General features: G+C 48.0%; 52 protein-coding genes and 1 riboswitch (2 of these 53 cut by a window edge). Of the genes, 33 read left to right on the plus strand and 19 right to left on the minus strand.

The genetic code is table 11. From position 1 onward, the window contains the following. Positions 1-601, minus strand: the 5' end (the start) of a protein-coding gene (locus tag QP339_RS03005; protein ID WP_284910361.1) for a GntP family permease. It extends 701 nt beyond the left edge of the window; 601 of the gene's 1,302 nt are visible here — the first part of the coding sequence; the start codon lies at positions 599-601; its stop codon lies off the left edge, out of view. A 94-nt stretch (positions 602-695) separates the two neighbouring features. On the opposite strand from QP339_RS03005, the gene QP339_RS03010 reads away from it, so the two are divergent. The 10 genes from QP339_RS03010 to QP339_RS03055 all read left to right on the plus strand — a co-directional run bounded on the left by QP339_RS03010 (position 696) and on the right by QP339_RS03055 (position 12,319). Further along, positions 696-1,844, plus strand: a complete 1,149-nt coding sequence (locus tag QP339_RS03010; RefSeq protein ID WP_284910362.1) for a glycerate kinase — start codon at positions 696-698, stop codon at positions 1,842-1,844. Between the two features lie 289 nt (positions 1,845-2,133). Continuing rightward, a complete protein-coding gene (locus QP339_RS03015) occupies positions 2,134-2,745 on the plus strand; it encodes an NADPH-dependent FMN reductase (protein ID WP_070620494.1) in 612 nt (203 codons plus the stop codon). Positions 2,746-2,759: 14 nt separating this feature from the next. Then, positions 2,760-5,174, plus strand: coding sequence for a flavocytochrome c (locus tag QP339_RS03020; protein WP_284910363.1), 2,415 nt, complete (start codon positions 2,760-2,762; stop codon positions 5,172-5,174). A 333-nt stretch (positions 5,175-5,507) separates the two neighbouring features. Next, positions 5,508-6,836 (plus strand): GntP family permease, encoded by a 1,329-nt coding sequence (locus QP339_RS03025; RefSeq protein ID WP_284910364.1) that lies wholly within the window; start codon positions 5,508-5,510, stop codon positions 6,834-6,836. 191 nt (positions 6,837-7,027) lie between these two features. Beyond that, positions 7,028-7,555, plus strand: a complete 528-nt coding sequence (locus QP339_RS03030) for a hypothetical protein (RefSeq protein ID WP_284910365.1) — start codon at positions 7,028-7,030, stop codon at positions 7,553-7,555. A 161-nt stretch (positions 7,556-7,716) separates the two neighbouring features. Then, entirely contained in the window at positions 7,717-7,875 is a 159-nt protein-coding gene (locus tag QP339_RS03035; protein ID WP_284910366.1) for a hypothetical protein, read from the plus strand. Then, positions 7,845-8,453: a helix-turn-helix transcriptional regulator gene (locus QP339_RS03040; protein WP_284910367.1), complete on the plus strand. Its 609-nt coding sequence runs from the start codon at positions 7,845-7,847 to the stop codon at positions 8,451-8,453. Before QP339_RS03035 ends, QP339_RS03040 begins: the two co-directional genes overlap by 31 nt. Positions 8,454-8,548: 95 nt before the next feature. Next, positions 8,549-9,466 (plus strand): ChbG/HpnK family deacetylase, encoded by a 918-nt coding sequence (locus QP339_RS03045; protein WP_284910368.1) that lies wholly within the window; start codon positions 8,549-8,551, stop codon positions 9,464-9,466. Beyond that, positions 9,450-10,931 (plus strand): alpha/beta hydrolase domain-containing protein, encoded by a 1,482-nt coding sequence (locus tag QP339_RS03050; RefSeq protein WP_284910369.1) that lies wholly within the window; start codon positions 9,450-9,452, stop codon positions 10,929-10,931. Before QP339_RS03045 ends, QP339_RS03050 begins: the two co-directional genes overlap by 17 nt. A 2-nt stretch (positions 10,932-10,933) precedes the next feature. Continuing rightward, on the plus strand, positions 10,934-12,319 hold the full coding sequence (locus QP339_RS03055) for an MFS transporter (protein WP_284910370.1): 1,386 nt from the start codon (positions 10,934-10,936) through the stop codon (positions 12,317-12,319). 69 nt (positions 12,320-12,388) lie between these two features. Here the strand turns inward: QP339_RS03055 and QP339_RS03060 are convergent, their stop codons facing one another. The 4 genes from QP339_RS03060 to thiM all read right to left on the minus strand — a co-directional run bounded on the left by QP339_RS03060 (position 12,389) and on the right by thiM (position 16,066). Further along, positions 12,389-13,525: a haloacid dehalogenase-like hydrolase gene (locus QP339_RS03060; RefSeq protein ID WP_284910371.1), complete on the minus strand. Its 1,137-nt coding sequence runs from the start codon at positions 13,523-13,525 to the stop codon at positions 12,389-12,391. Between the two features lie 208 nt (positions 13,526-13,733). Then, positions 13,734-14,522, minus strand: coding sequence for a bifunctional hydroxymethylpyrimidine kinase/phosphomethylpyrimidine kinase (gene thiD / locus QP339_RS03065; RefSeq protein ID WP_284910372.1), 789 nt, complete (start codon positions 14,520-14,522; stop codon positions 13,734-13,736). Continuing rightward, positions 14,523-15,233, minus strand: coding sequence for a thiamine phosphate synthase (locus QP339_RS03070; RefSeq protein WP_284910373.1), 711 nt, complete (start codon positions 15,231-15,233; stop codon positions 14,523-14,525). Then, positions 15,233-16,066, minus strand: coding sequence for a hydroxyethylthiazole kinase (thiM, locus tag QP339_RS03075; protein WP_284910374.1), 834 nt, complete (start codon positions 16,064-16,066; stop codon positions 15,233-15,235). Before thiM ends, QP339_RS03070 begins: the two co-directional genes overlap by 1 nt. Positions 16,067-16,132: 66 nt before the next feature. Further along, positions 16,133-16,221: riboswitch (TPP riboswitch) on the minus strand. Positions 16,222-16,694: 473 nt separating this feature from the next. On the opposite strand from thiM, the gene QP339_RS03080 reads away from it, so the two are divergent. Continuing rightward, complete coding sequence (locus QP339_RS03080) at positions 16,695-18,110, plus strand: YfcC family protein (RefSeq protein ID WP_284910375.1); 1,416 nt, start codon at positions 16,695-16,697, stop codon at positions 18,108-18,110. A 14-nt stretch (positions 18,111-18,124) separates the two neighbouring features. Continuing rightward, entirely contained in the window at positions 18,125-19,291 is a 1,167-nt protein-coding gene (locus tag QP339_RS03085) for a M20 family metallopeptidase (RefSeq protein WP_284910376.1), read from the plus strand. A 570-nt stretch (positions 19,292-19,861) separates the two neighbouring features. Here QP339_RS03085 and QP339_RS03090 read toward each other — a convergent pair. The 8 genes from QP339_RS03090 to QP339_RS03125 all read right to left on the minus strand — a co-directional run bounded on the left by QP339_RS03090 (position 19,862) and on the right by QP339_RS03125 (position 26,282). Then, entirely contained in the window at positions 19,862-20,185 is a 324-nt protein-coding gene (locus tag QP339_RS03090; protein ID WP_070620534.1) for a hypothetical protein, read from the minus strand. A 156-nt stretch (positions 20,186-20,341) separates the two neighbouring features. Continuing rightward, complete coding sequence (locus QP339_RS03095) at positions 20,342-21,082, minus strand: amino acid ABC transporter ATP-binding protein (protein WP_284910377.1); 741 nt, start codon at positions 21,080-21,082, stop codon at positions 20,342-20,344. Between the two features lie 3 nt (positions 21,083-21,085). Next, positions 21,086-21,814 carry an amino acid ABC transporter permease gene (locus QP339_RS03100; RefSeq protein ID WP_284910378.1) on the minus strand — a complete coding sequence of 243 codons (729 nt, stop codon included), beginning with the start codon at positions 21,812-21,814 and terminating at the stop codon, positions 21,086-21,088. Positions 21,815-21,836: 22 nt separating this feature from the next. Continuing rightward, positions 21,837-22,781, minus strand: coding sequence for a glutathione S-transferase C-terminal domain-containing protein (locus tag QP339_RS03105; RefSeq protein WP_284910379.1), 945 nt, complete (start codon positions 22,779-22,781; stop codon positions 21,837-21,839). 11 nt (positions 22,782-22,792) lie between these two features. Then, positions 22,793-23,752 (minus strand): glutathione S-transferase family protein, encoded by a 960-nt coding sequence (locus tag QP339_RS03110; RefSeq protein ID WP_284910380.1) that lies wholly within the window; start codon positions 23,750-23,752, stop codon positions 22,793-22,795. Beyond that, positions 23,745-24,209: a GNAT family N-acetyltransferase gene (locus QP339_RS03115; RefSeq protein WP_284910381.1), complete on the minus strand. Its 465-nt coding sequence runs from the start codon at positions 24,207-24,209 to the stop codon at positions 23,745-23,747. Before QP339_RS03115 ends, QP339_RS03110 begins: the two co-directional genes overlap by 8 nt. Positions 24,210-24,221: 12 nt before the next feature. Continuing rightward, entirely contained in the window at positions 24,222-25,106 is an 885-nt protein-coding gene (locus QP339_RS03120) for a transporter substrate-binding domain-containing protein (protein ID WP_284910382.1), read from the minus strand. An 18-nt stretch (positions 25,107-25,124) separates the two neighbouring features. Then, positions 25,125-26,282, minus strand: a complete 1,158-nt coding sequence (locus tag QP339_RS03125) for a 5-methyltetrahydropteroyltriglutamate--homocysteine S-methyltransferase (RefSeq protein WP_284910383.1) — start codon at positions 26,280-26,282, stop codon at positions 25,125-25,127. Positions 26,283-26,603: 321 nt separating this feature from the next. Between QP339_RS03125 and cysK the strand changes: the two genes are divergently transcribed. The 10 genes from cysK to QP339_RS03175 all read left to right on the plus strand — a co-directional run bounded on the left by cysK (position 26,604) and on the right by QP339_RS03175 (position 41,519). Then, a complete protein-coding gene (gene cysK / locus QP339_RS03130; protein WP_284910384.1) occupies positions 26,604-27,551 on the plus strand; it encodes a cysteine synthase A in 948 nt (315 codons plus the stop codon). Between the two features lie 259 nt (positions 27,552-27,810). Continuing rightward, positions 27,811-28,545: a GntR family transcriptional regulator gene (locus QP339_RS03135; protein ID WP_284910385.1), complete on the plus strand. Its 735-nt coding sequence runs from the start codon at positions 27,811-27,813 to the stop codon at positions 28,543-28,545. Positions 28,546-28,706: 161 nt separating this feature from the next. After that, positions 28,707-29,855 carry an N-acetylglucosamine-6-phosphate deacetylase gene (nagA, locus tag QP339_RS03140; protein ID WP_284910386.1) on the plus strand — a complete coding sequence of 383 codons (1,149 nt, stop codon included), beginning with the start codon at positions 28,707-28,709 and terminating at the stop codon, positions 29,853-29,855. Between the two features lie 17 nt (positions 29,856-29,872). Continuing rightward, on the plus strand, positions 29,873-31,039 hold the full coding sequence (locus QP339_RS03145; protein WP_284910387.1) for an AgaS family sugar isomerase: 1,167 nt from the start codon (positions 29,873-29,875) through the stop codon (positions 31,037-31,039). A 43-nt stretch (positions 31,040-31,082) separates the two neighbouring features. Beyond that, the gene (locus QP339_RS03150; RefSeq protein ID WP_284910388.1) at positions 31,083-32,864 is read left to right on the plus strand and encodes a glycoside hydrolase family 35 protein; all 1,782 of its coding nucleotides are present in this window, start codon (positions 31,083-31,085) and stop codon (positions 32,862-32,864) included. Between the two features lie 6 nt (positions 32,865-32,870). Next, positions 32,871-33,359, plus strand: a complete 489-nt coding sequence (locus QP339_RS03155; RefSeq protein WP_284910389.1) for a PTS sugar transporter subunit IIB — start codon at positions 32,871-32,873, stop codon at positions 33,357-33,359. Positions 33,360-33,388: 29 nt separating this feature from the next. Further along, positions 33,389-34,333 carry a PTS mannose/fructose/sorbose/N-acetylgalactosamine transporter subunit IIC gene (locus QP339_RS03160; protein WP_070620626.1) on the plus strand — a complete coding sequence of 315 codons (945 nt, stop codon included), beginning with the start codon at positions 33,389-33,391 and terminating at the stop codon, positions 34,331-34,333. Further along, positions 34,320-35,165 carry a PTS system mannose/fructose/sorbose family transporter subunit IID gene (locus QP339_RS03165; RefSeq protein WP_284910390.1) on the plus strand — a complete coding sequence of 282 codons (846 nt, stop codon included), beginning with the start codon at positions 34,320-34,322 and terminating at the stop codon, positions 35,163-35,165. The genes QP339_RS03160 and QP339_RS03165 overlap by 14 nt, the downstream gene beginning before the upstream one ends. 26 nt (positions 35,166-35,191) lie before the next feature. Next, positions 35,192-35,572, plus strand: a complete 381-nt coding sequence (locus QP339_RS03170) for a PTS sugar transporter subunit IIA (protein ID WP_070620632.1) — start codon at positions 35,192-35,194, stop codon at positions 35,570-35,572. 205 nt (positions 35,573-35,777) lie between these two features. Next, complete coding sequence (locus tag QP339_RS03175; protein ID WP_284910391.1) at positions 35,778-41,519, plus strand: discoidin domain-containing protein; 5,742 nt, start codon at positions 35,778-35,780, stop codon at positions 41,517-41,519. A gap of 490 nt (positions 41,520-42,009) precedes the next feature. Here the strand turns inward: QP339_RS03175 and QP339_RS03180 are convergent, their stop codons facing one another. The 4 genes from QP339_RS03180 to lacA all read right to left on the minus strand — a co-directional run bounded on the left by QP339_RS03180 (position 42,010) and on the right by lacA (position 45,373). Then, positions 42,010-42,774 carry a DeoR/GlpR family DNA-binding transcription regulator gene (locus QP339_RS03180; RefSeq protein WP_070620635.1) on the minus strand — a complete coding sequence of 255 codons (765 nt, stop codon included), beginning with the start codon at positions 42,772-42,774 and terminating at the stop codon, positions 42,010-42,012. Between the two features lie 27 nt (positions 42,775-42,801). Then, entirely contained in the window at positions 42,802-43,746 is a 945-nt protein-coding gene (locus QP339_RS03185; RefSeq protein ID WP_284910392.1) for a hexose kinase, read from the minus strand. A gap of 656 nt (positions 43,747-44,402) precedes the next feature. Next, a complete protein-coding gene (lacB, locus tag QP339_RS03190; protein ID WP_284910393.1) occupies positions 44,403-44,918 on the minus strand; it encodes a galactose-6-phosphate isomerase subunit LacB in 516 nt (171 codons plus the stop codon). A 26-nt stretch (positions 44,919-44,944) separates the two neighbouring features. Continuing rightward, positions 44,945-45,373, minus strand: coding sequence for a galactose-6-phosphate isomerase subunit LacA (lacA, locus tag QP339_RS03195; RefSeq protein ID WP_070620644.1), 429 nt, complete (start codon positions 45,371-45,373; stop codon positions 44,945-44,947). Between the two features lie 270 nt (positions 45,374-45,643). On the opposite strand from lacA, the gene lacD reads away from it, so the two are divergent. From lacD to QP339_RS03250, 11 genes are all read left to right on the plus strand, one after another. Continuing rightward, entirely contained in the window at positions 45,644-46,633 is a 990-nt protein-coding gene (gene lacD / locus QP339_RS03200) for a tagatose-bisphosphate aldolase (RefSeq protein WP_070620647.1), read from the plus strand. Between the two features lie 12 nt (positions 46,634-46,645). After that, positions 46,646-47,122, plus strand: a complete 477-nt coding sequence (locus QP339_RS03205) for a PTS sugar transporter subunit IIA (RefSeq protein WP_284910394.1) — start codon at positions 46,646-46,648, stop codon at positions 47,120-47,122. Positions 47,123-47,141: 19 nt separating this feature from the next. Then, positions 47,142-47,441, plus strand: a complete 300-nt coding sequence (locus QP339_RS03210; protein ID WP_284910395.1) for a PTS sugar transporter subunit IIB — start codon at positions 47,142-47,144, stop codon at positions 47,439-47,441. A 29-nt stretch (positions 47,442-47,470) separates the two neighbouring features. Then, positions 47,471-48,874, plus strand: a complete 1,404-nt coding sequence (locus tag QP339_RS03215; protein WP_284910396.1) for a PTS galactitol transporter subunit IIC — start codon at positions 47,471-47,473, stop codon at positions 48,872-48,874. Between the two features lie 124 nt (positions 48,875-48,998). Next, complete coding sequence (locus QP339_RS03220) at positions 48,999-49,667, plus strand: HAD family hydrolase (protein WP_284910397.1); 669 nt, start codon at positions 48,999-49,001, stop codon at positions 49,665-49,667. A gap of 245 nt (positions 49,668-49,912) precedes the next feature. Next, positions 49,913-50,593 (plus strand): N-acetylmannosamine-6-phosphate 2-epimerase, encoded by a 681-nt coding sequence (locus QP339_RS03225; RefSeq protein ID WP_284910398.1) that lies wholly within the window; start codon positions 49,913-49,915, stop codon positions 50,591-50,593. An 18-nt stretch (positions 50,594-50,611) separates the two neighbouring features. Then, positions 50,612-51,508 carry an N-acetylneuraminate lyase gene (locus QP339_RS03230; protein ID WP_070620666.1) on the plus strand — a complete coding sequence of 299 codons (897 nt, stop codon included), beginning with the start codon at positions 50,612-50,614 and terminating at the stop codon, positions 51,506-51,508. Between the two features lie 42 nt (positions 51,509-51,550). Then, entirely contained in the window at positions 51,551-53,095 is a 1,545-nt protein-coding gene (locus QP339_RS03235; protein WP_284910399.1) for a sodium:solute symporter family protein, read from the plus strand. After that, positions 53,095-53,538, plus strand: a complete 444-nt coding sequence (locus QP339_RS03240) for a NanQ anomerase/TabA/YiaL family protein (RefSeq protein ID WP_284910400.1) — start codon at positions 53,095-53,097, stop codon at positions 53,536-53,538. The genes QP339_RS03235 and QP339_RS03240 overlap by 1 nt, the downstream gene beginning before the upstream one ends. Positions 53,539-53,550: 12 nt before the next feature. After that, complete coding sequence (locus QP339_RS03245; protein ID WP_284910401.1) at positions 53,551-54,450, plus strand: ROK family protein; 900 nt, start codon at positions 53,551-53,553, stop codon at positions 54,448-54,450. A 284-nt stretch (positions 54,451-54,734) separates the two neighbouring features. Further along, positions 54,735-55,565 carry a MurR/RpiR family transcriptional regulator gene (locus QP339_RS03250; protein ID WP_284910402.1) on the plus strand — a complete coding sequence of 277 codons (831 nt, stop codon included), beginning with the start codon at positions 54,735-54,737 and terminating at the stop codon, positions 55,563-55,565. A 131-nt stretch (positions 55,566-55,696) separates the two neighbouring features. On the opposite strand, the gene QP339_RS03255 is transcribed toward QP339_RS03250, so the two are convergent. Both QP339_RS03255 and pfkB read right to left on the minus strand, forming a co-directional pair. Then, positions 55,697-57,583: a fructose-specific PTS transporter subunit EIIC gene (locus QP339_RS03255; RefSeq protein ID WP_284910403.1), complete on the minus strand. Its 1,887-nt coding sequence runs from the start codon at positions 57,581-57,583 to the stop codon at positions 55,697-55,699. Beyond that, positions 57,580-57,671 carry the 3' end of a 1-phosphofructokinase gene (gene pfkB, locus QP339_RS03260; RefSeq protein WP_284910404.1) on the minus strand. 853 nt of this gene lie beyond the right edge of the window, so the window shows 92 of its 945 coding nt (coding positions 854-945); its start codon lies beyond the right edge, outside the window; it ends in the stop codon at positions 57,580-57,582. Before pfkB ends, QP339_RS03255 begins: the two co-directional genes overlap by 4 nt.

Below are 57,671 nucleotides of genomic sequence, written 5' to 3' on the forward strand. Positions count from 1 at the left end.
CGCGCTTGCGGTTGAGGCTTTGAGCTAAGAGGAGGGTTACTAGGCCAGCCACTAGGGTAGGAATGAGATTTTGTAGGATGAGCCGGCTAAGGTCCACATCGAAGCTAGCCGCAACAGCCAAGGTGTTAGGGTTGGGGGAGATGAGGTTTCCGGCCTTGCCCCCGCCGATCATGGCGAGGAGGGTGGCTTCTCTGCTGATCTGGCTCTGCTGGCAGATGGCTAAGGCAATGGGGGCGACAGTAATCACAGTGATGTCAATGAAAACGCCGATGCTACAAATTAAGAGGCTAGCGAGGATTAGGGCAGCTAGCGCACGTTTTTGCCCGAGGCCTTTGACAATAGCCTGAGCAATGCGATGGGCAGAGCCGGTCTGAACGAGACAGCCCACCAGTACACCCGAGGCTAGGATACGGAGGATGGCGCTCATCATGGAGGAAGCACCATCGACCATTGTTGTTATAGCCTGGCTCAGACTAGCACCCCCTAAGAGGGCACCAACTAAGGCACCGACCATGAGGGCATAGGGGGCAGGGAGTTTTTTGAGGATGAGCAAGAGAGCGATAAGGAGGGCAGCTAAGGCGCCAAAACTAGAAATAAACATGGTATAGGCCTCCAATCTAGGGCTTAGGACTCGAAATATAATGTAAGGGCTTTTATAATTAGGATACCATAGACTGACTATAGGAGGTAATGATATGAAAATTATTCTTGCACCTGATTCCTTTAAGGAGGCCTTAACAGCCCAAGAAGTCTGTCAGGCGATGGCAGCTGGAATTCATCGCGCCTGCCCAGAAGCAAAAATCCAGGCCCTCCCCATGGCGGATGGGGGTGAAGGAACGGTTCAGGCTCTCTTAGCGGCCCGCGGAGGGAGCTTGGAGAGGTCCTGGGTAACTGGCCCCCAAGCTAGGCAAAAAGTCCAGGCAGCATGGGGGCGTCTGGCGGACGGGGAGACAGCTGTAATTGAAATGGCAGCCGCTTCAGGTTTGGAACTGTTAGGGCGAGCTGAACGCAATCCCTGGCACACAACAACTTATGGCACGGGTGAATTGATCCAAGCAGCCCTGGATGCAGCTTGCCATAAAATTATCTTAGGGATTGGCGGTAGCGCGACCAATGATGCTGGCGTGGGGATGGCCATGGCCCTTGGTGGCCGCTTCCTCGATGACCAGGGGCAGTCGATTGGATGGGGTGGCGGGGCTTTAGCCGATCTTGCTCAGATTGACCTCAGTCATTTGGATCCCCGGCTCAAGCATACAGAAATTCTGGTCGCTTCCGATGTGACCAATCCCTTAGTGGGGGACCAGGGGGCAGCGGCGATTTTTGGTCCGCAGAAGGGGGCAGATCCTACCATGGTAGCAGCCCTTGACCGCCATCTGAACCAGCTCGCTGCCTGTGCGATGAGAGACTTGAGCCTCGACTGGGACATGGCCCACTACCCAGGAGGCGGCGCCGCTGGGGGCCTGGGAGCTGGCTTAAAGGCCTTTCTTGGCGCCCAGATCCAGTCCGGTATTGACCTAGTCATTGCCGAAAGCCAGCTCGCCTATCATTGCCAAGATGCCGACTATCTCTTGACGGGCGAAGGCTCCTTAGATGGTCAAAGTGTCTTCGGTAAGACACCCCAGGGCGTGGCTCAGATCGGACGGGCGGCTGGCGTCCCAGTGATTGCCCTAGCTGGCCGAATCGGACCAGGGGCGCAGGCCCTCTATGATGAAGGGGTCCAGGCGCTCTTTGCTATTGGCCAGGAACCAAGTTCTTTAGAGACTGCCTTGATCGAGACCGAGAGAAATCTTGAAGGTACTTGTGAGAACATTATGCGTTTGCTCATGACTCTAACTAGTAAATGATATACAAAGAATGTTTTTATCCTGAAAAATCCCAAGCATATTAAATTAAAATTTCATCATAGCATGCTCAGAAACAATAAACTTTGATATTAGCCTTTTCACAAACTTTTAGGATAGGGATAGGGAGATAGGATTTAGCCAGGAAGTGAGAATTTGCAGGAGATTAAGCTAGAGGAATGAGAAAATGAAGAGAAAAGCGCTTCCTTGATTATTGCTTAACTTTTCACATAGGGATCTATTAATGGTAATCTGAAGGTGAATCTATGACTAAAAAATGGAGGTTATTCGAATGAAGCTTGCAGCGATTGTAGGGACCAATTCCGACCGGTCCACAAATCGAAAGTTGTTACAGTTTATGGCCAAGCATTTCAGCGACCAAGCTGAGATTGAAGTTCTAGAAATTGCCGACTGTCCTGCCTTTAACGAACCTAAGGATAAGACAGCACCTGCTCCTATCCAAGACTTAGCGGATAAGATTGAGGCAGCAGACGGAGTGATTATTTCAACACCAGAATATGACCACTCGATTACCGCAGCCTTGAAGAGCGTATTAGAATGGTTCTCTTACAGTGTCCAACCCTTAATTGATAAGCCTGTTATGATTACCGGTGCTTCTCTCGGCTCGCTCGGTTCTTCCCGTGCCCAAGCTCACCTGCGCCAAATCCTGGATGCACCAGAAATCCAAGCACGCGTGATGCCTAGTTCAGAATTCTTGCTGGGACGTTCTGGGGATGCTTTTGACAGTGAAGGGAAGCTAGTGTATGAAGACAAAGTGACAGAATTAGAAGATGTCTTCGAAGAATTCCTACACTTTGTGGATATTACCCAGAAGTTAACGAGTGAACAGAAGACACGTCGGGCTAAGAAAGAAAGCTTTTCTTGGAAAGATATTGTAGACTAGGGAGGAGATAAGCAATGAAATTTGTTGGAATTGTCGGGACCAATGCCGAGTTCTCCTATAACCGGATGTTGCTCGAATTCATGGCCGATTACTATGAAGAAGATACGATCGAGGTCTTGGATATCGACCGGGTGCCCATGTTTAATGAGACCAAGGACCAGACCGATGCCGCGCCTATCCAAGAACTCAAAGAGAAGATTGAAGCGGCAGATGGGGTCATTATTGCAACCCCAGAGCATAACCACTCCATTCCTTCAGCCTTGAAGAGTGTGATTGAATGGTTGTCTTATAAGATCCATCCTCTAGATGGCAAGCCTGTTATGATTGTCGGGGCTTCTTACAGTGTACAAGGCTCTTCACGCTCACAATTACACCTCCGCCAGATCTTAGATGCACCTGGGGTAAATGCGATTGTTATGCCAGGGAATGAATTCTTACTGGGACGGGCCCACGAAGCCTTCGATGAAGACGGAAAATTAAAAGACAAACGCACGGTTCAATTCTTGTCATCCTGCTTCCGTAAGTTCAAACGTTTCACTGAAGTGGCTGAGATCTTAAACCAACCCGAAGAAGTGAGCTTCAAGCCAGGGGACTACCATGTTTCCGCAGTGGGCCATAACGGCGACTTGCCTATGGTGGTGACCTTCTCAGAGGACCGGATTGAAGCCATTGATATCGATACGGAAGGCGAAACAGAAGGGATTGCTGACCTGGTCTTCACTCGTCTACCAGAAGAAATTATCGATGGGCAAACCTTGAATGTGGACGTCGTCTCTGGGGCTTCTGTTACCTCTAACGGCGTGGTTGACGGGGTAGCGGATGCGGTTTACCAAGCCGGCTCTGACCCAGAAATCTTGAAGAAACGGCCTAAAGTTAGCGAAAGCATGCAACTCGATCCGATTGAAAAAACAGTGGATGTAGCGGTTATCGGTTCTGGTGGGGCTGGCTTAGCAGCAGCAGTAGCTGCCTTAGACAAGGGAGCCTCTGCCTTAGTTCTTGAGAAATTCCCTGTTATCGGTGGGAATACGGTCCGGACAGGGGGACAAATTAATGCAGCCGACCCTGAATGGCAACATCAATTCAAGGCGATCCACGGCGAACGTGCTACCCTAGAGAAGATCTATAACACTCCTGAAGAGGAGATTGCAGAAGAATACCGGGAAGATTTCCGCGCTCTCAAAGAAGAACTCGACCAATACTTCAAGGATCTTGATGAAGGTAAGAGCTATCTCTTTGATTCCATCCACCTCCATACCATCCAAACTTATATTGGCGGGAAACGGATGGACCTAGACGGTAATGAAATCCATTCCGATATCGAATTGATCCACTATCTGACGAAGAATGCCCTGCCAACCATTGACTGGCTCAAAGAGAAAGGTGTTTCTTTTGACGAACATATGGTAGCCGAACCTGTTGGCGCACTCTGGCGTCGGGCCCGGGAACCTCAAGCCTCTGAAGGCTTCGGATATATTGATCCATTGACCACTTATATCGAAGAACATGGTGGCGAAATTATGACCGACACCAAGGCTGACCGCTTCATCGTAGAAGATGGTAAGATCGTTGGGATTCAAGCGACAGGCCGCTATGACCAAAAAGTTACGATCCATGTGAATAAGGGGGTTGTCATTGCTACAGGTGGCTTCGGTGCCAATATCGAAATGATTAAGAAGTATGATAACTACTGGGGCAACCTACCAGAAAGCATCCCAACCACCAACTCACCAGCCTTAACGGGTGATGGAATTGAAATGGGTCAAGAAGTCGGCGCAGATGTTGTTGGCATGGGCTTTGTTCAATTAATGCCGTCAGCTGACCCTATTACAGGTAATATCTTCAGCGGGATCGACTGCCCACCATCAGACTTTATCTTCGTGAATAAAGAAGGGAAACGCTTCGTTGACGAATATGCCTCCCGTGACGTTCTAGCTAAGGCGCTCTTTGACCAAGGTGGCGTGATCTATAATATCTCGGATGCTGAGATTGCCAAGACACGTTTCAACTCAACTGATGAACAATTGGCTAATGATGTTAAGAAAGGCGCCTGCTTCAAGGCGGATACCCTGGAAGACTTGGCTAAGCAACTAGACATCGATCATGAAGTCTTCGTGAAGACGATTGAAGACTACAACTCCTATGTGGACCAAGGCTATGATGAAGAATTCCAAAAAGGTGCCTTCAACCATAAAGTCATTGTGCCACCATTCTATGCTACCCCAAGAAGCCCTGCAACCCACCATACCATGGGCGGGCTTAAGATTGACGCTCAAACGCGCGTCCTCAACACAGAAGGCCAAGCCATCCAAGGCCTCTATGCTGCAGGGGAAGTTGCAGGCGGCGTCCACGCCGGTAACCGCCTAGGCGGCAATGCCCTCGCCGACATCTTCGTCTTCGGCAAACTCGCCGGAGAAAACGCAGCTGAATAAAAGGGTGTGAGGCTTGGCGGTTAACTTTCATTCACTGGAGCAAGTCGCCAGAGCAGTCTGTAAGACTGCGCCGGAGACTTGTGAAGTGACATGAAAGTTGCCAAGACGAACCCAACTAATAAAAGGGTGAGAGGCTTGGCGGTTAACTTTCATTCACTGGAGCAAGTCGCCAGAGCAGTCTGCAAGACTGCGCCGGAGACTTGTGAAGTGACATGAAAGTTGCCAAGACGAACCCAAGTCCACCCAAGAAACCAGCAGTGGCCGGCCTTCAGCCGGCTTGCTGGTATTTTCTTAGCACTGATAACATTTCAAACAATAGAAGGAAGATGAATAATGGAAATCGTTGGTATTTTAGGCCTGGCCTTAGCCATAATGGCAATTATTTACCTCTCCTTTAAGGGACTCAATATTGTGGTCGCTGCCCCTCTAGCAGCTATCATCGTAATCGTCTGCAATCAGATGAACTTCTTTGAGGCCTTAACAGGATCAGAAAATTCCTATATGGCAGGTCTAGCAGGCTTCTTGATTAAGAATTTTGCTATCTTTTTACTGGGGGCCATGCTCGGCCAATACATGGACCGTTCTGGAGCCACCCAGCGGATTGCGGAAGTCCTCTTAGAGAAGATTGGGACGGATAGCCCCTTCCGCGTTCTTATCGCTTTAACAATTATCGGTAGTGTCCTAACTTTCGGTGGGATTTCAATCTTCGTGGTCTTCTTCACGCTGATCCCTCTAGCTCGGCCTATCTTTAAGAAGTTAGATATTAACTGGGAATTGGTCTCTATCCCTCTCTTCCTCGGGGCGGGGACCTATACCATGTCAATGATCCCGGGGACACCTTCTGTTCAGAATGCCATCCCCACAACAGAACTCGGCACGACTCTGACAGCTGCTCCACTCTTAGGGATTGCAGCGACCATTACGATCCTGATATTTGGGCTCTGGTATATGAAACACGAATTAGATAAGAGTATAAAGAAAGGGGAAAACTTCTACAGCTACCTCGATGGTAAGCCAGTTCCAAAAGAAGACCAAGAGGCGGTGAGTGACCAAGAGAAGCCAGGCTTTATGGTAAGTATCCTGCCCCTTCTTCTCCTGATTGTCCTTATCCTGGTCTTCAGTAAGGTGCCTAATATTATCTTAATTGCCTTAACAGTAGCCATCCTCTGCTGCGCCTTCCTCTTCCGCAAGTATCTGCCAGACCAAAAAGATGTCCTCAACAAAGGGGCATCTGGGGCAGTCGGTTCCTCCTTTGGGGCCGCTTCAGCGGTTGCTTTTGGGGCTGTCTTGACCAGTGCACCAACTTTTGCGGTGGTCCAAGAGGCCTTGGTCAATATGCCAGGACCTGCCTTAGTGACCCTGGGTGTCATTACGGCCCTCCTATCTGGGGTAATGGCCGCTTCCGGTGCAATCGGTACAGTAGTTTCCCAATTTGCCCAACCTTATTTAGAAATGGGTATTCCAGCAGCTGTAATCCACCGGGTAGTTGTTATCGGTGGGGGCGTACTGACTGTTGTTCCCCAATCTGGGGCGGTCATTGCCTTCAATAGTATCTCAGGTTTAGATTTCAAGCATGGCTTCAAGCAAGCTTTCATTGTCAGCAACGGGGGCTTCCTCTTGGCCTTAATTGTGACCTTGATTCTAGCTGGTGTGCTCTATTAATAAGCAAAATAGCCTATATCCAAGCAGGGATTTTCTCAGTAACTGGGAGAATCCCTGCTTTTTTAACAGCTATATCTCATAAATGACAGTTTGGTAACAAAGAAAGCCTTTTATTAATAAAATTGTCAAGCCGTCTTTACCTGCTGTTAAAGTGACTTTGCTATAGTAGAATCATGAAAGGGAGTGACAGGATGTCTGCGATAAAACGAGCGCTAGTAAGCGGCTTTTTGGTCCTATTAACAGCTTTGCCCACGGTATTTGCAGAGGAAGTGGAAGACCAAGCGGCTGACCAAGGACGGCCGGAAGATTTTCCAAGCTTAGAAATGGACCGACCCTCTATGGAAGAAGAGGCGGGCTTCGTTCCCCAAGAGGAGGAGAGCCAGGAAGATGACCTGCCTCCCACTCAGGCACCTGAAGCACCCACAGCAGAGCCACCAGCTAGCGAGCCAAGCGATGATTTGGAATTAGCCCAACCGGACAAGGCCCCACTTGTGCCACGGCGGTCGGTGATCTGGTCGCGACCACTTGATCAGGGAGACCAGGAGGAAGAGCCCCTCCCGAGTCCTAAGCAAGCTAAGCTTCCGAAAATAGAAGCCGAAGTAGACCATTCTGAGCTTCCAAAGGTGGGTGCAAGTAGTAAGAAGTTTCAAGTTGGCTTATGGGCCTTGCTTACTGCTTTCGTTTTGTTCTTAGTTAGCTGCCTTGAAGATTATATTTAAGTATTAGTGAGCTGCTCCTAATGTATTTGGGGTGGCTTTTTTTGTGTCTAATATAAGCTGAGAAGGAGCAAGAAGAGGGCAGATAGGTCAGTAATTGGAGGGGTCAACATTCCATTTTGTGACTTTTTGTTTTATACTTCACAGGTGAAGGAGGCGTAAGCATGGCTAAAGACCAATATTTACTAGCAGAGGATGCCTTTATCCGTAAGACCCACCGGCTGCGGGAACTTTTCTTTGAAGCGATTCACCAGGCTGACCAAGACCAGCTCAAAGTCTTGCTCAAGGGGAGATGCGGCCGCTCTTTTATAATCGCCGTTTAGGTCTCTTAGACCGGGTCCAGGGGTCTTCTTTACGTTCGCTCAAGAATCTCATGCTCTCCCATAATTCTATGATGGCTCTTGAAGCTGAGCGGGCAGGCCTTGACGCTGCCTTGTCTCATCACCTCACCGAGAAATTTGCCATTATCATTGAAAAAGCCAGCGAGGAAGAGGACTTGATCCGCCTCCATGATGAGATGGCCATGGAATATGCTCGCTCTGACCTGCGTCAGATCAAGGGCAGGGAGCTCTCATCTCTAGTGGAAGCGGCGGTTAACTTTATCGACCGCTACTACAGCCAGGACATTAGCATCCAGGGACTAGCTGAGCACCTATTCACTAGCCGGGAGTATTTAGCGCGGTGCTTTCGAGAGGAGATGGGGCAGTCACCTTCCCACTATCTTCAAGATAAGCGCCTAAATGAAGCCAAGCAGCTCCTCCGCTTCTCCAAATTGTCCATAGCGGAAGTGGCTAGCCTGATTGGTTATAAGAATGGCCAGTACTTTAGCCGGATCTTCAAGCAAAAAGTCGGCTGTTCACCAAGCCACTACCGCAAACAAGGTCACAAAAGTACACAATAAGGTCACAGCATGTAATGTGAATGCTTTCTCAATAATGTTAAACTATCTTTAACAAGAAGATGTAAGCGTTTTAATATATAGAAGGAGCAGTCAAAATGAATCCAATCATTGAAAAATTAGGCTACAGTGCCGATGAAAGGCTGGTCGTAGTCCACGCCGATGATGTGGGGATTACCCAGGCCTCGATCGATGCCTACGAGGATTTGATGGCACTGGGGACCATCTCCTCGGGCTCAGCTATGGTACCTTGTTCCTGGTTCCCTGAAGTCGTTCAGCGGGCCAGCCAGCATCCGGAATGGGATCTGGGCCTTCATCTAGCCTTCAACGCTGAGTACAGCGGCTATAAGTGGCGGCCTTTGTCGACCTCGGACCCTGCTTCAGGCTTCGTCGATGAACTAGGCTACTTCGTCCAGGACAAGCACAAGGTCCAAGAGACAGCCGAGCCGGCAGCAATTGCGGTAGAGATTGAGGCCCAAGTCCAGCTGGCCCAGGCTATGGGTTTAAGCATTTCCCATGTGGATACCCATACTGGGACTTTGTGGAATAAGAAATACATTCAACCCTACCACGATGTCTATGATGAGCATGGTATCCTGCCAGTCATCTGCCGGCACCGGGAGGACAATCCCATCTTAGAAGAGATGATCGGGCCGGATAATTATCCAGAAGAAGAGCTGAAGACCTGGCAGGCAGAAGGCTTCCCTCTGATGGATGGCATTTCGGGCATGCCGGTGGAACATACTTATGACCCCGATGACCGCTTTAAGTTAGCGCAAAAGATCCTCAAGGCCATTGAACCGGGCCAACTGACCCACTTCGCCTTCCACCCCATGCGGGATACGCCTGAAGCCCGGGCTCTCAACCGCTATGAAGGTGGACGGATCGGTGATTACCTAGTCTTTAGCCGTCCTGAAATGAAAGAATTCATGGCAGATGAAGGCATTCGTTTGATTTCATACCGAGAAATTCTAGGAGCTGTGAAAGGAGAGTCGAGTGATGACAACAGTAAATAAGGTCGTAAAAGAAGCAGTCAAGCGACCAGTCAACTGGGAGGGCCCGCTGCCAGTAACAGCAGATAGCCACCCCTTCTCGTCCATGGCCTACGCCCGTGAGCCCCTGGACTTGTCAGCATATGGCTATGTCGAAGAAGAGTACTTGCAGGCTGGTCAAGCCAATGTCTACCAAGACCTGGGCCAGGGCCTAGCCCTTAAAGACCAGGACCTGGACTATTGTACCCGCATCATGGTGCGTAAACCTATCCAGGCTGACCAATTTTCTGGCCGGGTCTACTTGGATATCTACAATGCCTCTAACGGCTATGATATCGAGGACATTTGGCGGCGGAGCTACCAGCATATTTTGGAAAATGGGCATATCTATATTGGGATCAGTTCCAAACCTATTAACGCCTTATCTCTAAAGAATTTTGACTATGGGCGCTATGAGAAGATTAACTGGGCTAGCCGCCAAGCTGCGCCTCAGCCAGTTACAGTTAACCAACAGATGTCCATTCCGGGAACGGAAGAAGGTTTGGTCTGGGATATGATCAGTCAATTAGCTTGGAGCATGCGATCGGACCAGGCCCCCTTCCTTGAAGCTTTGGATCTTAAAGAACTCTATCTCACTGGCCAGTCTCAATCGGCCATGTATCTAAACACTTACTTGTATTATTTTGAAGATAGTCTTAGCCAGGGCTTTGACCAGCCTCTTTTTGATGGCTATCTCAGTGTGGCCGGTTACGGCGTCATGCGAACCTTAGACCAACAAGATGATGAGGAAAGAATGTTTGCTGTCCGTGAGCAGCAATTCAAGCCTAGCCAAGTGCCTGTCCTCTACCTTTCTTCAGAGGGGGATATTAACTTATTCGGTCCCATGAAACCATCAACAGTTAAGACAGAGACTGTGAATCCTATGAGCCGCCACTATGAATTGGCTGGCTCACCCCATACCGACCCGGCTTCACCCTTGATTCCAGATAATAGTGAAATCGCTAAGACTAAGAATCCACCCAAGATACTGGATGGGGAATATCACTATACCGTTAACGACCTTCAATTAGCCTACTATGTTAACAGCTGCATAGAGTGGCTCCACGATTGGGCTATTGAGGGACAGGAAGCACCTGCCAGTCAAGTCATTGACCGCGATGACCAAGGGCAAGTCTGCCGGGACGAGTATGGCAATGCTGAAGGCGGCTTGAGGAGTCCCTATGTGGATGTTCCCATTGCCCACTATCATGCTAATGCCCAAGCAGATGAGTCTCAGATTGACCAAAATGTGGGCAATGTCAACGGATCGATGACCTATTTTACAGAAGATGAATTGGCAGACCGCTATCGTGATGGGGACGATTATTTGGAACAATTTAAGCAAAGGCTGGATCAGGCGCTTGAAGCTAAAGAAGTGACAGCAGCTGATGGTGAACGCATGCGTTCCTGGGCCCAAGAGATGGCTCAGAAATTATGGAAGGATGGTTAAATATGGCCGAAAATACTATCAAGAAGACCAATAAACCGCCTTTTTCTTGGCGGGATGAAGTGGGCTATATCTTTGGAGATATGGCAGGTTCTTTCGTTAACTTATTTATTGATGCTTTCTATCTGACTTTTTGTACTTATGTTCTGGGTGTGAGTCCTATCTTCATGGGGAACCTCTTTCTAGTCGCCCGCCTCTTCGATGCCATTAATGACCCGGTTATTGGCTCCTTCCCTGACCGCTGGCGGCTAGGGAAGAAGGGGGACAAGTTCAAGCCCTATATTAAGATTGCCATGTGGCCGCTTGCCCTTGCTAATATCCTCTGCTTTACGGATGTGTCTAGCTTTAGTGATACGGCCTTACACGTTTGGGTCAGCTTTGCCTATGTCTTGTATGGGGTCTCCTATACCGGAACTTCCATGCCTTTCGGTGCTATGGCCAACGTTATCACGGACAAGCCTGAAGAACGGACCAAGCTATCACGGGCCCGCTCAATTGGTGGGACCGTAGTTGGCTTTGGGGCCCTATCGATTGTCCCTCTCTTTGCTTGGGATGCCAACAATGCCCCAATCCCTAAGGCTTTCTTCATTATTGCGGTTGTTTTCGCCATTCTTTCGCTCTTGGGCTATACTGCCTTAATGAATATGACCCACGAGCGGATTGCAGAAGCGCCCAAAGAAGAAACTTTCAACTATTCGCTTGTGATTAAGGATGCCTTCCGCAACCGTCCTTTAATCGGTGTCATGGTCGCAACGGTTGGGTCTCTGATCTATATTACAGGCAATAGCCAACTCGGACAGATCATGTTCAAAGAGTACTACAATCGACCTGATATCCTCGCTTATGTGAACTTTGCCTCCTTATTCGTTCTCCTAGTCGCCCTACCCACCGTTCCTCGCTTGGCTAATAGCTTGGGTAAGCAAAAAACGATCCTCTTTGCGGTAACAGGAAACTTCATCCTGTCACTCTTCTTGATGCTAGTTCCGATTGCTAACCCTTATCTCTTTGCCGCCCTGTTCATTATCGCCAATATTGGACAGACCTGCTTTACCATGCTGATCTGGGCACTGGTTTCCGATTGTTTGGACTACCATCAATTTAAGTTTGGTTATCGTAGCGATGGTTCGCTCTACTCTATCTATACCTTCTCGCGTAAGATTGGCTCGACCCTGGCTTCGACCCTAGCCAGCTATGCCCTAGCAGGAATCGGCTTTGTGTCTGGAGTTGCTGCCCAATCAGCCGAAGTTTCCCAGCATATTCGCTTGCTCTATACAGCTGTTCCGGTTGTGACGACTATTCTTGAAATCATCGGGATTGGTCTCATCTTTAACTTAAATAAAGAAAAAACAGACGCCATTTATGAAGAGCTCCAAACGGAACATCGTAAATAATAAAGAAAATAAATCAAAAACGGACCTCAGTCAGAATTTTTCTGCTGGGGTCCGTTTTTATAAAGACAATTATTCAGCTAAAGAGTGCTCGCCTTTGAAATCACTTGCATAGAGCACGGCTTCTTGCTTGCCTAGGGGAATGGTGGTTTGGGCGGAACGGAGTTGGCCTGTATTTTCATCCCTACCCTGGACGAAGTAGGTTGAAGCAGGATCTTGTGCGGTTCGGACCAGGTCCTGGGTCGCGTTGTCCTGGTAGCGGTTGAAGAGGACTCGGGCCTGGGTCTTGTCAAAGGCGGTCAGCATGGCATAGTCGCCCATAGAATCGCCAAAGACCATGAGGGGGTCTTTGCTGTCATGGCGGGGCTGGATCAGGTCTTGGATGCAGTCCACCTTGCCTTGGCCCTTAGTGACGTAAGTGCCAGCTGCGACTTGGTCTGTCAGCCGCCCATTGGCATCGCAGGCAATCTCCATGCCGAAGATATCTTCAGGAGCGATGGCATAGTCACCGAGCACAACGGCCATTTGAACTAGTAGCCGGGGACTGGCCGAGACGATATAGGGCCGGATCCCATGGTCGGTCAGGCAGGCGAAGAGCTGGCGGACCTCCTCAGGAAAGTTGAGCCCCGATTCAAAGGTCGCTTGGACAGGACCGGCTAAGCCAGGATGGTCGCTCGAAGACTGGAGGATGACCTGGTCGAAGGGAGCTTGTAGGTTGCTTTGGAGGGCAGCCTGCCCAATCTGGCAGAATTCTTCGGGCAGGAAGCCCTTGAAGAGATAGGTCGGCCAGGTCTGACCGGCAACCTTGTCAAAATGGGTATTGATCAGGTTATAGAAGAGACGGAGCTTGGCCGCAAAGCTAGCATAAGCGGGTTGACTTTTGACATCATCCTGGTGGTAGAGCTCACGGTAGAGAGTATCCAGGTCTTGAACCAAATTGGCCAGGCTGAGCTCGGGTCGGTTGAAGAAAGTTTTTTGGTAGTCAAAAGGACCGGAGCTGAGCGTCTGGCAGAAGTCATCGGGCGTCAATAAATAGGTGAACTGGTCCAGCATGGCCATCATCAGGCTATCTTCAATATCGTTGAAGACAGAGGTATTATCAAAGTCAAAGACCGCATAGTGGCCGGCATGGCTGTAGTTGGTGATGAGATCTTTGAGTTTGCGGTGAAGACTAGCTTCCAAGTTGCCTTGGGGGAAATCGATTGGCATAGGGATCTCCTTTCTTATTTTTATGTATTGTAGCAGAAGGGGGAGGGGAACTTCGTAAATTTACCATTAATTTACATTAAATTTACGGGGGGTTAATTTTGTTATGAATGATAAAGATAAGCGGAATGGATGCTCACCAATAATGTAGTACAACATCAAAAGACCAGCCCTCTGTTTCTTTAGGGCTGGTCTTTCGCATAGCTTAATCCTAATTTTTCTGATAGCGATAAGCGTGGTTGAGCGGCCCATGTCCATGGCCGAGGTCCAAGCCAGCAGCAATGGCGCCTGTGAGATAGGCCTTGGCTTTTTGGATGGCTTCTTTTAGGGGGTAGCCTTGGGCCAGATAAGAGGCGATGGCGCTAGACAGGGTACAGCCCGTCCCGTGGGTGTTAGGGTTGTCGACGTGGGCAGCTTGGAGCCAGTGCAAACCGTTCGCGTCGGCAAGGACATCCCAAGCCTTGCCTTTGAGGTGGCCGCCTTTGACGAGGACGGCTACTTGGTAACGGTCGGAGAGGGCCTTTGCGGATTCTTCCATACTGGCTTCGTCTGTAACTTCTTGCCCGTAGAGGACGCTGGTTTCTGAGAGGTTGGGCGTGATGATCTTGGCCAGGGGAATCAAGTCTTCCTGGAGGGATTGGACCTGGTCGGAGGCGAGGAGGCTAGCGCCGCTGGTAGCTACCATGACCGGGTCGAGGACGATGTTTTTGAGCTGATAGTCCTGGATCAGGCGGGCGATGCAGCGGATAGATACTGCATTTCCTACCATGCCAATCTTCACAGCATCAGGCCGGATATCGTCGCACACACTGCGGATCTGGGCTTCTAGGAGCTCGGGCGAGACAATCTCACTGGCTTGGACGCCCAATGTATTTTGGGCGGTGATAGCCGTGATGGCGGTCATGCCAAAAGTTCCCGTGGCTTGAAAAGTTTTGAGGTCGGCTTGGATGCCGGCACCGCCTGAGGAATCGGAGCGGGCTATGCTTAAGGCAGTTTTCATTTAGTGCTCCTTTCGATATTGCTTCCAGCTAGATACGAGGTCTTTGGCGGCCTGGCCAGGATCTTCGGCAGCGGTGACAGCCGAGATAACGAAGAAAGAGTCGACCCCGGTCTGGGCCAGGTCAGGCAGGTCAGCCAGAGTCACGCCGCCTCCTATAGTGACAGGGATGGGGCTTACCTGGGCGAGCTGCTCCAGTTCATCGTAGGTCCGGGTAACCAGGTCCTGGCCTTCGAAGTGGCCTGCTTCCGGCTTGGATGGGGAGGCGTGGAGAGGGCCGGCACCAAAGTAATCGACTTCGCTGACATCTTCATGTTTCACATAGTCGATTAATTCGAGAGCCGTGGCAGACAGACCGATAATAGCATCGGGACCTAAGTATTTCCGGCAGAGGGCGACGGGCAGGTCGGTCTGACCAACATGGATCCCGTCCACCTTGGCACCGGCTTCACGGGCCGCCAGCACCACATCTAATCGATCGTTGACGACCAGGGAGACCTTGTCCTGGAGGCCCATTTTTTTAATCAGGTCAGCTGCTTGGATGGTGAGTTCAATCCAGGGTTTGGCGTCGAGAATCTTGGAGCGAATCTGGATGAAGGTGAAGCCCGCCTCCAGGGCCAGCTGGATGATGTCAAGGGGCGACCGGTCGGGAGTATTTTCAGGACCGATGATGAGGTAGGCAGAGAGGTCAAAGTTTTTTCGTGCCGACTTCACTAGGCTTCCTCCTCTCTCTGACAAGGATTAGAAGCGATGGCTTCGGGGCTGGCTTGGTAGAGTTCATCTAGTAAGTGCATTTGGAAGGAAGCGGGGCCTTGGGCTTTTTGGGCGGCACGTTGACCGGCATAGTTGAAGGCATTGACACCGCTTAGGGCAGCGGTGAGAGGGTCGGCCTTAGCGGCGTAGACTGCTAGCAGACCACCCAGGGCACAACCGGCGCCCGTAATATGGCTCATGAGTTCAGAACCTCCAGAAGAAGCGTAGACAGCCTGGCCATCGGTGACCAGGTCCACTTCACCAGAGACCACGACCGTACCGCCTGTTTCTTGGGCGAGGAGCTGGGCCGCTTGTCGGGCTTCCTGGGGCGTATGCAGGCTGTCGACTCCTTTGTTAGCGACGGTCTGTTCCTTACCGAGAAGCCCCCAAGCCTTGGCCAAGCCCATAATTTCACTGGCATTGCCCTTGATGATTGTGGGCTTAGCTTCCTGCATGCCACGTAGGAGTTCCGTGCGCAGACCGCCCATGCCTACAGCTACGGGGTCGAGAATCCAGGGCTTGCCGGCTGCATTGAGGGCCTTGATCGTGCGCGGGATGCTCTCCTGGTAGAGGGGAAAGATGGTTCCCACGTTGATGTAGAAGGCTTCTCCGGCTTGGGCCATGGCTTCTCCTTCATCCGCCATGTAGACCATAGCTGCCGAGCCACCCGCCGCGATTTGGGTATTGGCTACTAGGTTAATGGTCACGGTATTGGTGATCGAGGGGACCAGGGGCTGGCCCGCCTTAACCGCCTCGACACAGGCTTGGATCGCATGCTGCATTGATTCTTCCATAATGAATTCCTCCCATAAAAAAAGACAATCTCATTCTTTTGAGATTGCCAATTAGCCGCACCTAGCCACACGAAAAAATATCTTCCCTACGCAGGCATTATCCTGACAGGTTCAATGAGTCTAATCTCAGCCAATTGGCACCTCAATTTTTTCTTTATTTACAGTCACTTTAAAACAAAGGCTGGTCCTTGTCAAGGAAGATATTGTGTCGGTTTAATCGGGAGTGCTCTCGTAAGTTGTCGGGCCCCTATTTGCACTCAGGGGTCAGCGAAGGCAAGTTGGCTATTGGAATTTGCTTTTAGAACGGCTGAGGACAAATAGCCGACTAGAGTTTGTCTTCAGGGCCTATCGAATGCAGATAGCCAACTTCAATTTGACTTCAGGGTTTGCCTAGCGCAAATAGCTATTTTCTATTTGCTCTCAAACCTGGTGCACGCAAATAGAGGAGTGCAAGCCTTGCTCCAAGCATCCAAAGCTAATCGCTCTTGTTCACACCCTGTACTTATGATAAAATCTGAACTGATTGTGTTGTACATTGGCCTGGATTAGTGAACTTTATGGTAGCGCTTACATAGATAAACTAAGGTGAATGGCAACAGGATACACTAGATAGAAATGAGCGAGTATTGTGAGTAGATTGTGGTCAGATATGCGGGAGCTCCGGGTCCCGCATACCTATGTTTTGTTGTTTGCTTTTATTGTGATTGCGGCTCTGATGTCTTGGGTCGTGCCAGCGGGGGAGTTTGCCCGGACTATGGTGGATGGCCGGGAGGTGATCGACCCGGAGTCCTTCCGCTATGTGGCCCAGCAGCCCCAGGGAATCTTTGATATTTTAAAGTCTCTGCCAGCTGGTTTTGAGCGGAGCCAACATATTTCTTACTTCCTATTTATCGTGGGCGGTGCTTTTGGCGTGATGAACCAGACCGGAGCTATTGAAGCGGCGCTCAGCCGCCTGGTCCACGCCTTGCGAGGAAAGGAAACCCTAGTGATTCCGTCCGTTCTTCTGATTATGGGGATTGCGGGGTCGACGATTGGTTTGAGTGAGGAGACCATCCTCTTCATTGCCCTGGGCGTGACTCTGGCTCGGGGCATGGGCTATGACGCCCTGGTTGGTGTGGGGATGATCGGCCTGGGCGCTGGTCTGGGCTTCACCTCGGGCTTTATGAATCCTTTCTCAGTTGGGGTGGCCCAGTCCATCGCTGACCTGCCCCTCTTCTCGGGGATTGGCCTCCGCCTAGTCCTCTTCGCAGTCGTTTGGCTGTCGACAACCGTTTACCTGATGCGCTATGCGAAAAAAGTCAAATCGGATCCCACCCAGTCCATTGTCTATGAGGAAGAGCAAGCGGCCAAGGCTGAGGAAGCGGCGGAAGGCAAGACCAGTGAGACCCTAGCCTTTACCCGCCGCCAGCAGATTATTGCAGCGATTTTTGTGCTGAGCTTCGTGGTGATTGCGGTCGGCGTCATCGGTTACGGCTGGTATATTACGGAGATCGGCGCGGTCTTCATCGGCGCTGGCATCCTAGCCGGCATGGTTGGCGGCCTAAAAGCCGGTCAAATTGCGGATGGCTTCATCGAAGGGGCCAAGGATATGGTCTATGCCGCCTTGATTGTGGGCCTAGCCCAGAGCCTGATTGTCATTCTCGAAGACGGCATGATCATCGATACCCTCATCCATGCCATGTCGGACGCCATCGCTAACTTGCCAAGTGTCCTGAGTGCCGTGGGGATCTATGTGGTCCAGGTGATCATCAATTTCTTTATTTCTTCAGGGAGTGGCCAGGCGGCGGTCACCATGCCGATTATCGTACCCCTGGCCGATGCCCTGGGCGTGACCCGGCAAACCGCTGTCCTCTGCTACCAATTGGGCAATGGCTTCCTCGATTCCATCATGCCCATGTCCGGCATCCTCATGGCCCAGCTCGCCATCGCTAAGGTCCCCTACAGCAAGTGGGTCAAGTTCGCCATGCCCCTGATGTTAATCTGGCTCTTAATCGGCCTGGTCTTCGTCATTGCAGCGCACCTGATGGGCTACGGTCCATTCTAGAAAGAAGGTATATTATGGGAAAAGAACAACTAAGCAAAATTTGCGCAGACTTAAGAGAAGAATTTCAAGCCTTGAGCGATTATATCTACGCCCATCCCGAGCTTGGACTGGAAGAGTATAAGTCCTCCCAGGCTCACGCTGACCTCTTGGAAAAACACGGCTTCCAAGTTGAAAAACCTTACCTGGGCTTCGAGACCGCTTTTCGGGCGACTTATGATTCCGGCAAGCCCGGCCCAACAGTGGCTTATCTCTCAGAATATGATGCCCTGCCCGAAATCGGGCATGGCTGCGGCCACAACATGTTGGGGACAGTCGACACAGGGGCAGGAATTGTCCTATCCAAGGTCCTCGCCGAAACAGGCGGCCGGGTGGTGGTCTTAGGGACGCCTGCCGAAGAAACGGACGGAGTCAAAGTGGACATGGCAGCCGCTGATACCTTCGATGATATCGATGTGGCCCTGTGCACCCACCCCTCCGACGCTAATACCAAGAGCGGCCCATCGCTAGCCATGCAAGCCTTGGAGTTTGAATTCTTCGGTAAGAATGCCCACGCCGCGGCGGCACCCTGGCAGGGGGTCAATGCCCTTGACGCAGTGATCAACCTCTTCAACTTGGTCAATGCCCAACGCCAGCAGATCCTACCGACCGCCCGCGTCCACGGGGTGATCAAGGATGGGGGCGAGGTCGCTAATGTGATCCCCGACTACACCCGGGCGCATTTTTATGTGCGGGCCCGCGATAAGGCCTATGTCCAAGTCCTGCGCGAGATGATGATCCGCATGGCGGAGAGCGCCGCCCAGGCAGCTGGCTGTCGCATGAAGTATCGTAACTATGAGAAGACCTACGACGACATGGTCACCAACCAGCCCCTGGACGACGCCTACAACGCCAACGCTGAAGCCCTAGGTGTGGAGATGTTAGATCCCGATCCCAATGAAGTGGTCGGATCCCTAGACATGGGCAATGTCAGCCATGTCGTGCCCGCTACTAATCCTTACTACGGTATCACTAACGGCCAAAAAATCTCCGGCCACATCCCCGAATTCCGCGACTGTACCAAGACAGAAGCCGGCTACCAGGCCATGATGACTACCATTGAAATCCTGGCCCGGACCGGCTACGACGTCCTCAGCGATCCTGAGCTGCTTAAGGCCATCCAAGCAGACTTTGAAGCAGAATAAGCAATCAAAAAAACAAGCCGGTATTCTCCCCAAGCTAGGGAGGGAACACCGGCTTGCTTTGTCTTTCTTTGTTAAATCATGCGGGTGAGCATTCGTTGCGCTTTTGTATTTGGAGGTGCATGCTAATGGGGTGAATGTTCCTATCACGAAACAAGTTTCAAAGCTTTAGTAGGCTTAGAAGATCCAGCTAGGGAGTATTTTCGCAAGTTGCCGTCTCTATTTTCACACAAAGCTTTCGAATGTAAACTGCCAGCTTCTATTTGCTTTCAGACCATCCGAGTGCAAATAGCCAGTTTCAATTTGCTTTCAACCCTGCCGAATGCAAACTGTCGCCTTCAACTTGCTTTCAGACCAGCTGAGAGCAAATAGCCGGCCTCTATTTGCTTTTGAGGCAGCTGCGCGCAAATAGGAATAACGAAATAAGTAGGCAGGTGTTCTTCCCAAGCTAGGGAGAACACCTGCCTACTTTCTTTCCTACATGGCTTAATCGAAGGGGGTTGTCAACTAGGTCTGGTTGGATCATCTTGAACAAGGGCAAATTCTGATAGGAGATATCCAGAAGCTCTCAATTTAACCCCCATACCTGCAGGGGAGATTGAGATCCTGCATTTTGCCCGAGGGGAGCTGGAGGTCGGTGAGCTCTTGGTTGACTTGGCGCAGGGCCTGGAAGTAGTCGATATAGGGTTCATTTTCTTGAGTCCCTTGTAAGTCAATGAAATGGTAGCGCCGGGCCTTGATCGTCGGATCGCTGGTTAAGGGCAGGTCAAAAATCTGGGCAATCTCTTCGTCAGGTTCTGCTTGGACCTTGGCTTGGTTGAGTTCAGGAATGGGTTCGGCCTGACAGGCAAAAAGAAATAGGCAAGCGGTAGCGAGGCTTAGTTGACCTTTCTTCATAATTAATCCTCCCTGGAAAAGCTTCTAAGTCTAGGATAGGGCAGCGCTTACAGGCTGTCAAATGAGAAGGTAAGGGTAATTTATAAGCGAAAAACTCGCCCAATTTGGAGAGAAATCCAAACGGGGCGAGTCTTGCTTGTGGGAGAAGCTGTATAGTTAATATCTTTCTTTGACTTTGGAGAAGAATTGTTTGGCCCGGTCGCTTGTGGGCTGGTCGAAGACTTGGTCGGCGGGGCCGGCTTCGAGGATGTGGCCTTGGTCGAGGAAGAAGACGCGGTCAGCGACTTCGCGGACGAAGGCCATTTCGTGGGAGACGAGGAGCATGGTATAACCAGCTTGAGCGATTTCCTTAATGACACTGAGGACCTCGCCAACGAGTTCAGGATCTAGGGCAGAGGTAGGCTCATTGAGAAGAAGGAGCTGGGGCTCAAGAGCAATGGCTCGAGCGATCGCAACCCGCTGCTGTTGCCCACCAGAGAGTTGGTGGGGGTAGTGGTTCTCATAGCCTGCCAGGCCCACCCGGTGGAGTTCCGCCTTGGCCTTGGCTTGGGCCTGGTTAGCAGGAAGCCTCTGGACGGTTACTAGAGCTTCGGTCACATTCTCAATGGCAGTCTTCCGCTTAAAAAGATTGAACTGTTGGAAGACCATGGCTGTCTGGCGACGGATTTCGGTAATCTCATCTGTTTTTTGGCTGGCGAGCGAATAAGACTCGCTATCAAACTTAATCTGACCCTGATCAGGCGTCTCTAAGCGGTTGAGACAGCGGAGGAGGGTCGACTTGCCGGTGCCGGAAGGTCCGATAATGCCAACCACTTCGCCTTTTTGGATATCGAAGGACAAGTGGTCCAAGACGGTCTTATCGCTAAAGGACTTGGTCAATTCTTTAACAGCAATCATAGCTTAGGCTCCCTCCTTCACTTGGGGTGCTTGGTCAGGTAGTTCGAGACGTTTTTCAATCAAATAGAAGATCAATTCGAGGAGAATGGTGACCAACCAATAAATAAGAGCTAGTGCGATATAAACTTCGAAATAACGGTAGGTCTGGCCCCCGATAATCTTCCCTTGGGCGGTCATTTCCACCACGCTGGTCACGAAGGCCAGAGAAGTTCCCTTGACCAGAGAGATCAGGGAGTTGCCGAGCCCCGGGATAGCGATGGTTAGGGCTTCTGGGAAGAGGATCCGTCTGAAGCACTGGCCCTTGGTCATTCCCACCGAATAGGCAGCTTCAATCTGCCCCTTGTCAACAGACAGGAAGGCCCCGCGGAAGATCTCGGACAGGTAGGCCGACTGGTTGATGCCCATGGCTAGGATGGCGAAGACATAACCTGGAATGCCATTGACATTGAGCTGCCAGCCGAACTGGGCGTTGAGGTACTTCAAGAAGAGGGGCAGACCGAAGTAGGAAATATAGAGCTGGACGATAATCGGTGTCCCGCGCACAAAGGAGACATAGAGCCGGGCCAAGGGGGTTAGGATAGGAAGTTTTTCTAGGCGGATGAGGGCGATAATCACACCTAGCGCCAGCCCCAAGACCATGGCGAGAGCCGTTAATTCTAGAGTGACGGGTAGGCGGGCCAGAAGTTTGGGGATAGCTTCTAACATATAGTTTAAGTCAAATAATTTCTCCAAGGTAGAACTCCTTTGCAATCAATTAGTTGATCGGGGCCTGCTGCCAAGGCGTAAGGTCAGGCCCCTTAGGCAGGATGTTGTGGCTGTTGCCGAAGAGGGCTTTGAGGTGGGGCGACCGGTAGTAGGATTCCTTGATGAAGTCAAAGTCGGTCGTCCGGCCAAAAGCAGGGATCTGGTAGAGGTCTCGAGCATAGCGCCAGAGATGGGGGTAGTCTCTGAGCCGACGTTCGCGGCAACGAAATTCATCATAGTAGACCACGTCGTAGCGGGCCAAGGAAGGGTAGAGTCTCAGATCGGCATCGGTCAACTGGTCTCCGCAGAGATAGCGACTTTGGCTCAAGCGATCTTCTAGAAAGTCTAAAATTTCAAATAAGTTATCATAGGCTTGCTCGTAAGCCGACTGATTCTCCGCAAAGCCAACCTTGTAGAAGCCAACGTTAATTTCTTCATAGATGAGTCGGTTGAGCCGGTCAATCTCTGGACGGAGGGCTTCAGTGTAGAGGTCAGGGGCAGTCTTAGCGTGGAAGTCTTGCCAGACAGTCTCTAGCTGCAGGGTCAGGGTCTTGTGGTCATTGTTGACCGCCTGACCACTGCGCAGGTCGACCATGAGTGGAACCGTGGGGCGGAGGTCATAGTCCGGAAGGCTGCGCTGGTAGAGTTCCAGGGTTGACTTGGCACCAGTTAGCGGGTCGCGGCCACTGGGATAGTCGGAGAAGACCCAGCCCTCGTCTGTCCGGTAGGGGCCGGTTGCAGAGATCGGAATAATCGTGTCCAAGCCCAAGAGGTGAATGGCAATCACGACTTTGTGGGCATGGGGACAGGCGGGCATCCAAACCAGCTGGTAGCGATTTGCTTCCGGTATCAAGCCCCCTGCTTCATAGGAGAAGGGGGTGGACAGGACATTGCCCTGCTGGACGAAGGACCCATCAGCCTGAATTTCCTTAGCGAAGACAGGGTGTTTGCTCATGTTTAACCTCCTTAGTTGAAACGGTCACGGTCATGGGGCTCATTCCAAATGGACGTATCAGGCCCCTTAGCCAGGATGTGGTAAGGATTGTGGCCGACATTACCCAGTGAATAGCCCATCTTGATCTGGGTGAAATCAGTGGTTGAGCCAAAGCCCGGTGTCTGGTAGAGGTCCTTGGCATAGTTCCAGATGTTCAGGAAGTCGATGATGCGGTTGCGGTTGGCCTTGAATTCAGGATAGTAGGACACGTCGAAGCGGGCCAGGGTCACATAGAAGCGGATGTCGCTATCCGTAATTTGGTCACCGAAGAGATAGCGCTGTGTGCTCAAGCGCTCTTCCAATTGGTCCAAGCGGTTGAAGAGCAAGTCGTAGTTCTCTTCATAGGCTTCTTGGCTTTGGGCGAAGCCGCACTTGTAGACCGCATTGTTGACCTCGTTAAAGAGCATGTCGTTAAATTCGCGGATCTCAGCTTGGAGGGCCTTAGGGAAGAGGTCCGGCGCTCCTTCTTTGTGGAAGGGCTTGAATTCTTCTTCCCAGTAATAGGTGAGGTTGAAGTAGTCATTGTTGACCACCTTGCCCGTTTGCGTATCGACAACAGTTGGCACGGTAGCCCGACCTTCATAATCAGGATCCGTTGTAGCGTAGATTTCAGGCAGGTATTTATAGTCAGAGCCTGGTAAGATGCCCCCATTAGGATCTTCAGAGAAGTCCCAGCCGGCATCTGTTCGGACAGGTTTGGCAGTGCCCAGAGAAATCACATCTTGGAGGCCCAAGAGTTCACGGGCGATCACAGACCGGTGTGCCCAAGGGCAGATGGGGGCCCAGAGCAGGCGGTAGCGACCGGCTTCAACCGGCAATTGGCCTTGTCCATCACCGAATGGAGTGTCAAAACGGTTCTTCTGGCGGACAAAGGCACCAGATTCACTGATTTCATGGGTATCTTCTCTACGCGCAATGTGGTCTTTAGTCATGATTATCGTCTCCTTTACTTGGTGAGTAGTCTTTAGCGACTAAGATACAGTCAAAAGGTGGTTCGCCGGTCACTTCCTGGCTGATGACTCGGTAGCCTTGTTTCTCATAGAAGGCCTGGACAGCTGTCCTGGAATTGATCAAGAAATGTTGGCAACCGGATTCGGCCAGCCAGGCTTCAGCGGCTTGAACCGCTGCCCGGCCGTAGCCATGCCCCTCCTGAGAGGGAACAGTGGCTACCCGTTCAATCTGGCCGGTTTTGGGATCAATCTGACGGATCCGGCAAGTGGCGACAGGTTGCTCGCCTTCCATGACCAGGATATAACGGCTATCCGCTCGATCATCGGCGAATTCCAGGGGCAAGGGCGCAGAGAGAGGGGCTGGGTTAGAAGCCGCAATACGGATATAATGGACACCTGCTAGCTGCCAGCCTGGACCTTGAACTCGGTGGATTTCCATCTCATTAGCCTCCTAGTTTAAGGGTTTCTCATAGTGTTCTTTGGCAGGGGTTTGGTCCTGGCCGAAGTGTTCTTCAGTTAATTTCTTAATGGTGCCATCCTCAGCCATTTCCTTGAGTACTTGGTTGACTTCATCGCGCAGGGCTTGCCCCTTGTCATTCTTAGCGAAGAGGAAGTAGGCCAAGATGGAAGAGTTCAAGTAATCCTTATCTTGGTCACTCATCGGATGGGCTTCCAGTTGGTCATAGTGGTAGTTCTCCTGGTTAAGGTTGTAGATCGGATAGTCATCGATCGCAAACTTCTTCGAATCCGCTTCAATCTGTTGGTATTTCACCGGTATTTCAGCGTCTGAGTATTCGATAGTGATCGGCTTGTCGGGATGGTCTTCGTTATACTTCTTGACCGCAGCGGTATTGTTGGTTGAAGGGTCGCCGATATAGGTCAGGCCAGCTTGAGCGGCTTGGTCGAGGCTCTCGATTTTATTATCTTTGTGGTGGATAAAGCAATACTTGGCATTGTTATAAGGGTAGGAGTAAAGATAGTTTTGAGCCCGTTCTTCGTTGTAGCTAAAGTTATTGACACCAATATCATAGTTGCCAGTATTCACTCCAGTGAGGACTGAAGGGATATCAGTGAGCTCTAATTTAAGCTCGCGATCAGGCAGGCGCTTGAAAACTTCCTTGATGACATCAATGTCATAACCGGTTAAATTATTCTGGTTGTCAACGGTGACATAGGGGGCGGGCATTCCGCCTGTTCCTGCTACGACAGTGGCTGAGTCAGCTTCGCTAGATGCTGACGAGGCAGTCGAGCTGGCCCCACTATCGGAGAGAGCACAGCCCCCGAGGAATAAGAGGCTCACAAGGCTGAGACTGAGGCGTTTGGTTAATTTATTCATAATGGGTATCCTTCTTTCTTAGTGGACATGGTCGGCATCGGACCAGATACGACGGGCGATATCGCGGATGTGGGCGAGTTTCTGCCATTGGTCGGCTTCGGTCAACAGGTTGCCTTCTTCCGTTGATGCGAAGCCGCACTGGGGACTGAGATAGAGCTTGTCGAGGGGGTGGTAGTGGCTAGCTTCCTCAACCCGTTGGATAATGGTGTCAGGATCTTCGAGATCGGCCTGCTTGGAGGTGACGAGACCGAGGACTACATCAACAGAATTGGGAACTTCGCGGAGCGCTTCAAAGCCGCCTGCTCGGTCCGTATCGTATTCTAAGAACTGACGATCGAAGTCTTGCTGGGCAAAGGCGTAAGGGGCAATGGCATCATAGGCTCCCTGGGACGCCCATTGCGAGCGGAAGTTACCCCGGCAGTTGTGAGTGGCAATCACCAGGTCATCTGGCCGTCCTTTAAGCACCGCGTTATTGACTTGAACGAAGTCTTCGGCTAAAGATTCAGCTAATGGATCGAAAGCTTCATGGCGGAAGGCGTAGATTTTCTCGAAGCGGTCGCGATCGACAAGGGTAATCCAGATGGGATCATCGAACTGGAGGAAGCGAGCCCCGGCCTGGTAAAGGTCTTCGAGAACTGTCTGATAGGTCGACTGGATATCTTCGAAGAGGGATTCCTTGTTGGGGTAGATCCGTTTAACATTGGCTAAGCCTGCCTCTGTTGAGGTCAAGTCATAGTAGAGTCGGGCTGGCGAAGGCAGGGTCAGCTTGGCGTCCACACCTTCATAGTCAGCCAGCACATCCCGGAGAAAAATAAAATCATCAATGAAGGGATGGTTGCTTCCTGATAGCTTGGCCACCAAGTCTAGGCTGTCGGCCTGGTACTTGACTTCTGTTTCTGATAGGTGGAAATTGGCTGCGGTCCGATGGCGATTCACCGCTTCAATACCCGTCAAGCCCCAGAAGAAGTCGAGGTGCCACCAAGTGCGGCGGACTTCGCCGTCTGTCACTTGGCCATAATCTAGCTCAACTTGCTTAGCGACAAGTTCTCGGATGGCCTGGTCTTCCACTTGACGTAAATCGGCGTCCGAAATCTGTCCTTGGCTGTGTTGCTTACGGGCTTGGAGGACTTGGGCAGGTCGCAGGAAACTCCCTACGATATCATAACGTTTCTTCATGGTCTCTCTCCTTTAATGTAGCTTACTTTAAAATAGCTCAGCACAGCTTACATAATGTTAGTCTGTAATGATCGGTATTGTCAATCAATTGGCCAGCAATTGGACTGATCGATAAACGATCAGGAGTGATCAGGAGAAGTAGAATACAAGTAAGATTGCCTAGACATCAACAAGTTAAAAGAGATTTTGAGATCTGTCTTTAGCGTTGAAGCAGAGAATTCCACGTGCTATAATCCTAGGCAATAAGCAATGATTAAATGATAATGAACTTGGTGAGGCAGGGAACTCTGCCTGCTGAAGACATAGAAAAGGGATGAGATCATGGCAATTGTAACGAACGACATTACTGACTTAGTGGGCAATACCCCTTTATTCAAGTTGAATCATATCGTGCCCGAGGGAGCAGCAGACGTCTACCTTAAGCTGGAATCCTTCAATATTGGTGGGAGCATTAAATCACGAACGGCCCTCAATATGATTCTAGATGCCGAAGAGAAAGGTCGCTTGCAAAAAGGAGATACGATTGTTGAAGCTTCGACCGGGAACACTGGAGTGGGTTTAGCTTTGATTGGTCCAGCACGGGGCTACCAGGTCCTGATCTTGATGCCGGACAGCGCCGATCCCGCCCGAGTCGAAATTCTTAAAGCCTATGGAGCTCAAGTGGAATTTCGAGACCACGAGGGAGGGGTCGATGAACTTGTGGCAGCTGGTGAAGCCTACGACCAAGAAGAGGGCTATGTCTTCATGCGCCAATTCTCAAACCCTGCTAATCCAGAAACTCATGTTAAGACAACAGGACCTGAAATCTATGAGGCACTCGGCCAAGTACCAGATGCTTTTGTAGCGGGTGCCGGCACTGGTGGGACTTTGACTGGAACGGCAAGATATCTACGAAGCAAGAGTGAAGCTGTCCAAGTCTATGCCGTCGAACCAGCTGAATCAGCCGTTCTTCATGGTCAGGAGAAGGGCCCGCACAAGATCCAAGGTATTGGGCCAGGTATTATTCCAGACACCTTAGATACAGCGATTTACAATGATGTCTTGGATGTATCTTCTGAAGCAGCCATCGACATGACCCGACGTTTGGGCAGAGAAGAGAGTATTTTTGCTGGAATTTCAAGTGGAGCTAATACGGTTGGTGCGATTGAAGTCGCTAAGAAATTAGGCGCTGGGAAGATTGTTGTTGCCATTGCACCTGATACTGGGGAGCGCTATCTCAATTCGGATATTTTTATGGCTAAGGATAGCTATGAACCGGTAAGGGACTAAGGGCTTTACCTTCCTTGAAATGGTTATTGTACGCTTTAACTTACTTGTATAACAAATATGAAGTCATTAAGAGGTCCGCTTCTGTGTTAGAACAGGAGCGGACTTTTTGTCTGAAAACAAATAGTTAATATTTTCCTTAATAGCTATTTCATTGCAAATTGAATTGACTTTCCCTATGAAAGGGGTTAAAGTTAGCTTAACTGGTAATGACAAGTGGATACAAGTAACCAGTGAATTTAATAATACGAAGGATGATTTTATGACAGCGTTACGGAAGAATTCTTCCGAAGCCTTATATGTTCAACTGGTTGAAGCTTTGATCCAACTGATTGCTGACCAGTATGCTCCAGGTGATAAGATCCTCTCAGAACGAGAGATCTGCGAAACTTATGGGGTGAGTCGGACGACGGTGCGACAGGCTTTGACGGAATTGCTCAATATGGGCTATATCTACAAGCGGCACGGCCTAGGGACTTTTGTGGCTGACCGCCAGTCCCATCGCGAGAACTTGGCTGAGAGCTATAGCTTTACTGAAGGGATGAAGAAGATTGGGAAGGAGCCGTCGACTCAGATCTTAGACTTTGCCTTGGAGCCAGCTAACTATCTCTTGGGGCGCCAGCTTGGCTTATTGCCGGATGAGAAAGTTTACCGGATTGACCGCTTACGCTTAGCGGATGGCGATCCGATGATGGTGGAGCGAAGCTATTTACCTGCTCGAGTATTCCCAGGCTTGACAGCCGACCTCCTTGAGAAGAAGCCGCTTTATGAGGTCTTTCGCCAGAATTATGGCCAGGAAATTTCCGTTGCCAATGAGGAGATCACCGCGGCCCTTATGACCAAGCTAGAAGCAGAAGTGCTTGGGACGAGCCCCCATAATCCCTGCCTCAAGATTGAGCGTCTCTCTTATAACTTGGCTGACGAAATTATTGAATTCACTATTTCAACCGCACGGGCTGACCAATTTTCCTACCATTTAAGCTTCCAAGGTCAATAAAGAGATATTTATTGAGATCGTCTATCTGTTCTAGAAATAAAATATTAAGCAATTCTTTAAAAAGACTTGACAAATCGCTCAAAAAAGAATACGCTTACATTAACTGGTAATGACATGTAATACCACTTGTCAGGATGTTCAAAAAAGAAAGGATGACTCCGATGCGACAAGCTATAAAAGCGGACCGGTTTTTCTTAGAAAATGAAATTTTAGGTCCTGGTTACTTAATTCTTGAAGATGGCAAATTCCTTACTTATAGCTCAGAAGAGCTTGAAGAAGTAGAGGATGTCTTAGATTATTCTGGCTACTGGGTGGGGCCGGGACTGGTTGATACCCATATCCACGGCTTTAATGGTTCAGATGTGATGGATGCGACGCCAGAAGCTGTTGAAACCATCCGCCAAGGCTTGCCCGCAACCGGGGTCACCAGTTTCTTAGCGACAACGCTGACGGCTTCTGTTGAAGAAACCGATCGAGCTTGCGCTGTAGTGGCAGAAGTGGCAGAGGAAGACCAGGGGGCTAAGATCCAGGGTATCTTCCTGGAAGGGCCCTTCTTTGTGGAAGCCCACAAAGGAGCTCAGAATCCAGACTATTTTATTGCACCAAGTCCAGATGTGCTTGACCAATGGCAGAAATCAGCTAAGGATTTAATCCGCAAGGCTGCCTTGGCTCCTGAATATCCTGAAACAGCAGCCTTCATTGAACGGGCTAAGGCACTCGATGTCAAGGTAGCTATTGGCCATACCGATGCCAGTTATGACCAGGCCCGACGTGCAGTCGACCAGGGAGCTAGTTTATTCGTCCATACCTTTAATGGGATGAGCGGGCTCCACCACCGGGAACCTGGCGTTGTTGGTGCTGCCATGACCCTGCAGAATACCTATGCCGAAGTGATTGCAGACGGCCACCACGTCACCCCAGCAGCTATTAAGGCCCTGCTGAATGCCCGCAATGTCAATAACACCCTCTTAGTCACGGACTGCATGCGAGCAGGTGGCTTGGAAGATGGCAATTACACGTTAGGAGAGTACCCTGTAGAGGTGAAAGAAGGAGCTGCCCGCTTGTCCAATGGGAGCTTGGCTGGTTCGGTCCTCCAACTCAAGGATGCTGTCCGCAACTTGGTTGACTGGGAGTTAACGACGGTTCACGAAGCCCTGAACATGGCGAGTGCAGTAGCAGCTCGCAGCGTGGACATCGATGACCGCTGCGGTTCAATTAAGGCTGGACGTGACGCTGACTTCATCGTCATGACGCCCCAGCTCGAACTCCAAGCTACCTATATCAACGGACAAGTCGCTTATCAAAAATAATTTGAGGAGGCTATAGAATGTTATTAGAAAGTCAAGAAAAATTAGAAAGCTTAGGGGCTGTCAATACAGCGCCTGAAATCAAACAACAACCAGAACTTTGGGAAGAAACCCTAGCAATCTACAAAGAAAACCGGGAAGCTCTAGCTGATTTCTTAGGCAAGATTGAAGCTAAACATGATCAAATTCGCATCATCTTCACCGGGGCAGGCACTTCCGCCTTTGTCGGCGAAACCGTTCTTCCTTATGTGAGCGAACAATTGGACGCCAAGAAATGGCGGGTAGAAGCCATTGCGACAACCAGTATTGTCAGCAATCCCTACCAATACCTTGAGAAGGAACTTCCAACACTTCTCGTTTCTTATGCGCGCAGCGGGAATAGCCCAGAGAGTGTAAAGACGATTCAATTGGCTCAAGACGTAATCGATGACCTCTACCAATTAACCATCACCTGTGCCCCTGAAGGAAAACTCGCACAGAATGCCCAAGGCGACCCTAAGAACTTCTCCCTCTTAATGCCTGAACGCTCGAATGACAAGGGCTTCGCTATGACAGGGTCCTACTCCTGCATGGCTTTAGCTAGTCTCCTAGTTTTCGGCCAAGAAAGCTTAGAAGACAAGGAAGCTCATGTCGCCAAACTGGCCCAAATTGGACGTGAGGTGATTGACCGAGAAGAAGAGGTCGCTAAGTACTTAGAAGGCGACTTCGATCGCGTGGTTTACTTAGGATCCGGCAGCTTGGCTGGTCTCGCCCACGAAGCCCACTTGAAAGTCCTGGAACTGACAGCAGGGCAAGTTGAAGCTAGCTTCGAATCTTCACTCGGTTTCAGACACGGGCCTAAATCCATTGTTAACGAAGACACCCTGGTCTTCCTCTTCTTATCCAACCATCCCTATACCCGCCTGTACGATATTGACCTCTTGAAGGAAGTGGCAGCAGACCAGATTGCGGAAGCAGTGGTAGGTATTGGGGCTCCGGCAGAACCAGCCTATGAAGGTGATGCCTTCACTTACCAAAGCGGGGAAGACCTGCCAGATGCCTACTTAGCCCTAGCTGACGTCATCTTTGCCCAAATCGTCTCCCTACATACTTCCGTTAAAGTTGGCAATAAACCAGATACCCCATCGCCTACAGGTACAGTGAACCGGGTTGTAAAAGGGGTAATCTTACACGACTACCAAGCTTAAGACTGAACGACAGACGCGACAAAGACTGGAAAGGATTTGACCGATGACTTCATTCAACATCCAAGGCGAAGATTTTATCCTCGATGGCCAGCCCTTTAAGATCTTGTCAGGGGCTATCCACTACTTCCGACTGCCGCGCGCAGATTGGGAACACTCCCTCTATAATCTAAAAGCGTTGGGCTTCAACACTGTAGAGACTTATATTCCTTGGAACTGGCATGAGCCCCAAGAAGGTGAATTTGATTTTGAAGGGGACAAAGATGTCTGTGCCTTTATCGAGACGGCCGAAGCTTTAGGCCTCTATGTCATTATCCGTCCCTCGCCATATATTTGTGCCGAGTGGGAATTTGGCGGCTTGCCCGGCTGGTTGCCTAAGAAATGTCAACGGATGCGGAGCTCTGACCCCGATTACCTCCAGGCCGTGCAAAACTATTATGATGTCCTCCTCCTCAAGCTTAAGCCCTATCAAATCACTGAAGGGGGCCCCATTCTCATGGTTCAGATTGAGAATGAATATGGGTCCTATGGCGAGGATAAGGCCTATCTCAAAGCCATTTACCATATGCTGAGGGAAGGCGGCATCGATGTCCCCCTCTTCACCTCAGATGGCGCTTGGCGGGCCACCCTAAGAGCAGGGACCTTAACTGACTTGGAAGAGGAAAACATCCTCATGACAGGTAACTTCGGCTCCCGGGCCAAGAAGAATTTCACGGCCCTACGCGCTTACCAAGAAGAAGTTGGTCAGGTCGGTCCTCTTATGTGTATGGAATTCTGGGACGGCTGGTTTAACCGCTGGGGAAGCGACATTGTTACTCGGGAAACTTCCGAGTTGGTCGATGCTGTTAGAGAAGCACTAGAAATCGGTAGTATTAACCTCTACATGTTCCACGGGGGAACTAACTTCGGCTTCATGAATGGCTGTTCTGCCCGAGGGACGCGGGACCTGCCCCAAATCAGTTCTTATGATTACGGGGCTCCCCTAGATGAACAGGGAAATCCGACTGACAAGTACTATGCCATCCAGGAACTGATCCATGAGATGTTCCCAGATCTGAGTCAAACGAAACCTCGGATTAAGTCTTGCTTAGCTGAACAAGAGCTGGAGCTGACTGATCGAGTTAATCTCTTTGAAGTCTTAGAGGACATCTCTGATAAGAAGTCGAGCCTCTACCCTCAATCCATGGACCAAGTCGGCCAGTACTATGGTTACATGGTCTACCGGACCCAGTTTGAAAAGGATGCTGAGACAGAGCGTCTCCGCCTCATCGATGGCCGGGACCGGGCCCATGTCTATGTCAACCAAGATTTGGTGGCTACCCAATACCAAGAGGAAATTGGGGAGGATATTGAAGTTGATTTAAGTGAAGACCAGAACCAACTGGACATCCTCTTTGAGAATATGGGCCGGGTGAACTATGGTCATAAGCTCCAAGCCGATACCCAAGAGAAGGGCCTCCGCCAAGGGGCCATGGCCGACCTGCACTTTATGCTCAATTGGGACCATTACCTGATCGACTTTGACCGGGCAGACCAAATCGATTTCAGCAAGGACTGGTCAGAAGGACAAGCTGCTTTCTATCGCTTCGAGTTAGACTTAGACCAAGTGGAAGATACCTTCCTCGATTTGACCGGCTTTGGCAAGGGGATTGTTCTCGTCAACGGTCATAATCTCGGCCGCTACTGGGAGCGTGGCCCGATTCGCAGCCTCTACTGCCCAGGTGCTTTCTTACAAGCAGGCAAGAATGAGATCCTGGTTTTTGAAACAGAAGGTCGGTCAGCAGACCATATTTATTTAAGAGAAGAACATACATTTATTAAGGAGTGATCAGCCATGATTATTGCATGTCGTATTGATGGCCGCCTGGTACACGGGCAAGTGGCTAACTTGTGGACCCCTAAATTATCGATCGAACGGATCATCGTTGTCGATGACAAGGTTTCAGAGAGTAAGATTGATAAAGCGGGCCTGCGCCTCGCTACCCCTAATGGTGTCCGCCTCAGTGTCTTACCTGTGGCCCGAGCAGCCAAACAAATTAATGAAGACCGTTACAAGTCGCAACGCGTTCTGATTGTCGCTAAGACGCCAGCAATCTTCCTCGAATTGATTGAAGCAGGCGTTCCAATCGAAGAGATCAATGTGGGCAATATGTCCCAAACAGATGAAACCACTTCGATTAGTAATTCCATTAATGTGGTTCAAAAAGATGTGGATGACTTCCATAAGATCGCAGATCATGGGGTGAAATTAATCGCTCAGATGGCACCTAGTGATCCTGCTAAGGAATTCATGCCCCTACTCGAATCTAAGTTTAAGTCATAATGAATTAAAAATTTTAAGGAGGGATTATAATGGCTATTCAATGGTGGCAAATTTTATTACTCACGTTGTATTCTGGCTATCAAATTTGGGACGAGCTCCATCTGGTGACCTCAGCCGGGTCAGCCGTTTTCGCAGGTTTATTCACTGGCCTTGTAATGGGTGATGTGAAGACGGGGCTAATCATCGGTGGGGCCATGCAGTTAACCATTCTCGGTGTAGGGACCTTCGGGGGAGCTTCACGTATCGATGCCAACTCCGGGACCGTTCTGGCGACAGCTTTCTCTGTAGCAATCGGCATGGAACCCGAACAAGCAGTGGCAGCTTTGGCAGTGCCTGTAGCAGCTCTTATGATTCAAACGGACGTATTGGCACGCTTTGCCAATACCTACTTTGCACACCGGATTGATTCTGCAATCGAGAAACATGACTATAAAGGAATTGAACGCAACTATCTCATGGGGATCCTACCTTGGGCCTTATCCCGGATGATTCCAATCTTCCTCGCGCTAGCCTTTGGGGGCGGCGTGGTACAAACCGCAGTGGACTATCTGAATACCAACCTCGCTTGGTTAGCAGATGGCTTAACCCTAGCTGGACGCGTTCTACCTGCAGTTGGTTTCGCTATTCTCTTACGTTACTTACCTGTTAAGAAGAACATTGCTTACTTAGCGCTTGGCTTTGTGATTACAGCTTTATTATCAACTGTCTTCTCGAATATTACTGCAATCAGTGGCGAATTAGGCAAACTCGCTGAAGAATTGAGCGGGACATTCGTTCCACTGCCAATGTTAGGGGTATCCCTGATTGGTTTTGCCCTAGCCTTTATCCACTACAAGAATACTGTCGAACGCCAAGCCTTAGAGGATAAGTTAGCTAAGGCGCCTGCTGCGGGAGCGGTTAATGAAGGTTCAGCAGACTCAGCAGTTGAAGGCAATCCAGTAGAGGAAGGAGAGATTCTCGATGACGAACTCTAAGGAACAAGTTCAAGTAGAAACTTCTGACAAGAAAACAGGCTACAAACTCACTGAACAAGATTTTAAACAAATTAACTTAAGAAGTCTATTCGCTTTCCAAGCGGGCTGGAACTATGAACGGATGCAGGGATCAGGTTATCTCTACACCATCCTGCCCCAATTGCGCAAGATCTATGGTGATAAGACGGATGAATTGAAGGAAGCCATGAAGACCCATGCCCAATTCTTCAACACCTCAAACTTCTTCAATACGATTGTTACAGGGATTGACCTTGCCATCGAAGAAGAGGAGGGAGCAGAGAGCCTGGATACCGTAGCAGGTTTGAAAGCTGGTTTAATGGGCCCCTTCGCTGCGATTGGGGACTCACTCTTTGCAGCCTTAGTACCAACGATTTTTGGGGCTATTGCTGCTAACCTCGCCTCTCAAGGAAATCCATTCGGTGTTCTCTTATGGGTCGCTGCTGGCCTAGTGATCTGCGTCTTCCGCTGGAGACAATTAAAGTATGCCTACCGGGAAGGATCTTCCTTAGTTAATGAAATGCAAGGACAGTTAAGTGCTCTAACAGAAGCAGCCTCTCTCATGGGGGTCTTCATGGTGGGTGGTTTAATTGCTACCATGGTCAATGTAGAAATTGCCTTCGCCCCAGAAGTTGCAGGTGTAACAGTTAACTTCCAAAATATTCTCGACCAAATCTTACCGAAAATGGTACCAGCATTGATTGTGGGATTCGTCTACTGGTTACTGGGTAAGAAGAACATTACTTCAACTAAGGCTATCTTTATCGTATTGATCTTATCGATTGCCTTATCAGCTTTAGGTGTACTCGGATAGTTTAAGCAAATAAAGGAGAATTTAAAATGAAAGCATTAGTTTTAATCAGTCATGGGAGCTTCAGTCAAGGCATTAAGGAAAGTGCCGAGATGATTATGGGACCACAAGAAAATATCTATTCGCTCAGTCTACTACCTGAAGAAGGAGCGGAAGACTTTGAGAAGAAATTTACTGATCTCATCGATCAGTTGGATGATTTCGTTGTCTTCGCCGACTTAGCCGGGGGGACACCTAACAATGTTGCCGCCCGCCAATTACTGGAAGGCAAAGACTTTCAACTTTATGCGGGCATGAACCTACCCATGGTGATTGCTTTCGTCAACGGTCAACTCCTTGATACAGATATGAACTATCTCGAAGAAGCTAAGACCAATACAGTTAATGTGAACGAACAACTCGGACTCTAAAGGGTGAGAGCAAAGGCGTCCAGAAAGGGATGACTGGAGGAAAAGTGGATAAGAGCGGCTTTAGCCGATCGCTCCACTTTTCTGAAGTCACTTCCTTTCTGCCTTTGCGAACCCGACTATTATAGAAATACCCAAGAGCTTAACAGGCTCTTGGGGATTTTTTTGCAGCAGTTTTGAAAGCGTTTTATATTAGGAGGAGTAAAATATGCTGGGTAAAAACAATCGTTTTGAACAAGAGAAGAAAATGACTGACAAACATAGCTACTTTAGCCTTCGTAAGACAAAGTTAGGCTTAATGTCATGTTTAATCGGACTAGCCTGTATCTATCAAAGTTCAGAAGTTGTGCTTGCTGAAGAATTAGTGTCTGCTTCCTCTGTTGATAAGCAGGAAGAGCGGCTTCCTGTTAATTCTGAACTAGCGGAAGAGCCTGGGCTCTCATCAGAACAAGACTCGCTAACTAGCTCAGATGAGTCTTTAAATCAGAAGAAAACAGAAAAGGCTAATGAATCTGGCCATGAAGAAAAGACTAAAAAAGTTGGAACTGAACAAACTACCCCTAATTCTGAAGCTGCTAGTGTAGGAGAAAAAGGTGAAGACCAAAAACCGTTAGAAGAGAAAGAAGCTATCCCTTCTAAAAATGTAGCGGATTCCGTAGTAGAAAAAAATCAGGAAGACGAGCGAAACGATAAAGGTCATTTCAAAGTGCGCGCGGCAGATATCGACCTATCTTCAGAAGATAACGGACTCGGAGCCATTAATAACTATCGACAAAATGACAATGTTATTGAATTAGACTATGAAACTGGTGAAAAGGGGCAATTAGTCTTTAATCAAGATAATATTTTTAGATACTATATTGATCCTAATGGTAATTTTTCGAATCCCTTACCTTCTCGAGCAGATAAACCGGCTCAAATTGTCAAAAGTGATTTTATTAAACAGTCAGTGGTTCCAATTGTGTCAGAAGTAGGGAATATCCTGCGTATTGCAACGAATCAGATTGTTGTTGACTTGGATAAAAATACGTCCTTAATGAAAATAAAAAATGCCCAGAGTGGAAATATTGTCTTGGAAGAGGCTAAGCCTTTAGTCATTTCTGATACTGATACAACCCAGTATTTAAAATCAAATGAAAAGAGTCATTATTTCGGGGGCGGGACCCAGAACGGGCGTTTCGCACATAAAGGAAATAAAATCAATATTGAAAATGAAAATGTATGGACGGATGGTGGGGTAGCCTCTCCTAGTCCTTTCTATTTTTCAACAGACGGTTACGGAGTTTTAAGAAATACCTTTGTCAAAGGGCAATATGACTTTGAATATAGTCAAGCAGATGAAGTTGCTACTAAACATGAAGAAGAAAGATTCGATGCTTATTATATTATTGCTGATAAAGCTCAAGATATTATCAAGGGCTATTATGAAATCACAGGGAAACCCATTGTTCTTCCTGAGTTTGCTTATTATGAAGGTCATTTGAATGCCTATAACCGTGATTATTGGTTAGAAGCGACTGAGAACACGCCGGGTGCTATTTACTTCGATGAAATCGGAAAATGGTTTGTTGAGGTACAGCCCTCAGCTTTAGGAAATCGTGAGGGTATCAAAGAAACATTAAATGGCGAACCTAGTGATAAGAATTATCCATTTACAGCGCGTGCAGAATTATTACGCTATAAGAAGCACGATATGCCACTAGGATGGATGCTAGTGAATGATGGCTATGGAGCAGGTTATGGTCAAGAAGATACCCTAGACGGTAATATCAAAAACTTACGAGAATTCTCAGAATGGGCCGATAAGAACTTTAATGTTAAGACGGGGCTATGGACCCAATCTGAATTGACACCTGATGAATCACAACCAGCCTTGTTGCAAAGAGACTTAGCTAAAGAAGTGAGTGAAGGCTTAGTCCGCGTTTTGAAAACAGACGTTGCTTGGGTAGGTCCTGGCTATTCCTTTGGGCTAAACGGTGTACAAAATTCTGCCAAAATTATGGTTGAAGAAAGTGGCGGTATGCGTCCCTTTATCATTTCCTTAGATGGTTGGGGCGGTACACAGCATTACGCAAGCATTTGGACAGGTGACCAAACTGGTGGACAATGGGAGTATATTCGATTCCACATTCCAACTTATATTGGTACTGGACTATCCGGTCAGCCTAACATTACTTCCGATGTGGATGGCATATTTGGGGGCAATAACCCTGTCATCAATACACGGGATTACCAATGGAAAACATTTACAACCATGCTATTGAACATGGATGGTTGGGGATCTAATCCTAAAAATCCTTTCGCTTTTGATGCAACAACAACTGATATTAATCGTTCTTACAACAAATTGAAGTCGATTCTTTTGCCTTATACTTATAGTATCCATCACCATGCGGAAGATGGAAAACCGGTTGTTCGAGCTATGTTTATTGATTTCCCAAATGAGGAGATAAACTATACAGATCGTATGAATTACCAATATATGTATGGTGATAGTTTCCTAGTCGCTCCCATTTATGAGAATACATCGGCTGATCAAGAGGGTAATGATATCCGTAATGAAATTTACCTACCTAAAGGCAGTCGTTGGATCGATTATTTCACTGGAGACGTCTACGATGGTGGACAAATGTTGAATAATTTTGAAGCTCCAATTTGGAAAACACCAGTCTTTGTAAGAAGCGGAGCGATTATTCCGGTCAATGCTCCAAATAACAACCCTAAAGATATTGATCGGACATTGCGTAAGATAAGCTTCTATCCAGATGGTGAAAGTCAATTCACTTTAGTGGAAGATGATGGAGTATCAATGGATTACACGAATGGAGGACGTGCAACAACACGCATCCAATCTAATGCTGCAGAAGATGGCCATGTTGTACTAACGGTTAACCCAAGTCAAGGTAATTTTGATGGGCAAACCGCTCAAAAACGTACTCAATTTAATGTCAACACCACTAAAAAACCGCAGGCTGTTGAACTATTCATTAATGGAGAGAAAGTAAGCTTAACCGAAGTTAATTCATTAGATGAATTCAATAATGGCAAAAATGTTTATTATTACGATAAGGCACCTAATTTAAATCAATTTTCAACTGAAGAAGGTAAATACTACGGCAAGGAATTGATCAAGAACCCTGTTCTACGTGTGATCACTGACAGCTATGATGTGACTCAGACAGAAGTTCGAGTGGAATTAGATGGTTTTGAATATGATCAGAATAAATTCACTCCGATTGTAGGTGAAAGCGGTGAAGCACCAAACGTTCAAGTAGCAGCAGATGGCTTAGGTGCCTATTCCGTACCACTAAACTGGACAGCTGTTGATCAGGCAGACCGTTATGAAGTGCTGGCAGATGGCATCGTCTATACCAATATACTGGATAACCACTTTGTTCATAATGGATTAGATCCAGAAACTGAGCATAGTTACAAGGTTCGTGCTATTATTGGGGACCAAGTGACACCATGGTCGACAGAAATTGTTCAACAAACAGCTGAAGACCCTTATCGTAATGCGGTGAAAGATATTGTAGTCAGTTCCAATACCCCTGCTCAATCAGGACAAGACTTGTCTAATCTAGTGGATGGTGATTTGGCAAGCACCTACCACTCAGATTGGGGTAAGAAGGCTGTTCCGGAAGCTTTAACCTTTGACCTAGGGCGCGCTTACAAACTAGACAAAATGGAATACTATCCACGTACAGATGCAGGTAATGGGACTATCTTACAGGGGGATATTCAGTATTCGATCGATGGTGTGAATTGGAAGCCGACAGATAACGCCTTCCAATGGTCCGCAGATAATGAAATGAAAACCATTGATTTATCTACGTTGGAAGCGAGATACGTTCGTGTAAATGTTAATCAAGCGGTTGGAGACTTCGTATCAGGTAATGAGATGTTGTTCTATCATCAAGATGGCGATGAAGGTTATGTGGTTGGAGATATTACAAATGATGGTTTGATTAACGAAAACGATTTAACTTCGTTTAGAAACTATGCAGGTCTAAAACGAGGAGATTCAGACTTTGAAGGCTATGTTGAACGGGCGGATTCTAACAAGAACGATGCGATTGATGCTTATGATATTTATCTTGTTACCCATCAAATGAATCAATCGAAATTGTATCCTATCCGTCAAGCTTACGGTTCTTTAGAGTGGGTAACCAGTCAAGAGGAAGCGAAAGCCGGTGATGAGGTGAAGGTTGTTTTACGTGGGAATGGACTCAAAAATGTTCAAGCCATCAACGCAACTTATACGATTGACGGCGATCGCTATGAAGTTGTTAATGACCAAGTTAACACCAACAATGCCTTAGCTGATATGAATAACTTCTCGAGAGTACGTTCGCACTCAGACAATACACGGACAGTGAATGCTATTCTGGTCAACGATGGAGGTAGCCAACCTATAGATGCTGAGAAGATTGATATTATCAGCTTTACCTTACGTGTTAAGAAGGATGGACCAGTTGATTTAAGTCTGGAAGATCCAATGCTAATTGGTAGTAACTTACTAGCCAATGATGGCACAATTACGGATGTGGAAGATAGTGTTATCCGAGAAATTGAAGTAGTAGCGGATAAACCTGATCAGCCAGGAAGTGAAATAAGTAATTTAGTTGATGGTGATTTTAACAGCCAGTATCACTCCAAATGGCAAACACAAGCGGTTCCTGAAACGATTGTCTTTGACTTTAAGAAAGCTTATCACTTAGATCGATTAGAGTACTATCCACGTACAGATGCAGGTAATGGGACAATTTTAGAAGGGACAATTGAATACAGTAGCGATGGTGAAAATTGGACTGAAATTCCAAGCTCAATTAAGTGGTCTCATGATAATCAAGTGAAGCAATTTGACTTATCAGATGTGACAGCACAATATATACGAATGACCGTCCAAAAAGCGGTGGGAGATTTTGTTTCTGGCCGTGAAATGACCTTCTATCATACAGGAGAAGCTGAAGCTACTGAATCACCTCTCGCCAAGCTTGAAGAAGGCCTAGCGCTCCTTGAAAATTATGAAAATATACTGACCGAAAAGATTGAAAGCGCACAAAAGGATCCAAACATTGATACTGTGCCGTTAGTTAGTCAACTGAGCCAGTATAATCAAGCGCTAAAAGCTCTGAAGCAAATGATTCAAGCTGTGCCAGATAATAGCCAAGGAAAAACAGAGCTGTTAGACCGCGTTAATGCACTCTCTGAACTAAGCCTTGCGCAGGAGGAAGAGAACCAACGACCAAAACCTGGCCAAGGCGATCAAGATCCAAGCACAGGTGAAGAAGATAGTAAGCCAGATTCAGGAGATGGCCAAGGCGACCAAGATCCAATCAAGGGTGAGGAAGACGGTAAGCCAGATTCAGAACCAGACCAAGGCGACCAAAATCCAATCAAGGGTGAGGAAGACGGTAAGCTAGATTCAGAACCAGACCAAGGCGACCAAAATCCAAGCAAAGGTGAGGAAGAAGGACACCAAGATTCAGAACCAGACCAAGGTGATCAAGATCCAATCAAGGGTGAGGAAGACGATAAGTTAGATCCAGAACCTGGTCAAGTCGAGGGCGACCAAGGCTCAAGTGGAGGACAAGTAGATAAGCCCGAAGCTGAAGAGGATACGACTATTACAGCCGAGGATCCAGCTCTTGTAACGCCTGACATCGAAGAGACTAGCCAGGTAGATGAACAACAAGCGAATTCAGATCAGAAAGAAGACGAACAGATAGTAGCAGCTGAACAGATTAGACTTGATAAAAGACCTGTTAGCGACACACCCTTTGTTTATAAAGACAAAGATCTTCTTCAAAAATTAGTTAAAGAAGAAGACGGAAGAAGACTGCCGCAAACTTCTGCCACAACATCTTTCTTATCGATTGGTTTAGGATTAGTCTTTACAGCAATCGGGGGTTCTCTCCTTAGCAAAACAAAAGCTAACAAAAAATGAAAGACTAATCGCTCGTAGTGGTATGTTAGTTCTAGTGAAGGTGAGGAAATAGATCTTTAGATAAAAGTTGAGAAGTTAGTGGAAGCTAATTTCTCAACTTTTTAATTTTTAAGTTAAGAAATATGGACAAGTAAGATTCAGTTTGTGAGCAAAGGCAGGTAACACATCATTCCTAACGAAAACAATCTAGCAAAGCACTGTTTAAGCTTGCTAGATTGTTTTTATTGTAGAGAGTTGAATAGATCTTTTAATGAGCTACTTTCGAATGAGGGCTCTGTTTGAAAGTTCACGGCGAGCAACTTTCGACTAGGGCTCCCATTTGAAAGTTCGTTACTTTCTACTTCCAATTAGAACCCAGATTCGAACGTTCACAAGCAGCAAGTTCACAAGCGGAATGGTGACCCTCACCAACATACTTTACTATTACCAACAAAAAACTAGCAGTTCGGCCGATAAGGTCGAGCTGCTAGTTTATTAATCATTATAAAGTTTAACGTTCCACCTCACCACTCTCGATCTTCGTGCTAGCTTCAAGAGGTCGGATGAGAGGTTCGTTGTGGTCAATGAAGACCTTAGTGATGTCTTCAAGCTTGTAGTAAGTATAGAAATCGCGCTTGTCGATCTTAGAGCTATCGATAATTAAGTAGCGTTCGGTCGAATTATTCAAAGCGATCTTTTGGGCGTTGCCTTCTTCGAAGGTGGCAGTCATAATATCGGAATTATTCAAGCCATTACAGGAAACGAAGGCCTTATGGAAGTTGATACTAGCCAGGGCGGCATTAGTAATAGAGCCGTGGAAGGATTCGGTGATCTTCCGCATTTCGCCGCCCACTAGGTAGAGTTTCATCTGTTTTGATTTCTCGTTGAGGGTCTTAAAGACAGGCAGGCAATTGGTCACCACGCGCAGGTCCATGTCGTCCATCATGCTAGCAAAGATTTCCATGGTTGTCCCTGGTCCCAAGAAGATGGTTTCACCTGGCTTGAGATAGGGGAGGGCGGCACGCGCAGCCGCTTTTTTGAGATCAATGTTGATGATTTTTTTGTCGCGATGGGAGAGTTCCTTATTGGGATAATCATTCAGGCTGACTGCTCCCCCGTGGACCCGGCGCAGTTGGCCGCGCTTCTCTAATTCATCGAGGTCACGCCGGATGGTCATGTCAGAGACATGGAGTTGGTCGATGATATCAGTTACCTTGATATGCCCGTAGTGGTTGACCTCCTCCACGATATAATTTAAACGATCCTCTTTTAACATCTTGCTAGCTCCTTTCCCTAAAGAATTTTAGGTGTTCGGATAGTTTTTAATTTCAATTTGGTCATAGATAGTTTGGAAGTTGTCAGGGTTTACATGCCCTGTCTTCTTCTCCATAGTATTTAAAATTCCAGCCGTCATCCCATATTTGATGACCTCTTCTGGCGACTTGTGCTGGCTGATGGCAATGGCTAGGCCAGCGATCGTGGAGTCGCCAGAGCCAACGGGGTTAACGACTTCAATACTTGGAATATTCGCCTTGTAGAACTTGTCTTGGTGCTTGACGAAGGCGCCCTCACCACCTAAGGATACCACAATCCATTCAATGCCTTGGAAACGAGGATTCAAGAGCGCTTGGTGGAGGCTGTCGAGGTCGCTAGGGTCGAGGGTCTCACCAATGAGGTCCCCCAGTTCATGGTGGTTGGGCTTAATCAAGAGGGGCTTGTCGGAACTTGCGATGGCGTCAGCTAAGAATTGACCGGAGCTATCGAGTAAAGTAGCTACGCCGGCTTGGGCGGCGCGGCGGATGAGCTCAGTATAGAGGTCGGGGGAGAGACCCTTAGCCATGGAACCTGAGATGGTCATGGTGTCCACCTGGTCTAGTAGGCCTTGAAATTGGTCGAGAAAGGCTGCCTCTTCTTCTTTAGAGATAGTTGGGCCGCTTTCGAGGATTTCGGTCTGCTTGCCCTCGTGGAGGATAGCAATCGAGTCTCGGGTTTCACCTGCACAAGTTGAGAAAGCATTCTTGATGCCGTCACGGTCGAGCTGGTCCTTGATGAAGGCGCCATGGTGGCCACCTAGAATGCCAGTGGTTAAGACATCTTCGTCGAGCTGGTGGATCACCCGGGCAACATTCAAGCCCTTACCACCAGCCGTCTTACTGACTTCCTGGCATCTGGTCACCCCATCAATTTCAAGATGGTCAATAGGGTAAGAAATATCGATCGAAGGATTCATCGTCACAGTTAAAATCATGGGAGAGGCTCCTTTCTGAAGCGGGATTAGAATTTTTATTTTTAATTCTCCTATTTAATAAACAGAAAGTCATCTGTTCGGTTATGAGCAGGAGTGGAGCGTTGAAGTTGGTCCTTAGCCACGTATAAGCAAGCGAAGCGAATTACGGAACGTAGGCGTTAGCCGTTACTAGCCCAAACCTGCTCCAAAAGTCAACCCTGACTCCACTTCACAAAATCTAGGCGAGCCTTTAGCAAGGCTCTTCTAGATTTTGCTCCAGTGGTTCAGGCTTAACCGACTTTTGTCGCACTCTAATTCTTTGAGTCTCGCTAGGCGAGAAGAAGGTAACAACGCTGCTCGCGCAGCCTTGAACTTCACCTCTGGCCAGCATACGATATCTGTAATCTCACGCTGTTCGAACAGCTATCGCATAAGTCGCTTCGCTCCAAGAGCTGAAGCTGCTCGAGCCGATGCTGCTATAGCCGTTGGAGCGCTAGCGACTTACGGATATAGTACAAAACGGCTTTAGCCGTTCTTGACCCTCTAAAATTTAAGGACCAAATTCAAAAGCGCAATGTATGCTCACTAGCAGAATTTGTGTAAGAAAACTGAGAAACACTGTAGCTGGTGTCTATCGGCCTAACTACAGTGTTTCAAGTCATGGAATCCATCAGGCCCTAATCGTGGTAATAGCCTTCATTCCATTTTTCGAGATATGTATCGAAGAGATGGTCGCTATGTTTACTGTCATCTTGACTATCTAGGCTGGCAATTTGTTCAATGAGGGCCTTGTTTTCAGGTGTTTCTTGGTAGTCTTCGTGAATGAAAGCTTCGATAATATCGCTCATCAAGAATTCCCCTGTGATCTTGCCGCCAAAAGCGATAATGTTGGCGTCTAATTCACGCCGGGCGTAGAGGGCACTGGTCATGTCGCGAACCAGGGCAGTCCGTGTCCCAGCGACCTTATTGGCTGCATTGGAAATCCCAACACCAGTCCCGCAAAGGACAACCCCGAAGTCGACATCGCCAGAAGCCACGAGTTCGCCAACCCGTTTCCCGAAGATAGGGTAGTGGGTGCGGACGAAGCCGTAAGTTCCGACATCGATCACCTCATGGCCCTTCTCTCTTAAGGTATCCGCAAGGGCAATCTTAATATCTGTCACAATATGGTCACAACCAATAGCAATTTTCATTTTTTTAACCTCCTCAGTCTGACGAACTAGCACATTTCGTTGAGCATATCGACGCGGACTTGGTGGCGTCCAGCAGCATAGTCTGCTTTCAGGAATTCACGCACAATATTGCGGGCCAATTCAGGGCCAACAATTTCTTGGCCTAGGGTAATGATGCGGGCGTTGTTGTGTTCCCGGGTCATATAGGCTGTCCGTTCATCAGATAGGTTGGCGACGATAGCGCCCTTGTGCTTGGTTCCGGCCATGAAGCTGCCCACGCCGTAAGCATCAATAGCGATGCCTAATGTTTTATCATCTGCCTGAACCTTGTCGACGATTGCTGCAGTTGAGGCAATGAAGTCCTTGGCTGGTGTCTCAGTCACATCGATAATCTCATGGTCTGTTGTTTCCAAATAAGCTTTGATGGTTTCTTTAAGTTCGAAACCGCCTTGGTCTGCTCCAATAACTACTTTCATTTCATAGCCTTCCTTCCATCATTAAAAAGCATTGTTTGAATCTGTTTGTTTATAGTTTAGTATGTTTGAATGCGAAAGTCAATCCTTTCGCTCGCAAAATTTAACAAAGAAAAATAAGATAGTCAGACAAATCCTATAAATATATAGTTAATTCCGTCTATAACAAAAATGAAAGCCTTTATATAAAGTCCTTGACAATTTAGTGGAAGCGTTATAATATAAACACAACAGATAAACAAAAACAAACATTTGGAAGAGGAGTGTTTACAAATGAAGAAAGTCTCACAAGCCAAGCTCGACCACTTGAAGAAACTATCAACTGACAACCAGGTGATTTCTGCCTTAGCCATTGACCAACGGGGTTCCTTGAAGAAGATGCTCCAAAGTGCAGGGGAAGTTGAAGATATTCAAAAAGAAGTGGAACAGTTTAAGATTGCCATTTCAGAAGAATTGACCCCTTATGCGGCTTCCATCTTATTGGACCCAGAATACGGCTTACCTGCCGCTGCTAAGAAGGATAGCGATTGTGGCTTACTCCTAGCTTATGAAGAAACAGGCTACGATGCTTCCGAAGTGGGCCGCCTACCTGACCTCCTACCAGACTGGTCAGCCAAGCGCATCAAAGAAGAAGGCGCTGACGCCGTTAAATTCCTCCTCTACTATGATGTAGATGAAGACGAAAAGATTAATAATTGGAAACACGCCTTCGTTGAACGGATCGGGAGCGAATGCCAGGCAGAAGATATCCCCTTCTTCCTTGAAATCCTATCCTATGATGCCAATATTGATGATGCGAAAGGCAAAGAATATGCTAAAGTTCGCCCACACAAGGTCAATGAAGCGGTTAAAGTCTTCTCCGATGACCGCTACCAAGTGGACGTGCTCAAGGTTGAAGTGCCAGTCAATATGAACTTCGTGGAAGGTTATGGCGACGAAGCAGTTTATAGCCAAGAAGAAGCCAAGAAATTCTTCCAAGAACAAGACGCCGCAACAGACTTACCTTATATCTACCTATCAGGTGGGGTATCTGCCCAACTCTTCCAAGACACCTTGAAATTCGCCAAAGAAGCCGGTGCAGCCTTCAACGGGGTATTATGTGGCCGTGCGACTTGGGCAGACTCCGTTCCAGAATATGCAGAAAAAGGCGAAGCCGCTTGCCGGGAATGGTTGAGCACCCAAGGTAAGGAAAATATCCAAAACTTAAACCAAGTCTTAGCGGACACTGCAACGCCTTGGACCGATAAGATTTCAGCAGAATAGAGAGGGGATACTATGACGAGCAGCTTATTTGCTCCGGAGACCTGCTTTGTTCTTGGGGGAGAGAATGCAGAGGAAATCTTTAGACAAGTTGACCAAGAGCTTAAGCAACTAGACTTGGTTAAAGAGGGCTTCCTCGACAGCTTAATTGAAAGAGAGAAGAACTATCCTACAGCCTTAGATATGCAGCCTGTGAATCCCAATTTCTCTAACATTGCGATTCCTCATACCGAATCAGAATATGTGACGGTGACACGGATTGTGCCCATTAAGCTCACAAAGCCTGTGACCTTCCACAGCATGATCCAGCCTGACCAGGCCCTTGAAGTTGGCTTCCTCTTTATGCTCCTAAATAAAGATGCTGAAGCCCAGGCTGGTCTACTGGCCCAAGTCATGGATTTCTTTAACCGGACAGATGCAGACAAAATTGAAGACTTCCTAGCCAGCGAAGATCCTAAAGCAATCTATCAATTTTTACAAGAGAACTTCTAGAAAGGAAATGGTGTAGAAAATGGTCAAAATTCTAGCAGCATGTGGCGCAGGGGTTAACTCCAGCCACCAAATCAAAGATGCCTTAGAGACAGAACTCTCAAATAGAGGTTATGATGTCCATTGTGATGCCGTGATGATCAAGGATATTTCAGAAGACATGATGGAAAAATACGATATCTTTGCTCAAATTGCGGATACGGATTTAGGCTTTGAAATTCCAATTCCAGTGGTCAACGCTGGACCAATCCTTTATCGTATTCCTGCCATGGCTGAGCCTGTTTATAATGAAATCGAGCAAGTGATTAAAGGGCTGGGTTAGTTTAGAAGCCTTAGTAGGAGTGGATAAAAATGGATGGCATCATTGAATTTGCCAATACGATTCTGCAGCCAATTATCGATTTAGGGCCTGCCCCTCTGATGACAATTGTGCTAACGGTCTTGGCCTTATGTTTTCGCGTGAAATTCTCTAAAGCCCTTGAAGGTGGGATTAAACTAGGAATTGCCTTAACCGGGGTTGGGGCGATCATGAATATCCTCACGTCCTCCTTCTCAGAAGCCTTAGCAGACTTCGTTAAGGGGACGGGGCTACAGTTAAATATTACGGACGTTGGTTGGGCACCGATGGCAACCATCACCTGGGGGTCGCCCTATACCCTCTACTTCATGTTGATCCTTTTGGTTGTCAATATCCTCATGTTGGTAGCCAATAAGACTAACACCTTGGACGTCGATATCTTTGACGTTTGGCATTTATCCCTAGTTGGTTTATTTGCAATCTATTGTGGGGCTCCCCTCTTGGTCGCTACCATCTTGGTTGTCTTCATCGGAGTCCTGAAGATCATCAACTCAGACTTGATGAAGCCAACTTTCAACGATTTAATGAATGCCCCAGATGGCAACCCTATGACAACGACCCACATGAACTATATGATGAACCCGATCATCATGGTTTTCGATAAGGTTTTCGACAAATTATTCCCCTGGCTAGATAAATATGACTTTGACGCAGCCAAGCTCAATAATAAGATTGGCTTCTGGGGATCAAAATTTGCTATCGGGATCTACCTGGGACTCTTTGTTGGGATCCTCGGCGGCCAAAGTCCAGACAAGATCTTGACTTTAGCCTTCACCGCAGCAGCCTGCTTGGAGCTCTTCTCTGTCATTGGTTCCTGGTTCATCGCCTCAGTCGAACCATTATCCCAAGGGGTAACCGATTTTACCAGTAAACGTTTCGAAGGGCGTACCTTCAATATCGGCCTGGACTGGCCTTTCATTGCGGGGCGTGCAGAAGTCTGGGCAGCAGCCAATGTCCTAGCTCCGATTATGTTGCTTGAAGCACTCATCTTACCTAAGAATGGGATCATGCCTTTAGCTGGGATTATCGCCATGGGCTTGACCCCAGCCCTCTTGGTGGTGACTCGCGGTAAGATCATTCGGATGATTACGATCGGGGCACTGGTTCTCCCAACCTTCCTATACGCTGGGACCATCATGGCACCCTTCGTTACCGAAACTGCTAAGAAAGTCGGCGCCTTCCCAGCAGGAGTTGATAGCTCGGCCTTAATTTCAGGGACGACCATTGAAGGCCCAGTTGAAAAATTCTTAGCTTACTTTGTTGGGAATGCCTCCCAAGGTCAAATTGAATTCATTATCTATGCCGCCATCGCTCTAGTGATTTACACCTTGCTCTTTGTTTGGTATGCCAAACAAATGAAGAAGCGTAACGCAGAGTATGCTGCAGAGAAAAAATAGATCCTCTTTATAGGGGAAGACACCATAACAGCGCTAGACAAGATGTCTGAGCGCTGTTATTGTATAATTAAAGATTTACAAAATAGAACGGACTTCACCTTATTTATGGACCTAGGAGGGTATCATGAAAGCATTAAAAGCAGTGATTTTTGATATGGATGGTTTGATGTTTGATACAGAGAAGGTGGGTTACGAGCAGACGAAGCGGGCTGCGGATGAGCTAGGCCTTGACTATGATATCGAAGTGTTCAAAGGCTATCTTGGGACAAATGAGCAAGAAACGTTAGCTTATATTCATAAGCACTATGAAGGACAGCCGCAAGTCGATGACTTTATCGCTTTGACGGTTCGATACATCGAGGAAGCCTTAAAAGATCCCGATAATATCGATGACAAAAAGGGGCTTTATGACTTGCTCGACTATCTCAGGTCGCGACAGATTAAGCTCTATATTGCTTCGAGCAGTCGGCGGGATGAGATTATCCGCAACCTAGAGGGAAAGGGGATCGCTGGTTATTTCGAAGGGATAGTAGCTGGCAATGAAGTCAAGCGAGCCAAGCCTGACCCCGAAATTTATCTAAAAGCTTTTGACCTGACTCATACCGAAGATAAGCAGGAAGTTTTGGTTCTTGAAGATTCAAAGAATGGCGTCCGAGCAGCCTACCGGGCAGGACTTCCAACAATTGTGGTTCCTGATTTGATCCCAGCAGACGAAGAAGTGATGAAGAAGGCTGTGGCGGTCAAAGAATCTTTGGCGGATGTGATTCCATATATCGAGAGCGAGTATGCTTAAAATCAGGAAGCCCTTTTAATCTAACAGCTGCAAACAGTGCTAGATAAGTCTCTAGTGCTGTTTTTTTTATGGACTAAATGGAGGATTTTCCCTGAAAGTAAATTCACCCAACTGAGCTAAAAACTAATGATAATCTTCATAAAATAAAAGTACTTTCAGTTTATCGCCATTATATTGAAAAAGGGTTTGCATTAGCATAGAATAAGGCATGTAAAGGATTACAAAATTTATAGGAGGGATTAAAGATGCTAGAGTCGGCAAAAGGCGAATTGATTGTTTCCTGCCAGGCACTTGATGATGAGCCTTTGCACAGTTCATATATTATGTCGCGGATGGCGGTTGCAGCCCAGGAAGGCGGTGCCAAGGGGATTCGCAGCAATTCTGTGGCAGATATTGAAGCAATCAAAGAAGTCGTAGACCTTCCCATTATTGGGATTATCAAGCAGGACTATCCGGACGCAGAGATTTATATCACCCCAACCATGAAAGAAATTGATGCCTTAGTGGCCACGGGGGTTGAAGTGATTGCCTTGGATGCCACAGTTTCTAAGCGGCCCAACAATCAAAAATTAGAGGATTTTGTGAAAGAAATTAAGGCCAAGTATCCCGACCAAGCATTGATGGCGGATTGCTCCACCTTAGATGAAATGTTAGAGGCTGATCGTTTAGGCTTTGATTATATTGGGACGACCATGGTGGGGTACACAGAACAAAGTAAGGAACTCAAGATCGAAGCCAATGATTTCGAATTGATCCGCCAAGCCCTAGACCAAGTCGACCATCCCATTATTGCAGAGGGGAACATTGATACTCCAGACAAGGCGCGACGGGTGCTTGACCTCGGAGTTTACAGCGTAGTTGTCGGCTCAGCCATTACCCGCCCCCAATTAATTACAGAAAAATTTGTCACTAAAATTCATCAATAGATAGAAAGGGTTTTTAAAATGACTAAACGTACAGGAAAAGATATCAAAGGCATTATCGCAGCGCTCCTCGTACCTTTCGATGCGGAAGGTAAGGTTAATGAAGCGGGCCTCCGTCAAATCGTCCGCCATGACATTGATGACATGAAGGTGGACGGCCTATATGTTGGCGGGTCAACCGGGGAAAACTTCCTCCTCGAAAAAGAAACCAAGAAGCAAATCTTTGATATTGTAAAGGATGAAGCAGGCGATGCTGTTAAATTGATTGCCCAAATCGGTGGGACCAACTTATACGAAGCCATCGAATTAGGGCAATATGCGACCGATTTAGACTACGATGCCGTATCTGCTGTGACACCTTTCTACTATAAGTTCTCCTTCCCTGAAGTGAAGGCTTATTATGAAGACATTACAGCGGCTGTTGACAATGATTTGATCATCTACTCTATCCCAGCTTTGACCGGAATTGGCATGGGCATGGCTGAATTCAATGAATTACTGGCTATTGATAATATTATCGGGGTGAAATTCACCGCTGCTGACTTCTTCTTGTTAGAACGTCTCCGTCATGCCTTCCCAGATACCAAGATTTACTCCGGCTTTGACGAAATGTTATTCCCAGCAGCCATTTACCAAGTCGATGGGGCCATCGGATCAACCTACAATGTGAACGGCATCCGAGCCAAGGGGATCCTCGATGCAGTGGCTGACAATGACTTAGCCAAGGCCCGTCAACTCCAAAAGGAAAGTAACGACTTGATTGAAGCCGTTCTCGCCAACGGCCTCTACCCAACCTTGAAACGTCTCTTACAATTACAAGGTTGCGACCAAGGGGACTTCTTAAGCCGGAAACCAATGGCTTCAATGACAGAAGCACAAATTAAGGAAGCAGACCGTATTTACAAAGAGTATGTATAGTTAATGAAATAGCCGTGCTGGCTTGTGGGGAGGAGACTAGCTATGAATTCAGGCGGGTTTACGACAATCGATTTAATTATCCTGATTGTCTATCTATTAGCGGTGTTGATTGCAGGTTTATTCTTTTCAAAACGTGAGATGCAGGGTAAGGAGTTCTTCAAGGGGGATGGGTCCATCCCCTGGTATGTGACTTCTGTTTCTATCTTTGCGACTCTTTTGAGCCCGATATCCTTTATGTCCCTGGCCGGGAACTCTTATGCCGGGACTTGGATCATGTGGTTTGCCCAATTAGGGATGTTGGTGGCCATACCGATTGCCATTCGTTACTTCTTACCGATTTATGCCAGGCTAGATATTGATACAGCCTATGACTACCTTGACAAACGCTTTGACTCTAAGATTCTACGTATTATCGGGGCAGCGCTCTTTATTATCTACCAAGTAGGGCGGATGTCTATCATCATGTACCTGCCTTCAGCTGCCCTGGCTCTCCTAACAGGGATTAATGTGAATATCCTGATCATCCTAATGGGGGCTGTCGCTATTGTCTACTCCTTCACCGGTGGGATTAAGTCGGTACTTTGGACGGACTTTATCCAAGGCTCTGTCCTCCTAGTTGGGGTGACCTTGTCCCTCGTCTTCTTGATCCATGATCTGGATGGGGGCTTTGGCACCATTATGAACCACTTGACAGCCGATAAGTTCTTAGGGCCAGATGAAGTGCTCTTCGATCCCAATCTCTTGCACACTTCAGTCTTCCTCTTGGTTGTCGGGGCAGGCTTTAATACCTTATCGTCTTATATTTCCAGTCAAGATATTGTCCAACGCTTTACCACGACCCAAGATATTAAGAAATTAAACAAGATGATGTTCACCAATGGGGCCCTGTCAATCTTCATTGCGACCGTCTTCTATCTGATTGGGACCGGGCTCTATGCCTACTATCAAATCCAAAACCCATCAGATCCAGGCGCGCAAATGCCCCAAGACCAAATCTTCACCTACTTCATTGCCTACCGCTTACCAGTTGGGATTACCGGTGTCCTCCTAGCTGCTATTTATGCCGCTAGCCAGTCCACCTTATCCACTGGGCTGAACTCAGTTGCCACTTCTTGGACCTTGGATATCCAGGACTTACTGACTGAGGACCTCGATGACGCCAAGCGGACTTGGATTGCCCGCTGGGTATCTCTAGGAGTTGGGATCTTCTCAATTGTGATCTCGATTATCTTAGCCCACTCTGAAATTGTATCCGCTTACGAATGGTTTAACAGCTTTATGGGACTGGTCCTTGGGGTCCTCGGCGGGGTTTTCATCCTCGGCGTCTTCTCCAAGCGTGCCAACAAGTATGGGGCTTACGCTGCCTTGATCGTGTCTTCTATCGTCATGATCTGTGTCAAATATGTCCTGCCAGCTGATAGCGTGAGTATCTGGGCTTACTCCCTGATCTCAATCGCGGTTTCTCTGATCGTCGGCTATGTGGTTTCCTTGATCTTTAAGACTGACCAGGCCCAAGCACCGAAATACACAACCATTTATGATATCCCTGAAATTAAAGAAAATGCTGATTGGATGGTGAGAGACTAATGGAACTCTATGATATGAACCACTTAACTTATACGGACCGCCAAGCCCTGCACCGGGTGGCGGCCTATCTCAAGACCCATGATATTTCAGAAGATGAGCCAGGCAACTATCCGATTGAAGAGGGTTTCTTCTACAATGTGATTGCCTATGACACGACCACGCCGGACCAGAGGGTGTGGGAGAGTCACCGGGACTATATTGATATCCATGTGCCTATTGAAGGCAAGGAACGGATTGCCCATAACTTCATCGCCCATATGATTTTGGGCGACTATGACCCAGGCGATGACTTCCAAGCTTCTGAAGGCCCCGCCCAATCAGAGCTAATCATTGCACCTGGTCAAATCTTAGTCTTAGACCGAGAAGACGTCCATAAGACCGGCTTGATTGTGGATAAGAGCCAGAGCATCAAGAAGGCTGTCTTCAAGGTCAAATACGATTAAGGAGCGTTTGCCATGAAGATTCTAGCCATTGATATTGGGGGGACAACTATCAAGTCAGACCTCTATGACGCTCTCGGTCAATCCCTGGGACACTTTAGGGAAGAAGCGACAGCAGTCTCTATTGAAGACCAGACCAATGGCATTCTTGACCAGGTCTTGGCCCTAGTGGATGACTACCAAGCAAGTGTAGGGGGTCTGGATGGGGTGGCCATCTCCAGCGCCGGAGTCATTGACTCCCAAGCGGGGAAGGTCATCTATTCGGGCTACACCATCCCCGCTTACCAGGGAACGAATTTCCGCCAGGTCATTGAAGAAGGACGAGGCTTGCCCTTCAGTATCCTAAATGATGTCAATGCAGCAGCCTATGGGGAGTTCTGGTTGGGGGACTATGCGCCAGACGCCAGTCTCATATGTTTGACCATTGGCACAGGAGTAGGAGGCGCTGTCCTCATCGATGGCAAGATTCACTTCGGTCGCCAGTTTAGTGCAGGCGAAGTGGGCTATCTCCCGGTTGGCTCGGACCGCTTCCAAGATGTCGCGTCGACGACCGCCCTCTGTCGGAACTATGCCGCGATGACCGGCCAGGACCAGGTCACAGGTCGGGAGGTCTTTGCGGCTTACCAGAGAGGAGATGACAAGGCAGACCAAGCCATCCGTCAGTTCACGGAAGCCCTGGCCCAGGGCTTGCTGCCCATGGTCTATCTCTTGAACCCAGATGCCATTATCTTAGGAGGGGGCGTCATGGCCCAGTCAGCTATCCTCCTGCCTCGGATTGAACAAGCCCTAGCAGAGCGGATTGAGAGTGACTTCTTCTTGCCCGAAAAGATTGCAGCTGCAGGCTTGGGTAATGAAGCTGGCCGCTTAGGGGCTGTCTACCATTTCCTCCAAGAACATCCTGAGTTTAGTAAATAAAAAACGAATAAAAAATTTCCCTAGGGCCTGGCTCGAGATGAGACAAGTGGCTAGGGAAATTTTTTGGGTATTTGGCTATAATAGAGAGTGAGCATAGTCTCTTAACTAAATAGTGCTGGCGAGCATCCGTTCTGCTTTGAGTTTGGCCGTTAAAGAGCCGTAGCTAACGACCAAACTCAAGCTCCACTCCTGCTCTTAAGTAGAAGGAATATAAAGAAGCTAGCCCTAAAAAAGAAAATGATAAATATCAACCAATCGACAAAGAGGAGATAGAGGAGAAGGTTATGATTAAATTTTCGCAGAGTATTCTACCTTTGATTGAGACGTCTTATGAATCTCTAACGTCAACGGAACGGATTGTGGCGGATTACTTCGTTGAGGACAGCCACCAGGACGAAGACTACTCCATTGAACACCTAGGGGAGAGCCTCCATGTGTCCCCGGCAACTTTTACCCGTTTTGCTAAGAAGTTGGGCTATTCGGGTTACCGAGAGTTTCTCTATGATTATCGGACAGGTTTGCCCAAGAAGCAAGATGATCCCGCCAGTCAAAACATTGAAAAAGTCTTATCTGACTACAATGCCATCCTAAATAAAAGCTATAATTTAGCCAATTCAGACCAACTCTTCCGGATTGCCCATGCCATCCGTCAAGCCAAGCGGGTGATTATTTATGGCGTAGGGAGTTCCGCCCTAGCTGCTGAGGAGATGACCAGCCGCTTGTTGCGCCTAGGGATCGTGAGCGCTACGGTGAGTGATGCCGATGCCATGCGCGTCCACCAGGTAGTTATCGATGAGGAGTGTTGTGTCCTCGGCTTTAGTATCTCGGGACAGAAGAAGGTGGTCCTCAACAGCCTGCGCCAAGCAGCTAAACAGGGAGCCTATACGCTCTTGGTGACAGCTAATTTCGATGTGTCATTGAAGGACCAATTTAATGAAATTGTGCGTGTGGCGACAGTGAAGAATTTGAATTCCGGCAACCGGATTTCCCCGCAATTACCCATTATTATTATGTGCGATATTATCTACGATTACCTGATTGAGATTGACCGGGAGAATATCCAGCGGACCTTTGAGCGGACCATGGATGTCTTTGAGGAAGGGGAGATATTGTAGTGTATAAAAACTATCCGTATCCAGTAACTTACACTGGGCGGATAGTTTTTTTCTGTGAAGTTAGAATAAGGCTTTCTTGGTTTGTTCGGTTTCGTTGTTGATGTAGTCTTTTACTTCATGCTAGTTACCCATTAGTCTTCAATAAACAAATCATAAATACTTATCGGCTCATCAGATTGTTTGAGTTGATCAACAAAGTCTTGGTGGACGAGTTTTTTGGCTGTATTAGATAGATAGTTTAAATGTTCGTCTCCCTTGTCTGAAGCTGGTATGAGGAAAGCGATAAGTGTATCCACTTTTTCATTATCTAAGCTGCTCCATTCAATAGGGTCTTGCAATTTGATAATCAGCATTCCTGGCTTTGTGATCGCCTCTGATTGAGCATGGGGAATTGCAATGCCGTTCTCCATAGCGGTAGAGAATTCATTTTCTCGCGCTATAAATTTTTCCAGAACGCTTTGAGCATCCTTAGCTAGGCCTAAGCTTTGAGCGAAGTCGGATAAGTAGGTTAAGGCATCGTCACGGTTTTCAAGCTGAACTTGGGTTTTAATATGGGAAGGAAATAGGATATCTTTGAAGTGGTTAGTCCCTTCGTTCTCTTGTACATGTTTAGCTTCTGTTTGGTGCTTCTCCTCTTGTCTTTTGGCAACAAGACTCAGTAAGAATCCCGAAATTGCGGCACCGATGAGAATATTTACCACCCATAGTAGAGGTTTATTAACGAGAGGAAGCACGATAAAACCGCCGTGGGGAGCTGGAACAGTAATCTGACTGATATAAGTTAGAATAGCTGCAACTGAGGATCCCAACATAAAGATAGGAATATTAATTAGGGGGTTAGTCGCTGCAAAGGGAATAGCTCCTTCTGTAATATGTGTTGACCCCAGGAGGAAGTTGACCAGTCCAGCGCTCCGTTCTTTATCTGTATAGGCTTTTCGATTGAATAGAACGGCAAAACCAGTTGCGAGTGGCGGTGCGATACATGCTGCTGAAACACCAGCCATGAAGTAATAGTTGCCTTGGGCTAATAGGGCTGTCCCTGTTAGATAGGCGGCCTTGTTAACTGGACCTCCGAAGTCTGCAGCACTCATAATTCCGACAATGGCCCCGAGGACTATAGGGCTCGAGTTTTCCATGTTTTTAAGGAAAGCCATCATACCTTCATTAATTTCTTTCATAGGAATTGATAGATACCACACAATAAATCCAGTGATTAATACGCCTAAAACTGGTAATAAGAAGATAGATTTTAGGCCGTCTAAGGATTTGGGCAAGCCTTTGAGTAGTTTATTAAGTCCCATAATAATGTAACCTGATAGGAAACCACTCAGAATTCCTCCTAAGAAGCCCGTCCCATTGGTATAGGCGATCATCCCTGTAGCAAAGCCGACAACTAACCCTGACCGTTTAGCCATGGCTTCTGCAATATAGGCCGAGAGAACAGGGACCATTAAATTCATTGTTAGGCCACCAATTTGATTGAGCACGCTAGCAAATTCGTTATATTCTGGACTTGCGGGATCTGCAGAGTTGATGCCCCAGAAGAAGGAGATAGCGGTGAGCACCCCACCAGCTACAACAATTGGTAGCATGTGGGAGACACCATTCATTAGGTAGACGTAGAGGTTGTGGAGGAAGGAACTAGAAGACTTCTTACTTTGTTCTTCCACTGAATTGTGCCGGGTGCCGGCATGATAGATCGGCAAATGGTCTTTATCTAAAGCTTGTTGGATGAGATCATCTGCTCGCTTCATTCCGGCTGAAACAGAGACATTGATCAAAGGCTTGCCATCGAAACGTTCTATATTAACATCTTTATCGGCCGCAACGATAACAACGTCAGCTTCTTGAATATCTTGGAGGCTGAGTTCGTTTTCAACTCCAGATTGACCATGTGTTTCTACTTTAATAGCAACATTATGCTTTTTTGCTGCTTCTTCTAATGCTTCCTGAGCCATATAGGTATGAGCAATCCCAGTAGGACAGCCTGTTGCAGCTATAATTTTGTATCGATTCATTTTTGAGCCCCCTCAATTCTTTTGATTGATATCTCTTTGGCTAAGTCGTCAGTATCTGTAAAATCTGTTAAGGCTGTGGTAAAGGCAG

The organism is Aerococcus sp. UMB7834, from assembly GCF_030215145.1.
In the GTDB taxonomy this organism is placed as follows: Bacteria; Bacillota; Bacilli; order Lactobacillales; family Aerococcaceae; genus Aerococcus.

Bases quoted from the DNA above. Each gene is read 5' to 3' on its own strand.
- QP339_RS03010 (WP_284910362.1), top strand. From the start codon at position 696: ATGAAAATTATTCTTGCACCTGATTCCTTTAAGGAGGCCTTAACAGCC.
- QP339_RS03015 (WP_070620494.1), top strand. From the start codon at position 2,134: ATGAAGCTTGCAGCGATTGTAGGGACCAATTCCGACCGGTCCACAAAT.
- QP339_RS03020 (WP_284910363.1), top strand. From the start codon at position 2,760: ATGAAATTTGTTGGAATTGTCGGGACCAATGCCGAGTTCTCCTATAAC.
- QP339_RS03025 (WP_284910364.1), top strand. From the start codon at position 5,508: ATGGAAATCGTTGGTATTTTAGGCCTGGCCTTAGCCATAATGGCAATT.
- QP339_RS03030 (WP_284910365.1), top strand. From the start codon at position 7,028: ATGTCTGCGATAAAACGAGCGCTAGTAAGCGGCTTTTTGGTCCTATTA.
- QP339_RS03035 (WP_284910366.1), top strand. From the start codon at position 7,717: ATGGCTAAAGACCAATATTTACTAGCAGAGGATGCCTTTATCCGTAAG.
- QP339_RS03040 (WP_284910367.1), top strand. From the start codon at position 7,845: ATGCGGCCGCTCTTTTATAATCGCCGTTTAGGTCTCTTAGACCGGGTC.
- QP339_RS03045 (WP_284910368.1), top strand. From the start codon at position 8,549: ATGAATCCAATCATTGAAAAATTAGGCTACAGTGCCGATGAAAGGCTG.
- QP339_RS03050 (WP_284910369.1), top strand. From the start codon at position 9,450: ATGACAACAGTAAATAAGGTCGTAAAAGAAGCAGTCAAGCGACCAGTC.
- QP339_RS03055 (WP_284910370.1), top strand. From the start codon at position 10,934: ATGGCCGAAAATACTATCAAGAAGACCAATAAACCGCCTTTTTCTTGG.
- QP339_RS03060 (WP_284910371.1), bottom strand. From the start codon at position 13,525: ATGCCAATCGATTTCCCCCAAGGCAACTTGGAAGCTAGTCTTCACCGC.
- thiD (WP_284910372.1), bottom strand. From the start codon at position 14,522: ATGAAAACTGCCTTAAGCATAGCCCGCTCCGATTCCTCAGGCGGTGCC.
- thiM (WP_284910374.1), bottom strand. From the start codon at position 16,066: ATGGAAGAATCAATGCAGCATGCGATCCAAGCCTGTGTCGAGGCGGTT.
- QP339_RS03085 (WP_284910376.1), top strand. From the start codon at position 18,125: ATGGGAAAAGAACAACTAAGCAAAATTTGCGCAGACTTAAGAGAAGAA.
- QP339_RS03090 (WP_070620534.1), bottom strand. From the start codon at position 20,185: ATGAAGAAAGGTCAACTAAGCCTCGCTACCGCTTGCCTATTTCTTTTT.
- QP339_RS03095 (WP_284910377.1), bottom strand. From the start codon at position 21,082: ATGATTGCTGTTAAAGAATTGACCAAGTCCTTTAGCGATAAGACCGTC.
- QP339_RS03105 (WP_284910379.1), bottom strand. From the start codon at position 22,781: ATGAGCAAACACCCTGTCTTCGCTAAGGAAATTCAGGCTGATGGGTCC.
- QP339_RS03110 (WP_284910380.1), bottom strand. From the start codon at position 23,752: ATGACTAAAGACCACATTGCGCGTAGAGAAGATACCCATGAAATCAGT.
- QP339_RS03115 (WP_284910381.1), bottom strand. From the start codon at position 24,209: ATGGAAATCCACCGAGTTCAAGGTCCAGGCTGGCAGCTAGCAGGTGTC.
- QP339_RS03120 (WP_284910382.1), bottom strand. From the start codon at position 25,106: ATGAATAAATTAACCAAACGCCTCAGTCTCAGCCTTGTGAGCCTCTTA.
- QP339_RS03125 (WP_284910383.1), bottom strand. From the start codon at position 26,282: ATGAAGAAACGTTATGATATCGTAGGGAGTTTCCTGCGACCTGCCCAA.
- cysK (WP_284910384.1), top strand. From the start codon at position 26,604: ATGGCAATTGTAACGAACGACATTACTGACTTAGTGGGCAATACCCCT.
- QP339_RS03135 (WP_284910385.1), top strand. From the start codon at position 27,811: ATGACAGCGTTACGGAAGAATTCTTCCGAAGCCTTATATGTTCAACTG.
- nagA (WP_284910386.1), top strand. From the start codon at position 28,707: ATGCGACAAGCTATAAAAGCGGACCGGTTTTTCTTAGAAAATGAAATT.
- QP339_RS03145 (WP_284910387.1), top strand. From the start codon at position 29,873: ATGTTATTAGAAAGTCAAGAAAAATTAGAAAGCTTAGGGGCTGTCAAT.
- QP339_RS03150 (WP_284910388.1), top strand. From the start codon at position 31,083: ATGACTTCATTCAACATCCAAGGCGAAGATTTTATCCTCGATGGCCAG.
- QP339_RS03155 (WP_284910389.1), top strand. From the start codon at position 32,871: ATGATTATTGCATGTCGTATTGATGGCCGCCTGGTACACGGGCAAGTG.
- QP339_RS03160 (WP_070620626.1), top strand. From the start codon at position 33,389: ATGGCTATTCAATGGTGGCAAATTTTATTACTCACGTTGTATTCTGGC.
- QP339_RS03165 (WP_284910390.1), top strand. From the start codon at position 34,320: ATGACGAACTCTAAGGAACAAGTTCAAGTAGAAACTTCTGACAAGAAA.
- QP339_RS03170 (WP_070620632.1), top strand. From the start codon at position 35,192: ATGAAAGCATTAGTTTTAATCAGTCATGGGAGCTTCAGTCAAGGCATT.
- QP339_RS03175 (WP_284910391.1), top strand. From the start codon at position 35,778: ATGCTGGGTAAAAACAATCGTTTTGAACAAGAGAAGAAAATGACTGAC.
- QP339_RS03180 (WP_070620635.1), bottom strand. From the start codon at position 42,774: ATGTTAAAAGAGGATCGTTTAAATTATATCGTGGAGGAGGTCAACCAC.
- QP339_RS03185 (WP_284910392.1), bottom strand. From the start codon at position 43,746: ATGATTTTAACTGTGACGATGAATCCTTCGATCGATATTTCTTACCCT.
- lacB (WP_284910393.1), bottom strand. From the start codon at position 44,918: ATGAAAATTGCTATTGGTTGTGACCATATTGTGACAGATATTAAGATT.
- lacA (WP_070620644.1), bottom strand. From the start codon at position 45,373: ATGAAAGTAGTTATTGGAGCAGACCAAGGCGGTTTCGAACTTAAAGAA.
- lacD (WP_070620647.1), top strand. From the start codon at position 45,644: ATGAAGAAAGTCTCACAAGCCAAGCTCGACCACTTGAAGAAACTATCA.
- QP339_RS03205 (WP_284910394.1), top strand. From the start codon at position 46,646: ATGACGAGCAGCTTATTTGCTCCGGAGACCTGCTTTGTTCTTGGGGGA.
- QP339_RS03210 (WP_284910395.1), top strand. From the start codon at position 47,142: ATGGTCAAAATTCTAGCAGCATGTGGCGCAGGGGTTAACTCCAGCCAC.
- QP339_RS03215 (WP_284910396.1), top strand. From the start codon at position 47,471: ATGGATGGCATCATTGAATTTGCCAATACGATTCTGCAGCCAATTATC.
- QP339_RS03220 (WP_284910397.1), top strand. From the start codon at position 48,999: ATGAAAGCATTAAAAGCAGTGATTTTTGATATGGATGGTTTGATGTTT.
- QP339_RS03225 (WP_284910398.1), top strand. From the start codon at position 49,913: ATGCTAGAGTCGGCAAAAGGCGAATTGATTGTTTCCTGCCAGGCACTT.
- QP339_RS03230 (WP_070620666.1), top strand. From the start codon at position 50,612: ATGACTAAACGTACAGGAAAAGATATCAAAGGCATTATCGCAGCGCTC.
- QP339_RS03235 (WP_284910399.1), top strand. From the start codon at position 51,551: ATGAATTCAGGCGGGTTTACGACAATCGATTTAATTATCCTGATTGTC.
- QP339_RS03240 (WP_284910400.1), top strand. From the start codon at position 53,095: ATGGAACTCTATGATATGAACCACTTAACTTATACGGACCGCCAAGCC.
- QP339_RS03245 (WP_284910401.1), top strand. From the start codon at position 53,551: ATGAAGATTCTAGCCATTGATATTGGGGGGACAACTATCAAGTCAGAC.
- QP339_RS03250 (WP_284910402.1), top strand. From the start codon at position 54,735: ATGATTAAATTTTCGCAGAGTATTCTACCTTTGATTGAGACGTCTTAT.
- QP339_RS03255 (WP_284910403.1), bottom strand. From the start codon at position 57,583: ATGAATCGATACAAAATTATAGCTGCAACAGGCTGTCCTACTGGGATT.